53 protein-coding genes are annotated in these 56,867 nt (G+C 66.7%); 46 read left to right on the top strand and 7 right to left on the bottom strand.

Going from position 1 to position 56,867, the window contains the following annotated elements; all coding sequences use genetic code 11:
• Positions 1–232: 232 nt before the first annotated feature.
• From gyrA to cysM, 15 genes are all read left to right on the top strand, one after another.
• Complete coding sequence (gyrA, locus tag ACUTAG_RS23335) at positions 233–2,902, top strand: DNA gyrase subunit A (protein ID WP_020924597.1); 2,670 nt, start codon at positions 233–235, stop codon at positions 2,900–2,902.
• A complete protein-coding gene (serC, locus tag ACUTAG_RS23340) occupies positions 2,902–4,032 on the top strand; it encodes a 3-phosphoserine/phosphohydroxythreonine transaminase (RefSeq protein ID WP_047992257.1) in 1,131 nt (376 codons plus the stop codon). The genes gyrA and serC overlap by 1 nt, the downstream gene beginning before the upstream one ends.
• The gene (gene pheA, locus ACUTAG_RS23345) at positions 4,025–5,110 is read left to right on the top strand and encodes a prephenate dehydratase (RefSeq protein ID WP_020924595.1); all 1,086 of its coding nucleotides are present in this window, start codon (positions 4,025–4,027) and stop codon (positions 5,108–5,110) included. The genes serC and pheA overlap by 8 nt, the downstream gene beginning before the upstream one ends.
• Positions 5,111–5,118: 8 nt before the next feature.
• Positions 5,119–6,240 (top strand): histidinol-phosphate transaminase, encoded by a 1,122-nt coding sequence (gene hisC, locus ACUTAG_RS23350; RefSeq protein ID WP_026382777.1) that lies wholly within the window; start codon positions 5,119–5,121, stop codon positions 6,238–6,240.
• Positions 6,237–7,139, top strand: coding sequence for a prephenate dehydrogenase (locus ACUTAG_RS23355; protein ID WP_446650363.1), 903 nt, complete (start codon positions 6,237–6,239; stop codon positions 7,137–7,139). Before hisC ends, ACUTAG_RS23355 begins: the two co-directional genes overlap by 4 nt.
• Positions 7,140–7,145: 6 nt before the next feature.
• Positions 7,146–8,468, top strand: coding sequence for a 3-phosphoshikimate 1-carboxyvinyltransferase (aroA, locus tag ACUTAG_RS23360; protein ID WP_446650364.1), 1,323 nt, complete (start codon positions 7,146–7,148; stop codon positions 8,466–8,468).
• 31 nt (positions 8,469–8,499) lie between these two features.
• Positions 8,500–9,189 carry a (d)CMP kinase gene (cmk, locus tag ACUTAG_RS23365; RefSeq protein ID WP_026382779.1) on the top strand — a complete coding sequence of 230 codons (690 nt, stop codon included), beginning with the start codon at positions 8,500–8,502 and terminating at the stop codon, positions 9,187–9,189.
• A 176-nt stretch (positions 9,190–9,365) separates the two neighbouring features.
• On the top strand, positions 9,366–11,078 hold the full coding sequence (rpsA, locus tag ACUTAG_RS23370; protein ID WP_026382780.1) for a 30S ribosomal protein S1: 1,713 nt from the start codon (positions 9,366–9,368) through the stop codon (positions 11,076–11,078).
• Positions 11,079–11,081: 3 nt separating this feature from the next.
• Positions 11,082–11,441 (top strand): integration host factor subunit beta, encoded by a 360-nt coding sequence (locus tag ACUTAG_RS23375; RefSeq protein ID WP_006388263.1) that lies wholly within the window; start codon positions 11,082–11,084, stop codon positions 11,439–11,441.
• A 191-nt stretch (positions 11,442–11,632) separates the two neighbouring features.
• Positions 11,633–11,947 (top strand): lipopolysaccharide assembly protein LapA domain-containing protein, encoded by a 315-nt coding sequence (locus ACUTAG_RS23380; protein WP_006388264.1) that lies wholly within the window; start codon positions 11,633–11,635, stop codon positions 11,945–11,947.
• A gap of 60 nt (positions 11,948–12,007) precedes the next feature.
• Positions 12,008–13,225 (top strand): lipopolysaccharide assembly protein LapB, encoded by a 1,218-nt coding sequence (lapB, locus tag ACUTAG_RS23385; RefSeq protein WP_006388265.1) that lies wholly within the window; start codon positions 12,008–12,010, stop codon positions 13,223–13,225.
• Positions 13,222–14,163, top strand: a complete 942-nt coding sequence (rfaE1, locus tag ACUTAG_RS23390) for a D-glycero-beta-D-manno-heptose-7-phosphate kinase (RefSeq protein ID WP_006388266.1) — start codon at positions 13,222–13,224, stop codon at positions 14,161–14,163. The genes lapB and rfaE1 overlap by 4 nt, the downstream gene beginning before the upstream one ends.
• A complete protein-coding gene (gene rfaD, locus ACUTAG_RS23395) occupies positions 14,160–15,149 on the top strand; it encodes an ADP-glyceromanno-heptose 6-epimerase (protein WP_006388267.1) in 990 nt (329 codons plus the stop codon). Before rfaE1 ends, rfaD begins: the two co-directional genes overlap by 4 nt.
• A gap of 197 nt (positions 15,150–15,346) precedes the next feature.
• Positions 15,347–15,889 (top strand): ComEA family DNA-binding protein, encoded by a 543-nt coding sequence (locus tag ACUTAG_RS23400; protein WP_081322313.1) that lies wholly within the window; start codon positions 15,347–15,349, stop codon positions 15,887–15,889.
• 160 nt (positions 15,890–16,049) lie between these two features.
• Positions 16,050–16,961 (top strand): cysteine synthase CysM, encoded by a 912-nt coding sequence (gene cysM / locus ACUTAG_RS23405; protein WP_026382781.1) that lies wholly within the window; start codon positions 16,050–16,052, stop codon positions 16,959–16,961.
• Between the two features lie 122 nt (positions 16,962–17,083).
• On the opposite strand, the gene ACUTAG_RS23410 is transcribed toward cysM, so the two are convergent.
• Together ACUTAG_RS23410 and ACUTAG_RS23415 are read right to left on the bottom strand one after the other, a co-directional pair.
• On the bottom strand, positions 17,084–18,064 hold the full coding sequence (locus tag ACUTAG_RS23410) for a Bug family tripartite tricarboxylate transporter substrate binding protein (RefSeq protein ID WP_006388269.1): 981 nt from the start codon (positions 18,062–18,064) through the stop codon (positions 17,084–17,086).
• Entirely contained in the window at positions 18,061–18,837 is a 777-nt protein-coding gene (locus ACUTAG_RS23415) for an IclR family transcriptional regulator (protein WP_024068178.1), read from the bottom strand. Before ACUTAG_RS23415 ends, ACUTAG_RS23410 begins: the two co-directional genes overlap by 4 nt.
• 68 nt (positions 18,838–18,905) lie before the next feature.
• On the opposite strand from ACUTAG_RS23415, the gene ACUTAG_RS23420 reads away from it, so the two are divergent.
• Positions 18,906–19,955, top strand: a complete 1,050-nt coding sequence (locus ACUTAG_RS23420; protein ID WP_006388271.1) for a cyclase family protein — start codon at positions 18,906–18,908, stop codon at positions 19,953–19,955.
• Positions 19,956–20,061: 106 nt separating this feature from the next.
• Here ACUTAG_RS23420 and mltB read toward each other — a convergent pair whose 3' ends face one another.
• Entirely contained in the window at positions 20,062–21,219 is a 1,158-nt protein-coding gene (gene mltB, locus ACUTAG_RS23425) for a lytic murein transglycosylase B (RefSeq protein WP_006388272.1), read from the bottom strand.
• 10 nt (positions 21,220–21,229) lie between these two features.
• Between mltB and ACUTAG_RS23430 the strand changes: the two genes are divergently transcribed.
• The 17 genes from ACUTAG_RS23430 to ACUTAG_RS23510 all read left to right on the top strand — a co-directional run bounded on the left by ACUTAG_RS23430 (position 21,230) and on the right by ACUTAG_RS23510 (position 41,539).
• Positions 21,230–22,153: a histone deacetylase family protein gene (locus ACUTAG_RS23430; RefSeq protein ID WP_081247768.1), complete on the top strand. Its 924-nt coding sequence runs from the start codon at positions 21,230–21,232 to the stop codon at positions 22,151–22,153.
• Positions 22,154–22,235: 82 nt separating this feature from the next.
• On the top strand, positions 22,236–22,985 hold the full coding sequence (locus ACUTAG_RS23435) for an electron transfer flavoprotein subunit beta/FixA family protein (protein ID WP_020924586.1): 750 nt from the start codon (positions 22,236–22,238) through the stop codon (positions 22,983–22,985).
• A gap of 1 nt (position 22,986) precedes the next feature.
• Entirely contained in the window at positions 22,987–23,916 is a 930-nt protein-coding gene (locus ACUTAG_RS23440) for an electron transfer flavoprotein subunit alpha/FixB family protein (RefSeq protein ID WP_020924585.1), read from the top strand.
• Between the two features lie 195 nt (positions 23,917–24,111).
• On the top strand, positions 24,112–25,803 hold the full coding sequence (gene aspT, locus ACUTAG_RS23445) for an aspartate-alanine antiporter (protein WP_020924584.1): 1,692 nt from the start codon (positions 24,112–24,114) through the stop codon (positions 25,801–25,803).
• A gap of 59 nt (positions 25,804–25,862) precedes the next feature.
• Positions 25,863–27,677, top strand: a complete 1,815-nt coding sequence (locus ACUTAG_RS23450; RefSeq protein WP_047992262.1) for a bifunctional aspartate transaminase/aspartate 4-decarboxylase — start codon at positions 25,863–25,865, stop codon at positions 27,675–27,677.
• Between the two features lie 37 nt (positions 27,678–27,714).
• A complete protein-coding gene (gene aspT, locus ACUTAG_RS23455; RefSeq protein ID WP_006388278.1) occupies positions 27,715–29,418 on the top strand; it encodes an aspartate-alanine antiporter in 1,704 nt (567 codons plus the stop codon).
• Positions 29,419–29,579: 161 nt separating this feature from the next.
• On the top strand, positions 29,580–31,406 hold the full coding sequence (locus tag ACUTAG_RS23460) for an acyl-CoA dehydrogenase (RefSeq protein WP_148316481.1): 1,827 nt from the start codon (positions 29,580–29,582) through the stop codon (positions 31,404–31,406).
• Between the two features lie 153 nt (positions 31,407–31,559).
• Positions 31,560–32,201, top strand: a complete 642-nt coding sequence (locus ACUTAG_RS23465; protein ID WP_006388282.1) for a peroxiredoxin — start codon at positions 31,560–31,562, stop codon at positions 32,199–32,201.
• Between the two features lie 225 nt (positions 32,202–32,426).
• Positions 32,427–33,455 (top strand): sulfate ABC transporter substrate-binding protein, encoded by a 1,029-nt coding sequence (locus tag ACUTAG_RS23470; protein WP_148316483.1) that lies wholly within the window; start codon positions 32,427–32,429, stop codon positions 33,453–33,455.
• Positions 33,456–33,479: 24 nt separating this feature from the next.
• Positions 33,480–34,370, top strand: coding sequence for a sulfate ABC transporter permease subunit CysT (cysT, locus tag ACUTAG_RS23475; RefSeq protein WP_006388284.1), 891 nt, complete (start codon positions 33,480–33,482; stop codon positions 34,368–34,370).
• Entirely contained in the window at positions 34,367–35,266 is a 900-nt protein-coding gene (cysW, locus tag ACUTAG_RS23480) for a sulfate ABC transporter permease subunit CysW (RefSeq protein WP_006388285.1), read from the top strand. Before cysT ends, cysW begins: the two co-directional genes overlap by 4 nt.
• 25 nt (positions 35,267–35,291) lie before the next feature.
• Positions 35,292–36,356: a sulfate/molybdate ABC transporter ATP-binding protein gene (locus tag ACUTAG_RS23485; RefSeq protein WP_020924577.1), complete on the top strand. Its 1,065-nt coding sequence runs from the start codon at positions 35,292–35,294 to the stop codon at positions 36,354–36,356.
• Positions 36,353–37,099: a phosphoadenylyl-sulfate reductase gene (locus ACUTAG_RS23490; RefSeq protein WP_148316487.1), complete on the top strand. Its 747-nt coding sequence runs from the start codon at positions 36,353–36,355 to the stop codon at positions 37,097–37,099. The genes ACUTAG_RS23485 and ACUTAG_RS23490 overlap by 4 nt, the downstream gene beginning before the upstream one ends.
• Positions 37,100–37,138: 39 nt before the next feature.
• Positions 37,139–38,047 (top strand): sulfate adenylyltransferase subunit CysD, encoded by a 909-nt coding sequence (cysD, locus tag ACUTAG_RS23495; protein WP_006388288.1) that lies wholly within the window; start codon positions 37,139–37,141, stop codon positions 38,045–38,047.
• Positions 38,048–38,090: 43 nt separating this feature from the next.
• A complete protein-coding gene (locus ACUTAG_RS23500) occupies positions 38,091–39,389 on the top strand; it encodes a sulfate adenylyltransferase subunit 1 (RefSeq protein WP_020924575.1) in 1,299 nt (432 codons plus the stop codon).
• A gap of 212 nt (positions 39,390–39,601) precedes the next feature.
• Positions 39,602–41,017, top strand: a complete 1,416-nt coding sequence (locus ACUTAG_RS23505) for a PA0069 family radical SAM protein (protein WP_148316489.1) — start codon at positions 39,602–39,604, stop codon at positions 41,015–41,017.
• Between the two features lie 69 nt (positions 41,018–41,086).
• Positions 41,087–41,539: a hypothetical protein gene (locus ACUTAG_RS23510; RefSeq protein ID WP_148316491.1), complete on the top strand. Its 453-nt coding sequence runs from the start codon at positions 41,087–41,089 to the stop codon at positions 41,537–41,539.
• 80 nt (positions 41,540–41,619) lie between these two features.
• On the opposite strand, the gene ACUTAG_RS23515 is transcribed toward ACUTAG_RS23510, so the two are convergent.
• On the bottom strand, positions 41,620–42,492 hold the full coding sequence (locus tag ACUTAG_RS23515) for a DMT family transporter (protein WP_026382787.1): 873 nt from the start codon (positions 42,490–42,492) through the stop codon (positions 41,620–41,622).
• A gap of 240 nt (positions 42,493–42,732) precedes the next feature.
• Here ACUTAG_RS23515 and rplS point away from each other — a divergent pair, with 240 nt between their 5' ends.
• Positions 42,733–43,113, top strand: coding sequence for a 50S ribosomal protein L19 (gene rplS, locus ACUTAG_RS23520; protein ID WP_006218237.1), 381 nt, complete (start codon positions 42,733–42,735; stop codon positions 43,111–43,113).
• Between the two features lie 123 nt (positions 43,114–43,236).
• Positions 43,237–43,968 (top strand): CoA pyrophosphatase, encoded by a 732-nt coding sequence (locus ACUTAG_RS23525; RefSeq protein WP_006388293.1) that lies wholly within the window; start codon positions 43,237–43,239, stop codon positions 43,966–43,968.
• A gap of 31 nt (positions 43,969–43,999) precedes the next feature.
• Here the strand turns inward: ACUTAG_RS23525 and rsgA are convergent, their stop codons facing one another.
• Both rsgA and ACUTAG_RS23535 read right to left on the bottom strand, forming a co-directional pair.
• A complete protein-coding gene (gene rsgA / locus ACUTAG_RS23530) occupies positions 44,000–44,962 on the bottom strand; it encodes a ribosome small subunit-dependent GTPase A (protein WP_446650365.1) in 963 nt (320 codons plus the stop codon).
• Entirely contained in the window at positions 44,959–46,209 is a 1,251-nt protein-coding gene (locus ACUTAG_RS23535; RefSeq protein WP_006388295.1) for a M48 family metallopeptidase, read from the bottom strand. The genes rsgA and ACUTAG_RS23535 overlap by 4 nt, the downstream gene beginning before the upstream one ends.
• Before the next feature lie 76 nt (positions 46,210–46,285).
• Between ACUTAG_RS23535 and orn the strand changes: the two genes are divergently transcribed.
• Positions 46,286–46,831: an oligoribonuclease gene (gene orn, locus ACUTAG_RS23540; protein WP_026382789.1), complete on the top strand. Its 546-nt coding sequence runs from the start codon at positions 46,286–46,288 to the stop codon at positions 46,829–46,831.
• Between the two features lie 43 nt (positions 46,832–46,874).
• On the top strand, positions 46,875–47,504 hold the full coding sequence (locus ACUTAG_RS23545; protein ID WP_148316493.1) for an NAD(P)H-hydrate epimerase: 630 nt from the start codon (positions 46,875–46,877) through the stop codon (positions 47,502–47,504).
• Between the two features lie 10 nt (positions 47,505–47,514).
• Here the strand turns inward: ACUTAG_RS23545 and paaX are convergent, their stop codons facing one another.
• Positions 47,515–48,444, bottom strand: coding sequence for a phenylacetic acid degradation operon negative regulatory protein PaaX (paaX, locus tag ACUTAG_RS23550; RefSeq protein WP_020924567.1), 930 nt, complete (start codon positions 48,442–48,444; stop codon positions 47,515–47,517).
• 172 nt (positions 48,445–48,616) lie between these two features.
• On the opposite strand from paaX, the gene paaA reads away from it, so the two are divergent.
• From paaA to paaK, 9 genes are all read left to right on the top strand, one after another.
• Positions 48,617–49,606, top strand: coding sequence for a 1,2-phenylacetyl-CoA epoxidase subunit PaaA (gene paaA / locus ACUTAG_RS23555; protein WP_006388299.1), 990 nt, complete (start codon positions 48,617–48,619; stop codon positions 49,604–49,606).
• 89 nt (positions 49,607–49,695) lie between these two features.
• Positions 49,696–49,980: a 1,2-phenylacetyl-CoA epoxidase subunit PaaB gene (gene paaB / locus ACUTAG_RS23560; protein WP_006388300.1), complete on the top strand. Its 285-nt coding sequence runs from the start codon at positions 49,696–49,698 to the stop codon at positions 49,978–49,980.
• Positions 49,981–49,995: 15 nt separating this feature from the next.
• Positions 49,996–50,760 carry a 1,2-phenylacetyl-CoA epoxidase subunit PaaC gene (gene paaC, locus ACUTAG_RS23565; RefSeq protein WP_020924565.1) on the top strand — a complete coding sequence of 255 codons (765 nt, stop codon included), beginning with the start codon at positions 49,996–49,998 and terminating at the stop codon, positions 50,758–50,760.
• On the top strand, positions 50,754–51,263 hold the full coding sequence (gene paaD / locus ACUTAG_RS23570; protein WP_370445613.1) for a 1,2-phenylacetyl-CoA epoxidase subunit PaaD: 510 nt from the start codon (positions 50,754–50,756) through the stop codon (positions 51,261–51,263). Before paaC ends, paaD begins: the two co-directional genes overlap by 7 nt.
• A gap of 14 nt (positions 51,264–51,277) precedes the next feature.
• Positions 51,278–52,366 carry a 1,2-phenylacetyl-CoA epoxidase subunit PaaE gene (paaE, locus tag ACUTAG_RS23575; RefSeq protein ID WP_148316494.1) on the top strand — a complete coding sequence of 363 codons (1,089 nt, stop codon included), beginning with the start codon at positions 51,278–51,280 and terminating at the stop codon, positions 52,364–52,366.
• Between the two features lie 45 nt (positions 52,367–52,411).
• Complete coding sequence (gene paaN / locus ACUTAG_RS23580) at positions 52,412–54,076, top strand: phenylacetic acid degradation protein PaaN (protein ID WP_148316497.1); 1,665 nt, start codon at positions 52,412–52,414, stop codon at positions 54,074–54,076.
• Positions 54,077–54,091: 15 nt separating this feature from the next.
• A complete protein-coding gene (paaG, locus tag ACUTAG_RS23585) occupies positions 54,092–54,880 on the top strand; it encodes a 2-(1,2-epoxy-1,2-dihydrophenyl)acetyl-CoA isomerase PaaG (protein ID WP_006388305.1) in 789 nt (262 codons plus the stop codon).
• Entirely contained in the window at positions 54,880–55,353 is a 474-nt protein-coding gene (paaI, locus tag ACUTAG_RS23590; protein WP_026382792.1) for a hydroxyphenylacetyl-CoA thioesterase PaaI, read from the top strand. Before paaG ends, paaI begins: the two co-directional genes overlap by 1 nt.
• A gap of 96 nt (positions 55,354–55,449) precedes the next feature.
• Positions 55,450–56,766: a phenylacetate--CoA ligase PaaK gene (paaK, locus tag ACUTAG_RS23595; RefSeq protein WP_020924561.1), complete on the top strand. Its 1,317-nt coding sequence runs from the start codon at positions 55,450–55,452 to the stop codon at positions 56,764–56,766.
• Positions 56,767–56,867: the final 101 nt, after the last annotated feature.

Raw genomic sequence — 56,867 nt, forward strand, 5'->3', positions numbered from 1 at the left:
CATTGGTGCTGGATATGACGTTTTCCGCGCTCCATCCGTTTGCCATGTTGGTTTTTGACAACAGGCTCGCGGGACCTTGGCGAACGCGTCGGTGCCGCTTGCCGCCGACATCCGGTTGCGGGGCCGCGCCGATGGCCGCTCGGGGCCCTTGGGGCCGCGATCCCAATCGAATGATAGAATTTCCTGTTTACCCGGCCCGGGTTCCTCCTTACACGATTCTGTCGTTATATATATGGATTCCTTTGCCAAGGAGACGCTTCCGGTATCGCTGGAAGAAGAGATGCGCCGCAGTTACCTCGATTACGCGATGAGCGTGATCGTCGGGCGGGCGCTACCGGATGTGCGGGACGGGCTCAAGCCCGTCCACCGGCGCGTGCTCTACGCGATGCACGAGCTCAACAACGACTGGAACCGCGCCTACAAGAAGTCGGCGCGTATCGTCGGGGACGTCATCGGTAAGTACCATCCCCACGGCGACCAGTCCGTCTACGACACCATCGTCCGCATGGCGCAGGATTTCTCCATGCGCTACATGCTGGTCGACGGCCAGGGCAACTTCGGCTCCATCGACGGCGACAACGCCGCGGCGATGCGCTACACCGAAATCCGCCTGGCCAAGATCGCCCACGAGCTGCTCGCGGACATCGACCAGGAAACGGTCGACTTCGGTCCCAACTACGACGGCAGCGAGCAGGAACCGCTGCTGCTGCCCTCGCGCCTGCCGAACCTGCTGGTCAACGGCAGTTCGGGCATCGCCGTCGGCATGGCCACCAACATCCCGCCCCACAACCTCCAGGAAGTGGTCGACGGTTGCCTGTACTGCCTGCGCAATCCGGCGTGCTCGGTCGATGAACTCATGGAGATCATCCCGGCGCCGGACTTCCCCACGGGCGGCGTCATCTACGGCATGTCGGGCGTGCGCGAAGGCTATCGCACCGGTCGCGGTCGCGTCATCATGCGCGCCAAGACCCACTTCGAAGACATGGAAAAGGGCAACCGCCAGGCCATCGTGGTCGACGCGATTCCCTACCAGGTCAACAAGAAGACGCTGCAGGAACGCATCGCCGAGCTGGTCAACGACAAGAAGATCGAAGGCATCTCCGACATCCGCGACGAGTCCGACAAGGACGGCATGCGCCTGGTGATCGAGCTCAAGCGCGGCGAAGTGCCCGAGGTGGTGCTGAACAACCTCTACAAGAACACGCAGCTGCAGGACACCTTCGGGATGAACCTGGTGGCGCTGGTCGACGGCCAGCCCCGCCTGCTCAACCTGAAGCAGATGATCGACTACTTCCTGCAGCATCGCCGCGAAGTGGTGACGCGCCGCACCGTGTTCCAGCTGCGCAAGGCCCGCGAACGCGGCCACGTGCTGGAAGGCCTGGCCGTGGCGTTGGCCAACATCGACGACTTCATCGCCATCATCAAGGCCGCGCCGACGCCTCCCGTCGCGCGCCAGGAACTGATGGCCAAGTCGTGGGATTCCTCGCTGGTGCGCGAAATGCTGTCGCGCGCCGACGGCGACACGCCGGGCGGCCGCGCGGCCTTCCGTCCGGACGACCTGGGCGCCGAGTTCGGCCTGCAGGGCGACGGCCTGTACCGCCTGAGCGACACCCAGGCCCAGGAAATCCTGAACATGCGCCTGCAGCGCCTGACCGGCCTGGAGCAGGACAAGATCGTCGGCGAATACAAGGACGTCATGTCCGCCATCGCCGACCTGCTGGACATCCTGGCCCGTCCCGAGCGCATCACCACCATCATTGGCGAGGAACTGCAGGCGATCAAGGCCGAGTTCTCGACCGGCGCCAAGGACACGCGCCGCTCGGAAATCGAGCTGAACGCGACCGAACTCGACACCGAAGACCTGATCACGCCCACCGACATGGTCGTGACGCTGTCGCACGGCGGCTACATCAAGAGCCAGCCGCTGTCCGAGTACCGTTCGCAGAAGCGCGGCGGCCGCGGCAAGCAGGCCACGGCGATGAAGGAAAACGACTGGATCGACCAGCTGTTCATCGCCAACACCCATGACTTCCTGCTGTGCTTCTCGAATCGCGGCCGGGTCTACTGGCTCAAGGTCTGGGAAGTGCCGCAAGGCACGCGCAACTCGCGCGGCAAGCCCATCGTCAACATGTTCCCGCTGGCCGAAGGCGAGAAGATCACGGTGGTGCTGCCGGTCAAGGAATTCAGCGAAGACCACTATGTCTTCATGGCGACCTCGCGCGGCACGGTCAAGAAGACCCCGCTGTCCGATTTCTCCAACCCGCGCAAGGCCGGCATCATCGCGGTCGACCTGGATGACGGCGACTACCTGATCGGCGCCGACCTCACCGACGGCAAGCACGACGTCATGCTGTTCTCGGACGCCGGCAAGGCCGTGCGCTTCGACGAGAACGACGTGCGTCCGATGGGCCGCAATGCGCGCGGCGTGCGCGGCATGATGCTCGAGGACACGCAGAACGTGATCGCGCTGCTGGTGGCCGGGGATGAAACGCAGAGCGTGCTGACGGCCACCGAAAACGGCTACGGCAAGCGCACCCCGATCACCGAATACACGCGCCACGGCCGTGGCACCAAGGGCATGATCGCCATCCAGACCAGCTCGCGCAACGGCAAGGTGGTCGGCGCCGTGCTGGTGATGCCTTCGGATGAAATCATGCTGATCACCACCGGCGGCGTGCTGGTGCGTACCCGCGTCGCGGAAATCCGCGAAATGGGCCGCGCCACGCAGGGCGTCACCCTCATCAACGTCGATGACGGCAGTTCGCTGTCCGGCGTGCGCCGGGTCGTCGAAAGCGATGCCGACGATGACAGCGAAGACCTGGACGACGGCCAGGAAGAGGGTCAGGAAGAGGGCAACGGCGACGCCGGTGCAACGGATTCGACGGAACCTACGGAGCAATAATGGCCCGCCCCTGGAACTTCTCGGCAGGCCCCTCGGCCTTGCCCGAGGTTGTACTGCAGCAAGCCGCTGCGGAAATGCTGGACTGGCACGGCAGTGGCATGTCCGTGATGGAAATGAGTCATCGCGGCAAGCACTTTGTGCAGATCTGCGACGAAGCGGAAAGCGACCTGCGCGATCTGCTCGGCTTGTCCCCGGACTACGCGGTGATGTTCATGCAGGGCGGAGGTTCCGGGGAGAACGCCATCGTTCCCATGAATCTCATGGGACGGCGCGGCACGCCGGCGGCCGACTTCGTCGTGACCGGCCACTGGTCGTCGCGTTCCCACAAGGAAGCCGGCCGCTACGGTGACGCGCAGGTCGCGGCCACCAGCGGCCAGGCGACGCAGCTGGACGGCCGTGAACAGGCGCCGTACACCTGGGTGCCGCCGGTCGACACCTGGAAGGTGCGCAAGGAATCGGCGTACCTGCACCTGTGCAGCAACGAAACCATCGGCGGCGTCGAATTCCTGGATTGGCCCGACACGGCCGCGCTCGGCGCGCCCGACGTGCCGCTGGTGGTCGACGCTTCCTCGCATTTCCTGTCGCGTCCGATGGACGTGAGCCGCTGCGGCATGATGTACGCGGGCGCCCAGAAGAACGCTGGCCCGGCCGGCGTCACCATGGCCATCTGCCGCCGCGACCTGATCGGCCACGCGCTGCCGATCTGCCCGTCGGCGTTCGACTACGCCAACGTGGCCGCCGAGCATTCGCGCTACAACACCCCGCCGACCTTCGCGATCTACATCGCCGGCCTGGTGTTCAAGTGGGTCAAGGCCAATGGCGGCGTGGCCGGCATGGAAGCGGCCAACAAGGCCAAGGCCGAACTGCTCTACGGCTACCTCGATAGCACCAGCTTCTACCGCAATCCGATCCACGCCCCCGTGCGTTCGCGCATGAACGTGCCGTTCGTGCTGCGCGACGAATCGCTCAACGACGCCTTCCTGCAGGGCGCCGACGCCGCCGGCCTGACGCAGCTCAAGGGCCACAAGAGCGTGGGCGGCATGCGCGCCTCGATCTACAACGCGGTGCCGCTGGCCGCCGTGGCCGCGCTGGTCGAGTACCTGAAGGAATTCGAGCGCCGCTATGGATGATGACCTGCAGCGCAAGCTGCGCCCCCTGCGCGACCGCATCGACGCCATCGATGCGCAAATCCTGGATCTTCTTTCGCAGCGCGCCCGCGCCGCGCAGGAAGTGGGCGAGGCCAAGCATGCCGCCCATGCCGACGGTCCGGTGTTGCGCCCCGAGCGCGAAGCCGAGGTCATCCGCCGGCTGCAACAACTCAATCCCGGCCCGTTTCCGGCGGCCGGCGTGGCCTCGGTCTGGACCGAGATCATCTCGGCCTGCCGTGGCCTGGAGCGCGGCATGACCGTCGCCTACCTGGGGCCGCAGGGCTCGTTTTCCGAGCAGGCCGCGCTGGAGCATTTCGGCCATGCGGTGCAGAAGCTGCCGTGTGTGTCGTTCGACGAGGTCTTCCGCGCCGTCGAGGCGGGGCAGGCCGACGTCGGCATGGTGCCGGTCGAGAACTCCACCGAAGGCGCGGTCAACCGCAGCCTGGACCTGCTGCTGAACACGCCCCTGCGCATCCTGGGCGAGCGTTCGCTGGTGATCCGCCATTGCCTGATGTCGCAGTCGGGCAAGATGGACGGCATCAAGACGATTTCCGCGCATCCGCAGGCGCTGGCCCAGTGCCAGGGCTGGCTGACGCGCAACTATCCCGACCTGGAACGGGTGGCCGCCGCCAGCAATTCCGAAGCCGCGCGCGTGGCCGCGTCGGATCCGACCATCGCCGCCATCGCCGGTGAAGTGGCCGCGCCGGCCTGGAACCTGCAGGTCGTCAGCGCCGGCATCCAGGACGATCCGCACAACCGTACGCGCTTCCTGGCCATCGGCAACATCGAGCCGCTGGTCAGCGGCAAGGACAAGACCAGCCTGATCCTGGCTGTCCCCAACCGCGCCGGCGCCGTCTACGAGATGCTGGCGCCGCTGGCCGCCAACGGCGTGTCGATGACGCGCTTCGAATCCCGCCCGGCCCGCACCGGCGAGTGGGAATACTATTTCTACGTCGATGTCCTGGGACATCGCAACGATCCGAATGTCGCGCTCGCCCTGGATACCCTGCGGGCGCAGGTCGCCTACCTGAAAGTGCTGGGTTCCTACCCGGCGCCGTGAGCCCTTCCATGACCAACACCTCCAAGCCTCTCGCCGCTCCCGCGCACGTCAGCGCCATCGCTCCCTACCAGGCCGGCAAGCCCATCGAGGAACTGGCCCGCGAGTTCGGGCTGGATCCGGCCGGGATCGTCAAGCTGGCGTCCAACGAGAACCCGCTGGGCATGCCGCAGTCGGCGCGCGCCGCCATGCTGGCCGCCGCCGAGTCGCTGGCGCGCTATCCGGACCCCAACGGCTTCGATCTGAAGGCCGCGCTGGCCGCGCGCTACGACGTGCCGATGAACTGGATCACGCTGGGCAACGGCTCCAACGACATCCTGGAAATCGCCGCGCTGGCATTGCTGGAGCCGGGTACGTCGGCGGTCTACGCGCAGCATTCGTTCGCGGTCTACCGCCTGGCCACGCAGGCCCGGGGCGCGCGCCACATCGTGGTGCCGGCCAAGGACTACGGCCATGACCTGGACGCCATGTTCGACGCCATCGCCGACGACACGCGCCTCTTGTTCATCGCCAACCCCAACAACCCCACCGGCACCTTTGTGCCGGGCGATCAGGTGGCCGCGTTCCTGGAGCGCGTCCATGCCGCCCACGGCGACCGTGTCACGGTGGTGTTGGACGAGGCCTACAACGAATACCTGGAACCGCAATTCCGGTTCGACAGCACCGCGCTGGTGCGCCGCTATCCCAACCTGATCGTCTCGCGCACCTTCTCCAAGGCCTACGGCCTGGCGGGCCTGCGCGTGGGCTTCGCGGTGGCCCAACCGGCCCTGACCGACCTGCTCAACCGCGTGCGCCAGCCGTTCAACGTCAACACGCTGGCGCAGGCCGCCGCCGTGGCCGCGCTGGGCGATGCCGCCTACCTGGAACAGGCGTACACGTCCAACAAGGCCGGCAAGGCGCAACTGTGCGAAGCCTTCGACCGCCTCAAGCTGCGCTACGTGCCCAGCTACGGCAACTTCGTGCTGGTGCACGTGGGCGACGCGCCGCGCATCAACCTGGCGCTGCTCAAGCGCGGCGTGATCGTGCGTCCGGTGGCCGGCGACGGCCTGCCCGAGTGGCTGCGCGTGTCCATCGGCCTGCCGCAGGAAAACGCCCGCTTCATCGACGCGCTGACCGCCATCCTGTCCGAATGAACGGCGCTTCCTCCAAGCCGAATCAGGGGGCCGCTGGCCCCCTGATTCCTGTGCTGGCCGTCGTCGGCGTGGGTCTGATCGGCGGTTCCTTTGCCGCGGCGGTGCGCCGGGCGGGGCAGGTGGGACGGGTGCTGGGCGTGGGCCGCAATGCCGCGTCGCTGGCGCGCGCGGTGGAACTGGGCCTGATCGACGAAGCCGTCAGCGCCGAAGACGCCGCTGCCCGCGCCGACCTGGTGTTCCTGGCCACGCCCGTGGGCGGCCTGCAGGACATGCTGGCGCGCATGCTGCCGCATCTGCGCGATGCCACGCTGCTGACCGATGGCGGCAGCACCAAGGCCGAGGTGGTCGATGCCGCCCGCCTGGCGCTGGGCGCGCGCATCGGCCAGTTCGTGCCGGGCCATCCCATCGCCGGCGCCGAGCGCAGCGGACCCGAGGCCGCCGATGCCGGCCTGTACCAGGGCCGTTGCGTCATCCTGACGCCGCTGGCCGAGAACGCTGCTGCCGCCATTGCCCTGGTGCGCGATGCGTGGCTGGCTTGTGGGGCGCAAGTGATCGACATGGACGCCGGCGCGCATGACCGGGTGCTGGCGTCGGTCAGCCACCTGCCGCACCTGCTGTCGTCTGTGTACATGGAGCAGGTCGCCACCGCCGAGGACGCCGCCACGCGGCTGGCGCTGGCGGGCAGCGGCTTTCGCGATTTCACCCGCATCGCGGCGGGATCGCCCGAGATGTGGCGCGATATCTTTCTATCCAACCGCGACGCCATGCTGGCGGAGCTGGCGGCCGTGCGCGCCGTGCTGGATCGGGCCGAGCGCGCGATCGACGGCGGCGATGGCGCGGCCTTGCTGGCGCTGCTGGACACGGCGGCGCAGGCGCGCCGCAACTGGCGCAAGGAGTAAACCCACATGGGCGCTTTGCCTTTCCTGGATCTGCCACGGGTGCGGCGCGCGCAGGGCGTCATGGCCTTGCCCGGTTCCAAGAGCATTTCCAACCGCGTGCTGCTGCTGGCGGCCATCGCCGACGGCGAGACCGCCATCACCGGACTGCTGGATTCCGATGACACCCGCGTCATGCTGGCCGCCTTGCGCCAGCTGGGCGTGGCGGTGTCCGAACTGGCCGAGGGCCGTGTCACCGTGCGCGGCGTGAGCCGCTTCCCGGTCGACAGCGCCGACCTCTTCATGGGCAACGCCGGCACCGCCATCCGGCCGCTGACGGCGGCGCTGGCGCTGATGGGCGGCGACTATCGCCTGTCCGGCGTGCCGCGCATGCACGAGCGTCCCATCGGCGACCTGGTCGACGCGCTCAAGGCGCTGGGCGCTCGGATCGACTATCTGGGGCAGCCCGGCTATCCGCCGCTGCACATCGGCCGCGGCGCAATCGCCACGCCGGCCGTGACGCAGGTGCAGGGTTCGGTTTCCAGCCAGTTCCTGACCGCCTTGCTGATGGCCGCGCCATTGCTGGCCGGCCAGAGTGGTCAGCCGGTGGTGATCGAGGTGCTGGGCGAGCTGATCTCCAAGCCTTACATCGAGATCACGCTGAACCTCATGGCGCGTTTCGGCGTCACCGTGCAACGCGATGGCTGGGGTCGTTTCACCATCGCCGGCGACGCCCGCTATCGCAGCCCGGGCCAGATCGCGGTCGAGGGCGATGCCTCCACCGCCTCGTATTTCCTGGCGCTCGGCGCCATCGGCGGCGGACCGCTGCGGGTGACGGGCGTGGGCGCCGACAGCATCCAGGGCGATGTGAAATTCGCCGACACGCTGGCCGCCATGGGCGCCACGGTGGCATACGGTGACGGCTGGATCGAGGTGACCGGCGTGCGCGTGGCCGAGGGCGGGCGCCTGAGGGCCTTCGATACCGATTTCAACCTGATCCCCGACGCCGCCATGACGGCCGCCGCGCTGGCGCTGTACGCCGATGGCCCGTGCCGGCTGCGCAACATCGGCAGCTGGCGCGTCAAGGAAACCGACCGCATCCACGCCATGCAGACCGAGCTGGAAAAGCTGGGCGCGCAAGTGGAATCGGGGCCGGACTGGTTGCGGGTCACCCCGCCCGCTGACGGCGCCTGGCGCGACGCGCATATCGGCACCTGGGACGATCACCGCATGGCAATGTGCTTCTCGCTGGCCGCGTTCGGCCCGGCGGCGGTGCGGATTCTGGATCCGGGTTGCGTCAGCAAGACGTTCCCGGGTTACTTTGATGTCTATGCCGGCCTGGTGTCGGCATAGCGACCACGGGCCGCGCGGCCCATTTTCTTACATGACTTCGACTGAACCGACCGTGACTTCCGCCGCTCCCGTCATCACCATCGACGGCCCCACCGCCTCGGGCAAGGGCACCGTGGCCCACCGCGTCGCCAAGGCGCTGGGGTGGGCGGTGCTGGACAGCGGCGCGCTGTACCGGTTGACGGCCCTGGCGGCGATCAACCGCGGCGTCGATGCGGCCGACGAGCCCGCCGTGGCGCGCGTGGCCGAGACGCTGGATGTGCGTTTCGACGGCCCCCACGTCTACCTGGAGGGCGCCGACGTCGGCCATGAAATCCGTCGCGAGGAAGTGGGCAATTTCGCCTCGCGCGTGGCGGCGTTCCCCGGCGTGCGGCAGGCGCTGCTCGAACGCCAGCGCGCGTTTCGCCTGCTTCCCGGGCTGGTGGCGGATGGCCGCGACATGGGCACGGTGGTGTTTCCTGATGCGTCCCTGAAAGTCTTCCTGGTGGCCGATGTGGTCGCGCGGGCCGAGAGGCGGCGTAAGCAGTTGATCGAAAAGGGAATTTCTGCTAATCTAGACGACCTTTTGCGGGATATGCGCGAGCGGGATGCCCGCGACACGCAGCGCGCCACGGCGCCGCTTGCTCCCGCAGCGGATGCACATGTGCTGGATTCGTCGAATCTGACGATTGCGGAAACCGTGCAGGCAATACTGGATTTCTGGCAGGCCAACCCCACGCATTGAGGGGCGGGCACCTTCGCCAGTCGTTTTTTTTTATCGGCCCTGTCCTGGCCAGGCGACACCCCCACGGGACACCCCGCAAGGGCAAACCGGCAGGCAGGTATTTTGACTCCACTGTGGCGGGCAATCCGCTGCGGTGTGTTTTTAACGGCCATTTCGGCCCAATGGATTTCAACCCCATGTCTTCCGTTTCCACTACCGCCACCGGCGGCGAAAGCTTCGCCGACCTTTTCGCACAAAGCCTCAAGAGCCAGGACATGAAGTCCGGCGAGGTCATCAGCGCCGAAGTCGTGCGCGTCGACCATAACTTCGTCGTCGTCAACGCCGGCCTGAAGTCCGAAGCGCTGATCCCCCTGGAAGAGTTCCTGAACGACCAGGGCGAGCTCGAAGTGCAACCCGGCGATTTCGTCTCGGTGGCCATCGATTCCCTGGAAAACGGCTACGGCGACACCATCCTGTCGCGTGACCGCGCCAAGCGCCTGTCGGCCTGGCTGCAACTGGAAAAGGCCCTGGAAAACGGCGAGCTGGTCACCGGCACCATCACCGGCAAGGTGAAGGGCGGCCTGACCGTCATGACCAACGGCATCCGCGCGTTCCTGCCGGGTTCGCTGGTGGATCTGCGTCCGGTCAAGGACACCACCCCGTACGAAGGCAAGACCCTCGAATTCAAGGTCATCAAGCTCGACCGCAAGCGCAACAACGTCGTGCTGTCGCGTCGCCAGGTGCTGGAAGCCAGCATGGGCGAAGAGCGCCAGAAGCTGCTCGAAACCCTGCACGAAGGTGCGGTGGTCAAGGGCGTGGTCAAGAACATCACCGACTACGGCGCGTTCGTGGACCTGGGCGGCATCGACGGCCTGCTGCACATCACCGACATGGCCTGGCGCCGTGTGCGTCACCCGTCCGAAGTCCTGCAAGTGGGTCAGGAAGTCGAAGCCAAGGTCCTCAAGTTCGACCAGGAAAAGAGCCGCGTCTCGCTGGGCGTCAAGCAGCTGGGCGAAGATCCGTGGGTGGGCCTGGCTCGCCGCTACCCGCAAGGCACCCGCCTGTTCGGCAAGGTCACCAACCTGACCGACTACGGCGCGTTCGTTGAAGTCGAAGCCGGCATCGAAGGCCTGGTGCACGTCTCCGAAATGGACTGGACCAACAAGAACGTCGATCCGCGCAAGGTCGTGACCCTGGGCGAAGAAGTCGAAGTCATGGTCCTGGAAATCGACGAAGACCGTCGTCGCATCTCGCTGGGCATGAAGCAGTGCCGCCAGAATCCGTGGGAAGAGTTCGCCACCAACTTCAAGCGTGGTGACAAGGTCCGCGGCGCCATCAAGTCGATCACCGACTTCGGCGTGTTCGTCGGCCTGCCCGGCGGCATCGATGGCCTGGTTCACCTGTCCGACCTGTCGTGGACGGAAACCGGCGAAGAAGCCGTGCGCAACTTCAAGAAGGGCGACGAGATCGAAGCCGTGGTCCTGGGCATCGATACCGACAAGGAACGCATCTCGCTGGGCATCAAGCAGCTGGAAGGCGACCCCTTCAACAACTTCGTTGCCACGTTCGACAAGGGCGCCGTGGTTCCGGGCACCATCAAGTCGGTCGAAGCCAAGGGCGCCGTCGTGACGCTGTCCGTGGACGTCGAAGGCTACCTGCGCGCTTCCGAGATCTCCTCGGGCCGCGTCGAAGATGCCACCACCGTGCTGACCGCCGGCGAGAACATCGAAGCCATGATCGTCAACATCGACCGCAAGACGCGTTCGATCCAGCTGTCGATCAAGGCCCGCGACAACGCCGAAACCGCCGAAACGATCCAGCGCATGTCCGACGCCAGCGCTTCGTCCGGCACCACCAACCTCGGCGCGCTGCTGAAGGCCAAGCTGGACCAACAGCGCAACGACGGTTAATTCGTGACCAAGTCGGAGCTGATCGCCGCCTTGGCGGCCCGCTATCCTCAGCTGGCCGCCCGCGACACCGATTACGCGGTCAAGACCGTGCTCGATGCGATGACCCAGGCCCTGGCCTCGGGCCAGCGCATCGAGATCCGCGGTTTTGGCAGCTTCTCGCTGTCGCAGCGGTCTCCCCGCATCGGCCGCAATCCGAAGTCCGGCGAACAAGTGCTGGTGCCTGGCAAACAGGTGCCGCACTTCAAGGCGGGCAAGGAATTGCGCGAGCGGGTGGACTTGGTCGGCGGCAACGACGAGGACGCTCAATCCTCTGGATCGAGCGAACCGATGCCGTCCATGGCAGGCTTGCACGCCATGCATTGACAGCACCGGCCAGTAAGCTGCCTTCGGGCAGATCGGACCGCGAGCAACGCCCCTTGAGAAATCAAGGGGCTTTGTTTTTGGGCGTCCTTCCGGACACGCCGGCGCCCTTCGAGGAAACCCCGTTGAAGGCCGTACACGAGGTGTGGAGGTCGCTTACAATTGACCCTCTCGAATTCTTAGGAGCATGCGTCATGCGCTACCTTGTCTGGGCCCTGCGATTGCTCGTGTTCGTGGCGGTATTGATGTTCGCGTTGAAGAACACCGATCCCGTCGCCGTGAAGTTCTATGCCGATTACGTGGTGCAGGATGTGCCGCTGATCGTCGTCATGCTGGTGGTGTTCGTGGTCGGCGCGCTGTTCGGCCTGCTGCTGACCGTGCCCGCCGCCATGCGCCGCCGCCGCGAGGCCATCCGCCTGCGCCGCGAACTCGACCGCGTGCAGGCCGCCGTCAACGGCACCACGCCGGCCGTGCCGCCCGAAGCGGTCGCTCCCATGTCGCCCCTGTGACGGCGCCGCGTCGTTGGAACTCCGTCATTTCCGCATTGAATCTACGCAAGAGCCCGCACAGTGGATTTTGAACCTTGGTGGTTGATATTCGTGCCGGTGTTGTTCGCGCTCGGCTGGCTGGCCGCGCGCTTCGACATCCGGCAGATGCTGCGGGAAACCCGCAGCCTGCCCGATTCCTATTTCCGGGGCCTGAACTTTCTGCTCAATGAGCAGCCCGATCGCGCCATCGATGCTTTCGTCGAAGTGGCCAAGCTCGATCCCGAGACCACCGAACTGCACTTCGCGCTGGGCAGCCTGTTCCGTCGCCGCGGCGAAATGGAACGCGCCATCCGGGTGCACCAGAGCCTGCTGAACCGTTCCGACCTGCCGGCCGCCGAGCGCGAACACGCGCAGCACGAACTGGCGCAGGACTTCCTCAAGGCCGGCATGCTCGATCGCGCCGAAAGCGGCTTCGAGCAGCTCAAGGACACCCGCTACGCCTTGCCCGCGCTGCGTTCGCTGATCCGCATCTACGAATCCGAGCACGACTGGCCGCGCGCCATCGAGGCCGTCAAGACGCTGCATGGCCTGGTCGACGAGCCGGTGCCGCAGATCGTCCATTACTACTGCGAGCAGGCCGCGACGGCGCTGGCGGCCAAGCCGCCCAACATCGACGCCGCGCATGCCGCCCTGGATGCCGCCGACCACGCCTTGTCGACCGCCGATGCCGGCATGTCGAGCAAGGGCGCCATGGTGCGCACCGCGATGCTGCGCGCCCGCCTGGCCCTGATCGAGCAGGATCCCAAGCGCGAGCGCCTGTATCTGGAGTCGGTCATGACCGACGCCCCCGAATACGTCGGCCTGGTGGCCGAACAGTTGCTGGCCAACTATCGGGCCGCCGGACAGGTCGAGGCCGGCCTGGAACTGCTGCAGCGCCAGTACACGCGCCATGCGTCGCTCGACCTGTTCAACGTCGTGTTCCGCGAATTGCGCGTGCAGCAGGGGTCGGCGACGGCCTGGGCTTTCGCCCGCGGCGCCTTGCGCAACCATCCTTCGCTGCTCGGGCTGGACCGCTTGCTGGAAGCCGAGCTGGCCAATCCCGAAGGCGCCAGCGAACAGGGCCCCGTTCCCGGGGCGGACCTGACGCTGCTGCGCAGCCTGATCCACAAACATACGCAACGACTGGACCGCTATGCGTGCCGGAGCTGCGGTTTTCAAGCGCGCCGTTTCTATTGGCAGTGCCCTGGCTGCAATGCCTGGGAAACCTACGCGCCGCGCCGTCTGGAAGAACTTGAATGAGCCAATTTCCCGTCGAATCCATTTCGCATAGCCGGGTGCTCGTGGTGGGCGACGTCATGCTGGACCGCTACTGGTTCGGCGAGGTGGAGCGTATTTCGCCTGAAGCGCCGGTACCGGTGGTGCGCGTGGCGCGCCGCGAGGATCGCCTTGGCGGCGCGGCCAACGTGGCGCGCAACGTCGCGGCATTGGGCGGCCACGTCACCCTGGTCGGCGTGCTGGGCGAAGACGAGGCGGGTGACAGCGTGCGGCGCCTGGCCGCGGAGGCCGGCGTCCAGGCCGACCTGATCACCGACCGCAGTCTGCATACCACGCTCAAGATGCGGGTGTTGGGTCGCCAGCAGCAACTGCTGCGAGTCGACTTCGAGCAGCATCCGCAGCAGGAGGCGCTCGACAGCATCGACGCCGCATTGGCGCGCCACCTCGCCAATCACGATATCGTGGTGCTGTCCGACTATGCCAAGGGGGTGCTGGCACGGGTCGAATCGCTGATCGGCCTGGCCCGCAGCGCGGGGATCCCCGTGCTGGTCGATCCCAAGGGGGACGATTACTCCCGTTACCGTGGTGCCACGCTGGTCACGCCCAACCGCTCGGAAATGCAGCAGGCCGTGGGCCGCTGGAATAGCGAATCCGAACTGACCGACCGCGCGCAACGCCTGCGCGCCGACCTGGATCTGGAAGCCCTGCTCGTGACGCGTTCGGAGCAGGGCATGACTTTGTTTACCGACACGGGCCGCGAGCACATCGACGCGCAGGCTCACGAGGTGTTCGACGTGTCCGGCGCGGGCGATACCGTGCTGGCGACGCTGGCCGTCTCGCGCGCCATCGGCCTGCCGTGGAAAGATGCCATGGGCTGGGCCAACCGGGCTGGCGGCATCGCCGTGGGCAAGCTCGGCACGTCCGTCGTCACCGCCGCCGAACTGGCAGGAGAACTCTCATGATCGTCGTTACCGGAGCCGCGGGCTTCATTGGCAGCAACCTGGTGCGTGGCCTGAATCGCCGCGGCATCGTGGACATCATCGCGGTGGATGACCTGACCGAAGGCGACAAGTTCGTCAATCTGGTCGATTGCAAGATCGCCGACTACCTCGACAAGGACGACTTCCGCCGCCGCGTCGCCGATGGCAGCCTGCCGGAAATCCGCGCGGTGCTGCACCAGGGCGCCTGCTCGGACACCACCGAGCGCAACGGCCGCTACATGCTCGACAACAACTACCGCGTCACGCTGGAACTGTTCGAGTTCTGCCAGGCGCGCCGCATCCCGTTCCTGTATGCCTCGTCGGCCGCGGTCTATGGCGGCTCGTCGGTCTACGTGGAAGACCCCGCCAACGAGGGCCCGCTCAACGTCTACGGCTATTCCAAGCTGCTGTTCGACCAGGTATTGCGCCAGCGCATGGACAGCCTGACCGCGCAGGTCGTGGGCCTGCGCTACTTCAACGTCTACGGCCCGCACGAACAGCACAAGGGCCGCATGGCCTCGGTGGCCTTCCACAACATGAACCAGTTCCTGGAACATGGCCATGTGCGCCTGTTCGCCGGTTGGGACGGCTATGTGGACGGCGGCCAGAGCCGCGACTTCATTTCGGTGGAGGACGTGGTGGCGGTGAACCTGCACTTCCTTGACCATCCGGAACAGTCGGGCATCTTCAACTGCGGCACCGGCCGCGCCCAGCCGTTCAACGACGTCGCGGCGGCCGTGGTCAACACGCTGCGCGCCGAGCGCGGCGAAGCGCAACTGACGCTGGCGCAACTGGTGGAACTGGACCTGATCCGCTACATCCCGTTCCCCGACGACCTGAAAGGCCGCTACCAAAGCTACACCCAGGCCGACGTGAGCCGCTTGCGCGCCGCCGGTTTCAGCGCGCCCATGCGCGACGTGCAGACCGGCGTGTCCGAGTACGTGCGCTACTGGCGCGCCCGCAAGTAGGCGGCACATGGCGGCCCGCAAGCGCCGCCTGCTCGAGCGTGACAAAGCCGCCGTGCCACAGGCGGCTTTTTTCTTGTCTACGTGATTGCCGGGGTGGATGAAACCGATCACTGCTTGCCCGCCTGTGTGCCTGGACGGGCCATGATCAGGATGTGGCGCAACAGCCGTTGCCCCGCGCTTTTTCCGGAGACCTGTTCATGAATCCCTTCCTGCATTCCACTGTCGCCCGCCGCCTGCCGGCCTTGCCGTGGCACCGCCCGCGTATCGCCACCACCGCGCGTGCGCGGACCGGCTTGCGCCAGGCGCTGGGCGTCGCCCTGCTGGCGGCCGGCGTGGCGCACGCGCCGGCGCAGGCGCTCGACCTGAATGACGCCACCGCGCAGCAACTCGCGGGCATCCGCGGTATCGGTCCGCGTACCGCGCAGACCATCGTCAGCGAACGTGAGCGCGCCGGCCGGTTCGAATCGCTGGAAGACCTGGCCGAGCGGGTGCGCGGCATCAGCCAGAAAAAGGCCGAGGCCCTCGGGGCGGCCGGCCTGACAGTGGGCGCGTCCGGCGCCGCGTCGACGGCAGCAGGCGCCCCCGCCAAGGTGGAGTCCGCCGCCAAGCCCCTCGCACCACGGGAGCGTGGGGCCGGCACGGCCAGGCCCGGCGGCGCTGGCGTAGCCGCCGCCAAGGCGGCCGCAGCCAAGCCGACGGCGGCAGGCCGACCTGCTGCGGTATCTCCGCCGCGCCCCTGATCCGCAAAGGCCGGCGCTTCGCCATCCACCGGATAGGCGCGAGGAGGCCTTCCCGCGTTGGCCGGCCTTGGGGCAGGGGGATCCGCCCCGTGGCGTGAACCCCTGGCACGAGCGCGGCTTTTGGCCGCGCCCGGCGCCGGGCGGGGTTATGATCGGCAGCATGACTACTACCTATCCCACTATCGAGCAGACCGTCGGCAATACGCCGCTGGTGCGCCTGCAGCGCATTCCCGGAGCCGCCGGTGCGGCCCGAGGCAACGTCATCCTGGCCAAGCTGGAAGGCAATAACCCCGCCGGTTCGGTCAAGGATCGGCCGGCGCTGTCCATGATCAGGCATGCCGAGGAGCGCGGCGACATCAAGCCGGGCGACACGCTGATCGAGGCGACCAGCGGCAACACCGGCATCGCGCTGGCCATGGCGGCCGCCATGCGTGGCTACCGCATGATCCTGATCATGCCCGACAACCTGTCGGTGGAACGGCGCGCGGCCATGACGGCCTATGGCGCCGAACTGATCCTGACGCCGGCCGACAAGGGCGGCATGGAATACGCCCGCGATCTGGCCACCGAAATGCAGGCGGACGGCCGCGGCGTGGTGCTGGACCAGTTTGCCAACCCCGACAATCCGCGCGCCCATATCGAGACCACCGGTCCGGAAATCTGGACGCAGACCGAAGGCCGCGTCACGCACTTCGTCAGCGCCATGGGCACGACCGGCACCATCATGGGCGTGTCCACCTACCTGAAGTCGCGCAACCCGGCGGTGCAGGTGGTGGGCGCGCAGCCGGCCGAGGGTTCGTCGATTCCCGGCATCCGCAAGTGGCCCGAGGCCTACCTGCCCAAGATCTTCGACCGAAGCCGAGTGGACGCCTACGAATCGATCGAGCAGGCCGAGGCCGAGGTCATGGCGCGCCGCCTGGCGGCCGAAGAGGGCATCTTCGGCGGCATTTCGTCGGCCGGCGCGCTGGTCGCGGCCTTGCGCGTGGCCGAGCGCGTCAATGACGCGACCATCGTGTTCATCGTCTGCGATCGCGGCGACCGCTACCTGTCCACGGGCGTCTTCAACGCCTGAGGCCGTGCGCCGGCGCCGTTGCCGGCGCCCAGGAAAAACGCCCCACGACCCGGAAACCGTCCGGGCCGTGGGGCGTTTGCGTTGCGAGGCCCGGCCATGCGGCGCGGGCTGTCGCCAGGGCCTTATTCGGGCTGGATGTTGGCGTCCTTCATGACCTTGATCCAGCGCGCGCTTTCGGCCAGGTTGAAGGCTTCGGCTTCCTGGTAGGTCATGGTGCTGGGCAGGGTGCCCTGCGACTTCAGCGCCTCGACCACCTTGGGCGATTGCGAGGCCTCGATCATGACCTTGTTGAGCTTGGCGACGATGGGCTCGGGCGTATCCTTGGGCACCCACATGCCGTACCAGGTGACGATGTCGAAACCGGGCAGGCCGTTTTCGGCGATGGTCGGCACGTCGGGCAGTTCGGCCAGGCGGGCCTTGGTGGTGACGGCGATCGGGCGCACCTTGCCGCTCTGGATCAGGGGCAGGGCGGGGGCCAGCGGCGCGTACATCAGGTCAACGTGGCCGCCGGCGACGTCGGTCAGGGCCGGGCTGCTGCCACGATAGCCGACGTGCGAGATGGACGCCTTGGTGGTGGTGTTGATCAGCTCGCCGGCCAGGTGCGGCAGGGTGGCCACGCCGGGCGAGGCGAAGCTCAACGAGCCCGGTTGGGCCTTGGCCTGCGCGATCAGCTCGCCGAAGGTCTTGAACTTCGAATCAGGCGGCACCACCGCTACCATCGGCACCGTGCCCAGCACGCCGACCATGCGGAAATCCTTGATCGGGTCGAACGTCAGGCTCTTGAACTGGGCGGGGTAGATGCCCTGCACCGACGGATTCATCAGCACGGTGTAGCCGTCGGCCGGCGCGCGCGCCACCTGGGCGGCGCCGATGGTGCCGCTGGCGCCGGGCCGGCTTTCGATCACCAGCGGCTGGCCCAGGATCTCGCCCATGCGCACCGCGATCACGCGGCCCACCACGTCGGTCGGGCCACCGGCGGCCCACGGCATGATCACGCGGATCGGCTTGTCGGGATAGGCATCCTGGGCCTGCGCGCCAGCCAGGGGCAGGGCGCCGATGGCGATTGCCGAGCATGCCGCGGCGAGCAAAGTGCGCTTGTTCATCTGCTGTCTTCTCCTACAAAGGTAAGGTTGGCCGAGGGCAGGGCCGCGTACAGCAGCGCCTTGACCTCTTTGAGTTGCTGGCCAGTGGTGGCTTCGTTCTTCTGCATGCGCCCCAGGGGGCCGGCCACCACGATGGCAAAGGGTTGTTCATAGGCCTTGAAGCCCAGCGAGATGGACATCACGTCCTCGACGTTTTCGCCGAGCGAGCGTTGCCAGCCGCGCTGGATGCCGGCCTGCAGGTCGCGCTCGAAGGCGGCCTGGCTGGTGAGGGTGGTCTCGGTGTACGAGGCGAACCCGGGATAGGTCTTGAACCACTTCTGGCGCTCGTCCTCGGACAGCACCGATAGCAGGGCCTTGCCCGAGCTGGTGGCGTGCACCGCCTTGAATCCGCCCGCCTGGTGCGAGAAGCGGATGGTCTGCTTGGATTCGGCGACGATCAGATAGACCACCTTGTCGTCCGCCAGCTTGGCCAGCAGGGCGGTTTCGCCGGTCAGGTCGCGCACCCGCGCCAGCACCGGTTCGATCACCGCGTTCAGCGGGTCGCTGCGGCAGATCAGGGTGGCGACGTGGATCAGCTTCTGCGTCGGGTAATAGCCGTGTTTCTTGCCGATCTCGTAGAGATAGCCGCGCGCCACCATGGTCTTGAGCAGGCCATGGCAGCTGGACAGCGGAATCTCCATCTGCGCGGCGATTTCGCTGTACAGCAATGGCTTCTGCGCCTCGGCAAAGAGGTTCAGGACATCGAGGACTCTGGCAGCTGTTTTCACATCCATGATGTTATTATCCTATATGTGATAAATTTGTGTCAAATTCTTAATTCCTGGCCAAGGAGCCGCGCCATATGAGATGGAAGAACCGTCCCGAGGGATCGAACTGGGGGGATTTCGGCCCTGATGACCAACGGGGCTGCCTGAATTACATCACTCCCGCGAACGTGATGAAGGGAATCCAGGAGGTTCGCGAAGGTTTGAGCTTCTGCCTGTCGCTGCCGCTGGACTATCCCGGCGGCAATGGCGTCAACGTGCGCCGCCATCCGCCCAAGCTGCGCCCCACCGAGCGCGACGGCGACCAGTACCTGAACTTCCCCTTGGGCCGCCTGCGCCCGGGATGCGTCGACGTGCTGAGCGACGACATTGTCGAGATGAGCCTGCAGTATTCGACCCAGTGGGATTCGCTGGCGCACGTGGGCGCGTTGTTCGACGCCAATGGCGATGGCCTGCCCGAGCGCGTCTACTACAACGGCTACCGTCCCAACGAACACGTGGTCGGCCCGGTGGACTACGACGTCGACAACGGCTTCGCCAAGACCGACCTGGGCCAGGGCGGCGCCTCCCATGCCAAGAAACTGGACATCACCCAGCTGGCCGAGTCCTGTCTGCAGAGCCGCGGCGTGATGGTCGACCTGGCGCGCCACTATGGACGCGAGCAGAAGTCGGTGGGCTACGACGATCTGATGCGCATCATCGAGGCCGATGGCATCGAGATCGAGCAGGGCGATATCGTGCTGTTCCACACGGAATTCGGCGATGCGCTGCTGGAGAAGCAGCGCCAGCCGGATCACCACACCCTGCATGAGATCTGCGCCGGGCTGGATGGCAGCGACGAGAAGCTGCTGCAGTGGATCACCGATTCCAAGGTGGCCGCCATGGCGTCGGACAACCACGCGCTGGAAATCTACCCGACGCAGAAGCCGAACGCGTGCTGCGCGGCATTGCCGCTGCACCACCACTGCATTTTCAAGCTCGGCCTGCCGATCGGCGAGATGTGGTATCTGGGCGCGCTGGCCCGCTGGCTGACCGCCAACGGCCGCAGCCGCTTCCTCCTGACCGCGCCGCCGCTGAATCTGCCGGGCGCGGTGGGTTCGCCCGCCACGCCGGTGGCCACGGTGTGAGCCAGGGGATGACCTGGACCGGGCCAACCCGGAATGGGCAGGGCCGGGACATGCCATTCCCGCCGCCCGGGGCCTGCCGGGCGTGGGCGCGGCGGGCGCCGCGCCTTCAGCGGCCGACGCGCGCCTCGATTTCGCTGGCCAGGTCGGCCACCGCGGTGGCGTAGAAGTAGCTGCGGTTGTATTTCGTCAGCGCGAAGAAGTTGGGCGTGCCTACGCGGTACTGGGCGGTGCCGCGGGCTTCCTCCACCAGGTCGACGACGCCCATGGGCTGGCTGCTCCAGCCATTGGCCGAGGCGCCCGGCTGCAGGCGCGCGCCGGCCGCGGTCAGCGTGCCCCAGGTCTGCTTGGGTTCCAGTCCGCCATCCACAAGGGCGGTGGGATCGGCCGGCAGAGTCACCGGCGCGAACACCGGCAGGCCGCGTTGCCAGCCGTGCTGCGAGAGGAAACTGCCCACCGACATGATGGCGTCGCGGGTGTTGTTGGTCAGGTCGATGTGGCCGCTGTCATCCCCATCCACCGCGTAGTGCTTGATGCTGGTGGGCATGAATTGCGGCATGCCGATGGCGCCGGCATACGAGCCGCGGGTTTCCATGTCCAGCTTGCCTTTCATCGCCAGCGTCAGGAAGTCGGCCAATTGGCCGCGGAACATGGTGGCGCGCTCGGGCTTGGCGGGATCCGGATAGTCGAAGGCCAGCGTGGTGAGCGCGTCCAGCACGCGGAAGTTGCCCATGTTGCGGCCATACAGTGTTTCAACGCCGATGATCGACGCAATGATCGGGGCCGGCACGCCGAAGCGTTGCGCGGCCTGGTTGAGCTGGTCGCGATGTTCGTTGTAGAACTCCACGCCCCAGCCGATGCGCTTGGGCTCGACGAAGCGCGAGCGGTAGGTCAGCCAGCTGCGCCAGATTTTCTTGCCGGGCGGCGAGGGCGCGATCAGCCGCGCCACGGTGGCGTTGTAGCGCGCGCTTTCGAGCGCCGCGACCATGGGCTTGAGCGGCAGGTCGCGTTCGGCGGCCAGGCCTTCGACGAAGGCGCGCACCTCCGGCCGCAGGGCGCCACTGGGCGTCAGGGCGGCCGGGCCGTCATCGGCGGGTTCGGAGCCGAGCGTCGGCGTACTGGGTCCGATGCGGATGGGGGTGGTGCCGGTGGTGGCCGCCGGCGGCTGGCCGGCGGCTGGATTGGGGGCGGTGGGAGCGGTGGTGGAGCACCCGGCCAGCAGGGCCGAAAGCGTGCCGAGTTGCAGTAATCGCCGACAGATGAACATAATCTTCCTTATGGAGACCATGTATCTTACCCACCCGGCATGCCGCTTGCATGAAATGGGCAGTTGGCATCCGGAGAGCCCGCAGAGGCTGGACGCCATTTCCGACCAATTGCTTGCCAGCGGCTTGATGCCCTATCTGGATGACCGGCAGGCGCCGCAGGCGTCCCGCCATGACGTGCTGCGGGTGCACACTGTCCAGTACCTGGACAGTCTGCGCGAGCATACGCCGGAACACGGGTATTACCCGATAGATCCGGACACCCTGATGAACCCCCATACCTACGAAGCCGCGCTGTACGCGGCGGGCGCGGGCGTGGCGGCCGTTGACGCGGTGATGGGGGGCGAGGCCCGCACGGCTTTTTGTGCGGTGCGTCCGCCCGGGCACCATGCCTGCCGTTCGCAGGCCATGGGCTTCTGCTTTCTGAACAACGTGGCCATCGCGGCCCGCCACGCCATGGAGTTCCACGGCCTGTCGCGGGTGGCCATCGTCGACTTCGACGTGCACCACGGCAACGGCACCGAGGACGTCTTCGCCGGCGACGAGCGGGTGCTGATGTGCAGCATTTTCCAGCACCCGTTCTTTCCCAACAGCGGCACCGAGCAGCCGGCGGCCAACATGGTCAATGTGCCGGTGGCGGCCTATACGGCGGGCGCCGCCGTGCGCACCATCGTCACCGACACCTGGCTGCCGCGACTCGAGGCGCACCGCCCCGAACTCATTCTGATTTCGGCGGGTTTCGATGCCCATCGCGAGGACGACATGGGTCAAATGGGGCTGGTGGAGGCCGATTATGCATGGATCACAGAGCAGCTCGTGGACGTGGCCGAACGCCACTGCCAGGGCCGGATCGTCAGCACGCTCGAAGGCGGTTACAACCTGTCCGCCCTGGGCCGCAGCGTCGTGGCCCATATACGGGCGCTGGCGAAGCTGTAGAATCAGGAAAAAATTGTGCAATGCGATCCCGGCGGATCGTTAACTCCCCCCCGGGTAATTATTTCCATTTGGAGGCAGCGGGATGAAGGTGTTGGTACCTGTCAAGCGCGTCGTTGACTACAACGTCAAGGTGCGCGTCAAGTCTGATCAGACCGGCGTGGATATCGCCAATGTGAAGATGTCGATGAACCCCTTTGACGAGATCGCCGTCGAGGAAGCCACCCGCCTGAAGGAAAAGGGCACCGTGGCCGAAGTCGTGGCGGTTTCTTGCGGCGTTGCGCAATGCCAGGAAACCCTGCGCACCGCCATGGCCATCGGCGCCGACCGCGGCGTGCTGGTCCAGACCGACGCCGAACTGCAACCGCTGGCCGTGGCCAAGTTGCTCCGCGCGCTGGTCGACAAGGAACAGCCGCAACTGGTGATCCTGGGCAAGCAGGCCATCGACGACGACGCCAACCAGACCGGCCAGATGCTGGCCGCGCTGCTGGACTGGCCGCAAGCCACGTTCGCCAGCAAGGTCGAGCTGGCCGATGGCAAGGCCACCGTCACGCGTGAAGTGGACGGCGGCCTGGAAACGCTGACGCTCAAGCTGCCGGCCATCATCACCACCGACCTGCGCCTGAACGAGCCGCGCTACGTCACGCTGCCGAACATCATGAAGGCCAAGAAGAAGCAGCTGGACACCGTCACCCCCGAAGAACTGGGTGTCGATCCGGCGCCGCGCCTGAAGACGCTCAAGGTCAGCGAGCCGCCCGCCCGCAAGGCCGGCATCAAGGTGGCCGATGTCGCGGCCCTGGTGGACAAACTCAAGAACGAAGCGAAGGTGGTTTGAGATGACGACGCTGGTTATTGCCGAACACGATAACGCCCAGCTCAAGGGCGCAACCCTGAACGCCGTCGCCGCCGCCGCCAAGATCGGAGGCGACGTCCACGTGCTGGTCGCCGGCGCCAATGCCCGCGCCGTGGCCGACCAGGCCGCGCAGGCGGCCGGCGTGGCCAAGGTGCTGCTGGCCGACGCGCCGCAGCTGGCCGATGGCCTGGCCGAGAACGTCGCCGCCCAGGTGCTGGCCGTGGCCTCGGGCTACAGCCACATCCTGTTCCCGGCCACTGCCTCGGGCAAGAACATCGCGCCGCGCGTTGCCGCCAAGCTCGACGTCGCCCAGATCTCCGACATCATCGGCGTGGAATCCGCCGATACCTTCCAGCGCCCGATCTACGCCGGCAACGCCATCGCCACCGTGCAATCGGCCGATCCGGTCAAGGTCATCACCGTGCGTACCACCGGCTTTGACGCCGTGGCCGCGCAGGGCGGCTCGGCCGCCGTGGAAGACGTTGCCGCCGTGGCCGATTCCGGCCTGTCGAGCTTCGTCGGCCGCGAAGTCGCCAAGAGCGACCGTCCGGAACTGGCCGGCGCCCGCGTGGTCGTGTCCGGCGGCCGTGGCCTGGGCAGCGCCGAGAACTTCAAGATCCTGGATCCGCTGGCCGACAAGCTCGGTGCCGCCCTGGGCGCCTCGCGCGCCGCGGTCGACGCCGGCTACGCGCCCAACGATTGGCAGGTCGGCCAGACCGGCAAGATCGTCGCGCCGCAGTTGTACGTGGCCGTCGGTATCTCGGGGGCCATCCAGCACCTGGCCGGCATGAAGGATTCCAAGGTCATCGTCGCCATCAACAAGGATCCCGAAGCGCCGATTTTCGGCGTGGCCGATTATGGTCTGGTGGGCGATCTGTTCCAGGTGGTTCCCGAACTGACCGGCGCGCTGTAAGCCATCGCTTCATCGTTGTATCCGGGCCCGCGGACATTATGTCCGCGGGCTTTTTATTTGCCCGCCTGACAATCGAAACTATTTGCTATTTGCAGTGCAATTCTTTTGATCTTTGGAAAGATTCTGATAATGTATGCCGCGCGCAGCTAGGATTCGCGCAAGTGCTTGGCCGGTACATAACGAAGGAGATTCGGGATGGAATGGTTATTTGACACTCTGCGGAAATACCCTGAACTGGCAATATTCCTTACCCTCGGGCTGGGGTATTGGATAGGCGCCAAGAAGATATTCGGATTCAACCTGGGGGCGGTGACCGGCACCTTGCTGGTCGGCGTGCTGGTCGGCCAGCTCAATATCACGATCGCCCCGATCGTCAAACAAGTCTTCTTCCTGCTGTTCCTGTTCGGCCTGGGTTATGGCGTCGGGCCGCAATTCTTTCGCGGCATGAAAAGCGATGGCCTGCCGCAGGTCATTTTCGCCGTGGTCATCTGCGTCATCTGCCTGCTGGTGACCTGGGGCACGGCCGTCGGTTTCGGTTTCGATGCCGGAACGGGGGCGGGCCTGCTGTCCGGCGCGCAGACCATTTCCGCGGTGATGGGCGTGGCTACCGACACCATTAACGGCCTGGGCATCGACGCGGCCACCAAGAAGAAATGGATCGACAGCATTCCGGTGGCGTATGCGGTCTGCTACATCTTCGGCACCGTCGGCAGCGCCTGGCTGCTGGCCTCGCTGGGCCCGAAACTGATGCGCGTGGACATCGTCAAGGAGTGCAAGGAGTACGAGGCCAAGATGTCCGGCGGCGCGGATTCGATGGAGCTGTCGGGCTACCGCAAGTTCATCTCTCGCGCCTACAAGCTCGATCATCCCGAATGGGTCGGCAAGACTGTGGGGGATGTCGAGTCGCGCTTTGTCGAGGCGCGCGTGTTCATCGAGCGCATCCGCCGCGGCGACCAGATCCTCGATACCGATTCGACCACCGTGCTGCAGGCCGGCGACGTGCTCGGCGTGGCTGGCCGGCACGACGCGCTGGTGCTGCAGGCGGCGGGGATCATCGGCGCCGAAGTCGAGGATCGTGACCTGATCAACCTGCCCGCCGAGATCGTCGAGGTGGTGCTGACCAACAAGAATCTGGCCGGCAAGACCGTCAAGGAAATCGCCGAAATGGAGCAGGTGCGCGCACTGGGGCGTGGCGTGTTCCTGCGCAAAGTGGTTCGCGGCGGCCATGAGATGCCGATCAATTGGGGGCTCAAGCTCGATCGCGGCGACCGCCTGTTCATCCTTGGCGCCAAGCGCGATGTCGAGCGCGTGGTCGGCAAGGTGGGGTACGTGGACCGCGCCACCGAGCAGACCGACATGGTGTTCGTGGGCTTCGGCATCCTGCTGGGCGGGCTGTTCGGCACGCTGGTGCTGACCGTGGGCGGCATTCCGATCACACTGTCGACTTCGGGCGGCTCGCTCATCGCCGGCCTCATCTTCGGCTATCTGCGCTCGGTGCATCCGACCTTCGGACGGGTGCCGGAGCCGGTGCACTGGTTCCTGACGTCGGTCGGCCTTACTGCCTTCGTGGCGGTGGTCGGCATCAGTTCGGGCCCCGGGTTCGTGCAGGGCTTCCAGCAACTGGGCGCCAAGCTTTTCATTGCGGGCATCATCGCCACCAGCGTGCCGATGATATTGGGGGTGTACATCGCCCGCTACGTGTTCAAGTTCCATCCGGCCATCGTGCTGGGCGTCTGCGCCGGCGCCCGCACCACCACCGCCGCCATCGGCCAGATCACCGAGACCGCGAAGAGCCAGGTGCCGGCGCTGGGCTACACGGTGCCCTACGCCATCGGCAACACCCTGCTCATCATCTGGGGCATCGTCATCGTCATGCTCATGACCTAGGGGCCGTTTCCGCCGAAGGCAATCTCGTCCGTCAATCGCAAACCAGGAGTAACTGAACAATGGCTTCCACCGCGCCTCTCACCGTCAGCCTGGCCTCGGCCCTGAAAACCACCCGCTCGCGCCAACGCGACCTGGAGCAACTGTCGCCCTTTGAACTTAAGGATTATCTGATCACGCTGGCCAAGGACACCCAGCAGACGGCCGCGCTGACCATGTTGAACGCGGGCCGCGGCAATCCCAACTGGATTGCCACCGAACCGCGCGACGCCTTCTTCCTGCTGGGCCAGTTCGCCATGAAGGAAGCGCGCCGCGTGCGCGACGATGTGATCCTGGCGGGCATGCCGCCCAAGAAGGGCTGCGCCGATCGCCTGCGCAAGTTCCTGTCCAAGAACAAGGGCGCGGCGGGCGCGGACTTCCTGGCCGGGGTGCTTGAGTACGGCGTGAAGATCAAGAACTTCGTGCCCGACGAATGGATCCATGAGCTGACCGACAGCGTCATCGGCGACAACTACCCGGTGCCGCCGCGTGCCCTGGTGCACCTGGAGCAGGTGGTGCATGACTACCTGATCAAGGAAATGTGCGACGGCCGGCCGCCCAAGGGCAAGTTCGACCTGTTCCCGGTCGAGGGCGGCACGGCGGCCATGTGCTACATCTTCGATTCGCTCATGCAGAACGGGCTGCTCAAGCAGGGCGATACCATCGCGCTGTTCCTGCCGACCTTCACGCCCTACATCGAGATCGCGCACCTGGAGCGCTTCCAGTTCAAGATCGTCGCCATCAACGCCAGTAGCGTGCGCGCCGACGGCACCCACGACTGGCACTATCCGGCCTCGGAAATCGCCAAGCTCGAGAATCCGAAGATCAAGCTGGCGGTGACCGTCAACCCCAGCAATCCGCCGTCGGTGGCCTTCAGCCCGGTCGAGATGAAGCAGATCGTGGGACTGATCCGCAAGAATCCGGACCTGGTGCTGGTGACGGACGACGTGTACGGCACCTTCGTGCCGAACTTCCGCTCGCTGATGGCCGAAGTGCCGCACAACACCATCTGCGTGTATTCCTTCTCGAAGAACTTCGGCTGCACCGGCTGGCGCCTGGGCGTGATCGCGACCCATGAAAAGAACACCATGGACCGCCGCATCGCCGAACTGCCGGCATCGTGGAAGAACCGCCTGAACAAGCGCTATGGCGCCATGACCATGGAGCCCGAGAAGCTCAAGTTCATCGACCGCATGGTGGCCGACAGCCGCAACGTGGCGCTGAACCACACCGCCGGCCTGTCGCTGCCGCAACAGGTGCAGATGGGCTTTTTCGCCCTGTCGCACCTGCTGGACCTGAAGGACGCGTACAAGCACCTGACCATGCAGATCGTGCGGGCGCGGCGCGATGCGCTGTGGCGCGGGCTGGGCGTGCCGTTGCCGCCCGAGGATCCGATGCGTGGCTGGTACTACGTCGAACTGGACTTCATGGTCTGGGCCAAGAACACCTATGGCGACGCCTTCTGCAAATACATGACGTCCAACTACGAGCCGGTCGACTTCCTGTTCCGCCTGGCCGAGAAATCCGGCGTGGTGCTGATGGACGGCGGCGGGTTCGGCGGGCCGCCCTGGTCCATCCGCATTTCGCTGGCCAACCTGGATGATGGCGACTATTCCAAGATCGGCAAGCACATGGTCGACGCCGCCACGGAATACGTCGAGGCCTGGAAGGCCGGCCAACTGGTGCGTTCGGGTCCGACCGCCGGCAAGGGCCAGAAGGTCAAGCCCGCCGCCGCCAAGCGCAAGGGCGCCGGCAAGCAAGCCGCCAAGAAGGCGGTGAAGCAGGCGGTCAAGAAGGCCGCCAAGGCCGAGCGCTCGGCCACCAAAGGGGCGAAGTAGCCGCCATCGTCCGCCAGATCCAGGGTGACATGACCTCATGACGTGCTCAGTCGGGTTTTTCAATAACGTTCCCATCGCGGTGCTGTTCCTGACGGTGGGGTTGGGATACCTGATCGGCAAGCTCAAGATCGGGCCGATCCAGCTGGGGGGCGTGTGCGGCACGCTCATCGTTGCCCTGCTGATCGGCCAGACCGGCTGCCAGATGCGCGGCGATCTGAAGGAGGTCGCGTTCGCCCTGTTCATCTTCGCCATGGGCTATTCGGGCGGACCGCAGTTCTTCGCCAACCTGAACCGGTCCAGCCTGCGCTACATCGTGCTGCCCATCATTGAGGCGCTGCTGGTGCTGACCATCGTGCTGCTGGCGGTGCCGCTGTTCGGGTTGGACGCGGGCACGGCGGCTGGACTGGCTGCGGGGGCGGCAACCGAGTCGGCCGTGGTCGGGACCGCGGCGGAGGCGCTCAAGCACCTGGGGCTGGCCGACGCCGACGTGCAGCGCATGGAGGCCAATATCGCCACCGCCTACACGCTGACCTACCTGGTGGGCCTGATCAGCATCGTGTTCTTCACCAGCCAGGTGGCGCCCGCGCTGTTGCGCATCAACCTGCGCGACGCTTCCAAGGCGCTGGAGGAGAAACTCGGCGCGGGGCCTGGCGAGGCCGACGACAGCATGATGCCGACGCTGCCGCGGCTGGTGGGGCGCTCGCACGTGGTCAAGGACGCCGATGGCAAGACCGTGGGCGAGGTCGAGGCCGAGATGGGCGGCCGCACCGCGATCAGCCGCATCCTGCGCAATGGCGAGGCGCTCGATCCCACCCCCGCGGACGTATTGGCCACCGGCGACATCGTGGTGGTGCTGGGGCTGCGCCGCTTCGCGCTGCGGGCCGGCTCGGTGATCGGGCCCGAGATCCAGCTGCCGGAGGCGCATGCCGATGATCTGCAGTTGGCCGAGTTGCAGGTCATCGTCAGCAAGAAGGAAGTCAATGGCCACACCGTGGGCGAACTGGCGGCGCGTCCGCGGGCGCAGCGCGCGCGCGGCGTGTTCCTGCAGTCGATACAGCGTTCGGGCCATATGCTGCCGGTGACTCCGGCCACCGTGGTGCAGTATGGCGACCTGGTGACGCTGGTGGGCGCCGAACCGGAGTTGTCGCAGGCCGGCGCGGCGCTGGGTAACCAGTTGCGGCGCAGTGGCGTGACCGATCTGGTATTCCTGTCGTTCGGCATTCTCGCCGGCTTGTTGATCGGCAGCCTGGCCGCGCGCCTGTGGGGCATTCCGGTGTCGCTGGGCAGTGGCGGCGGCGCGCTGGTCAGCGGCCTGGTCTGCGGCTGGATCAACGCCAAGCGGCCTGCGCTGGGCCACATGCCCGAGCAGGCTGTGCAATTGCTCAAGGACCTGGGGCTGGCGGTGTTCGTCGCCTGTGTCGGCCTGTCGGCAGGCCCGGAAGCGGTGTCGCTGATCCGCGAGCACGGGGCGGTGCTGCCGCTGATCGGCCTGCTGGTGTCGCTCGGGCCGGCCTGCCTGTCGCTGTGGGTCGGGCACAAGCTGCTCAAGATAGAGGGGCCGTTGCTGGTTGGCGCCATCGCGGGCCAGCATGTCAGCACGCCGGCGATCAGCGCCATCCTGGGAGCCAGTGGCAGCGCGGTGCCGCTGCTGGGCTACACCGTGACCTATGCCATCGCCAATGTGCTGCTGCCGGTGCTGGGACCGATCATCGTGTCGCTGGCGCATCACCTGGGCGGCTGAGTCCGGTCGCATGGCCGGACCCATGACGGGGAACGAGGGTTTAACATAGGCTAGGGAAACTACCGAGACCGCCATCGGCCGCGCCACGCGCGGCGCCCAAGGCGGCATCCCATCGCACCCCGCCGCGCCCGCCGTCACGGGAGCCGGCTCATGGAGACAAGATGCCCTACCTAACCCCGTTGCAGGATTTCCGCTTTGCGCTCAAGGAGCTGGCCGGCCTGGACGACGTCCTCAAGCTGCCCGGTTTCGAAGAGGTGACCCCCGACCTGGTGGACGCCATCCTGGAAGAGAATGGCCGCTTCGTCGAGCAGGCGATCGCTCCGCTGAATGTGCCGGGCGACACCCGGCCCCCGGTCTGGAATGATGGCCACGTGACCGCGACGCCGGGCTATGCCCAGGGCTTCAAGGACTACGCCGCCGGCGGCTGGCAGGGCCTGCAGCATCCGCAGGCCTGGGGCGGCCAGGGCTTGCCCAAGCTGGTCGCGGCCGCGCCCGGCGAGAACATCCAGGCGGCCAGCCTGGCGTTCTCGCTGTGCCCGATGCTGACCGACGGCGTGATCGAAGCCATCCTGACGGTCGGGTCGGAAGAACAGCGCAGGAAGTTCGTGCCCAACCTGATCGGCGGCAAATGGACGGGAACCATGAACCTGACCGAGCCGCAGGCAGGTTCCGACCTGGCCCAGGTCGCCACCCGCGCGGTGCGCCAGGAAGACGGCAGCTACCGCCTGTCGGGCCAGAAGATCTTCATTACCTACGGCGAGCACGATCTGGCCGAGAACATCATCCACCTGGTGCTGGCGCGCACGCCGGACGCGCCCCCCGGGGTGAAAGGCATCTCGCTGTTCATCGTGCCGAAGTTCCTGGTCGGGGCCGATGGTTCCCTGGGGCCGCGCAACGATGTCTGGTGCGCGTCGCTGGAGCACAAGCTGGGCATCCACGGCAGTCCCACCGCCGTGCTGCTGTACGGATCCGGCAAGGGCGAGGCGGGCGAGGGCGCGGTCGGCTACCTGGTGGGCGAACTGAACCGTGGCCTGGAATACATGTTCATCATGATGAACGCGGCGCGCTATTCGGTCGGGCAGCAGGGCATCGGCGTGTCCGAGCGCGCCTACCAGCACGCGCTGGCCTACGCGCGCGAACGGGTGCAGGGACGCGCCGTGGAAGGTTCCAGCGCCGCCGTCGCGATCGCTCGCCATCCGGACGTGCAGCGCATGCTGCTGACCATGAAGGCGCTGACCGAGGCGGCGCGCGCCGTGTCCTACGTGACGGCGGCGGCCCACGACAAGGGCACTCACCATCCCGACCCGGAGCAGCGGGCCCGCAACCGCGCTTTCTACGAATACATGGTGCCCGTCGTGAAGGGTTTTGCCACCGAGTCGGCGGTGGAGGTGGCCTCGCTTGGCGTGCAGGTGCACGGCGGCATGGGCTACATCGAGGAGACCGGGGCGGCCCAGTATTACCGCGATGCCCGCATCCTGCCGATCTACGAGGGCACCACCGCGATCCAGGCCAATGACCTGGTCAGCCGCAAGACCCAGCGCGATGCCGGCGCCACCGCCTACGCCGCCATTGCCGCCATGCGTGAGACGCTGCGGGCGGTCGAGGCCGAGTCCTCGCGCGCCGCGGCGCCCGAGCGCGACGGCCTGCGCCTGCTGCGCGACAACCTCGACAGCGCGATCCAGGCCTACGAGTCGGGGGTGGAATTCATCCTGGAGCAAACGGCGGTGAACATCCGCGCCGTCTATGCCAGCAGCGTGCCGTACCTGATGCTGGCCGGCGTGGTGCATGGCGGCTGGCAGATGGCGCGCGCCGTGCTGGCGTGCCGCCGGCACCTGGCGGCGGGATCGACCGATCCGTTCCATCGCGAGAAGCTGGCGACCGGATTGTTCTACGCCGCCCACATTCTGCCGCGCGCCCTGGCGCTGTCGGCGGCGGTGCGCGCCGGCGTGGTGGCGGACGCCTGCGGCGCCGCCGCGAATATTGCATAAGGTTATATGTCTTGCGTATTTCCCCTGCAACAGGTTTGATGGAAGAATCGTTTTGGAGGGCGGCACAGGCCGCCGCCGAAACGCTTTTCCAGCCGGCCGCCGGACAGGGCGGCCGGTCGATTCCGCAACCCGAGTCCGCAAGCAGGAGACACCATGAGCCATCTACGCCTGGGCGACACCGCGCCCGATTTCGAGCAGGAATCCTCCGCCGGCCCGATCCGTTTCCATGAGTATCTGGGCAATAGCTGGGGCGTGCTGTTCTCGCATCCGGCCGACTTCACGCCCGTCTGCACCACCGAACTGGGCTACACCGCCAAGCTGGCCGACGAATTCGCCAAGCGCAACGTGAAAGTGCTGGCGCTGTCGGTGGACGGCACCGACTCGCACACCAAGTGGATCGAGGACATCAACGACACCCAGTCGACCAAGGTCAATTTCCCGATCCTGGCCGACAAGGACCGCAAGGTGTCCGAGCTGTACGACATGATCCACCCCAACGCCAATGCCACGCTGACGGTGCGCTCGGTCTTCATCATCGACCCGAACAAGAAGGTGCGCCTGATCATCACGTATCCCGCCAGCACCGGCCGCAACTTCAACGAGATCCTGCGCGTCATCGACTCGCTGCAGCTTACCGACAGCCACAGCGTGGCCACGCCGGTCAACTGGGAAGACGGCGACGACGTCATCATCGTGCCGTCGCTGCAGGACGAAGCCGTGATCAAGCAGAAGTTCCCCAAGGGCTACAAAGCGGTGCGTCCGTACCTGCGCATTACGCCCCAGCCGAATAAGTAAATAAGAAATCCGTTTATGGGCGGCCGGCGCCGCCCGTCCGGACGGCGCCCGAAAAAGCGCCCGCAAAGCCGCGTATTCCCTGGGAATGCGCGGCTTTTTCACGTCTTGCGGCGGGCGCGCTATATGCCTGGAAGCGATGAGCAATCAAAGAATGATTCGTTCCGTTCAGAACAGGCCGCCGGCACACTTGCTTTCACATTGCCAAACACGCGAAGGGAGCAAGGAATGTCTTTCAGGAAAGCCGGATGGTTGGCCGCCTTGGCCGCAGTGACGATGTCTCTTGCCGCGATTGCGCCGGCGCAGGCGCAGCAGAAGCAGACGCTGTTGAACGTGTCCTATGATCCGACGCGCGAACTGTACCGCGCCATCGATGACGCCTTCAGCAAGCAATACAAGGAAAAGGCCAACGTCGACCTGACCATCCGTCAGTCGCACGGTGGTTCCGGCCGCCAGGCGCGCTCGGTCATCGACGGCCTGGAAGCCGACGTGGTGACGCTGGCGCTGGCCTACGACATCGACGCCATCGCCGACCGCGGCCTCCTGCCCGAAAACTGGCAGGCGCGCCTGCCGCAGAACAGCTCGCCCTACACCTCGACTATCGTGTTCCTGGTGCGCAAGGGCAACCCCAAGCACATCAAGGACTGGGACGACCTGATCAAGGACGGCGTGCAGGTGATCACGCCCAACCCCAAGACCTCCGGCGGCGCGCGCTGGAACTACCTGGCCGCCTGGGCCTACGCGCTGGAAAAGAACGGCGGCAGCGAAGACAAGGCGCGCGCCTACGTCGGCGACCTGCTCAAGCACGTGCCGGTGCTGGATACCGGCGCCCGCGGCGCTACCACCACCTTCGTCGAACGCGGCGTCGGCGACGTGTTGCTGGCGTGGGAGAACGAGGCCTTCCTCGCGCTGGAAGAATTGGGTCCGGACAAGTTCGACATCGTGGTGCCGTCGCTGTCGATCCTGGCCGAGCCGCCCGTGGCCATCGTCGACAAGATCGTCGACAAGAAGGGCACCCGCGCCGCGGCCCAGGCCTACCTGGAATTCCTCTACACCCCGGCAGCCCAGGAAATCATCGCCAAGAACTACTACCGGCCGATCGACAAGACCGTGGCCGCCAAGTACGAAAGCAAGTTCCCCAAGGTCAAGCTGGTGACCATCGACGACAAGATCTTCGGCGGCTGGCGCAAGGCGCAGAAGGACCACTTCAGCGACGGCGGCACCTTCGACCAGATCTACCAGCCGCAGAAGAAGTAAGCGGACAACCAGCGGACGACGGCCATGACTACAGCCTCGATTCCGACGGCAAAGGGCGCGCGGGCGCCTTTTGCCGTTCGGCGCAACAGCCCGGGCGTGCTGCCCGGTTTCGGCATTTCCATGGGCTACGCGGTGCTGTACCTGAGCGTGCTCGTGTTGATTCCCCTGGCGGCGCTGCCGATCAAGAGCGCCTCGCTGGGCTGGCAGGGCTTCTGGGACGCGGTGACGGCGCCACGGGTGCTGGCGTCGTATCAACTCACCTTCGGCGCCTCGCTGCTGGCGGCGCTGGTGAATCTGGTGTTCGGCACCATCGTGGCCTGGGTACTGGTGCGCTACCGCTTTCCGGGCAAGAAGATCCTGGACGCGCTGGTGGACCTGCCGTTCGCGCTGCCCACCGCCGTGGCCGGCATCGCCCTGACCGCGCTGTACGCGGAAAAGGGTTGGCTGGGCGCGCCGCTGGCCAACTGGTTCGGCCTGAAGGTCGCGTTCACGCCGCTGGGCATCGTGATCGCGCTGATTTTCATCGGCGTGCCGTTCGTGGTGCGCACGGTGCAGCCGGTGCTGGAAGACATCGAGCGTGAAATCGAGGAGGCCGCCGCCAGCCTCGGCGCGGACCGCTGGCAGACGATCCGCCGCGTGCTGCTGCCGAGCCTGGTGCCGGCGCTGATGACCGGCTTCGCGCTGGCGTTCGCCCGCGCGGTGGGCGAGTACGGTTCGGTGGTCTTCATTGCCGGCAACATGCCGATGGTGTCCGAGATCACGCCGCTGCTGATCATCGCCAAGCTGGAGCAGTTCGACTATGCCGGCGCCGCCGCCATCGCCACCGTGATGCTGGTGCTGTCGTTCGTGCTGCTTTTCGTCATCAATCTGCTGCAGGGCTGGCAGGCCCGTCGTGGCCTCGGGAGACAGGCATGAGCTTTGTTGACCGTCCCGCCCACCTGACCGAGCCGCGCTGGGTGCGCGGCATCCTGCTGTTCCTGGCGCTGGGTTTTCTGGCACTGTTCCTGCTGGTGCCGCTGGCCGCGGTGTTCTACGAGGCTTTCCGCAAGGGCTGGCAGCTGTACCTGGAGGCCATCGTCGAGCCCGATGCGCTGGCCGCGATCCGCCTGACGCTGGTGGTGGCGGCGATCGCGCTGCCGGTCAACCTGGTGTTCGGCGTGGCCGCCGCCTGGGCCATCACCAAGTTCCAGTTCCGCGGCAAGCAGTTCCTGATCACGCTGATCGACCTGCCGTTCTCGGTGTCGCCGGTGGTGGCCGGCCTGGTGTTCGTGCTGCTGTTCGGCACGCAGGGCTGGTTCGGCGACTGGCTGCAGGCGCACGACCTGAAGATCGTCTATGCCGTGCCGGGCATCATCCTGGCCTCGCTGTTCGTGACCTTCCCCTTCGTCGCGCGCGAGCTGATCCCCCTGATGCAGGCGCAGGGCAGCGAGGAAGAGCAGGCCGCGCTGACGCTGGGCGCGAGCGGCTGGCAGATCTTCTGGCGCGTGACGCTGCCCAACATCAAGTGGGGCCTGCTGTACGGCGCCATTCTCTGCAATGCGCGGGCCATGGGCGAGTTCGGCGCGGTCTCGGTGGTGTCGGGCCAGATCCGCGGCCTGACCAACACCATGACCCTGCATGTGGAGATTCTCTACAACGAATACCAGTATTCGGCGGCGTTCGCGGTGGCCTCGCTGCTGGCGCTGCTGGCGTTGGTGACGCTGGTGGCCAAGAACGTGATCGAGTGGCGCAACGCGCGCTACCTGAAGGCGGCGGAGCTGCCGGTCGAGTATCCCGGGCCCGCGACGGCCATCAAGCCGGCCGTCGCCTGACGCGGCCGGCCAGACGGAGACAAGCATGAGTATCGAAGTACGCAATCTTTCCAAGCGCTTCGGCCAGTTCCGGGCGCTCAACGACGTTTCGCTGCACATCGAGACGGGCGAGCTGGTGGCGCTGCTGGGGCCTTCGGGCTGTGGCAAGACCACGCTGCTGCGCATCATCGCCGGGCTGGAGTCGGCCGACACGGGCAGCGTGCTGTTCGCCGGCGAGGACGCCACCGCGGTGGACGTGCGCCAGCGCCAGGTCGGCTTCGTGTTCCAGCACTACGCGCTGTTCAAGCACATGACGGTGTTCGAGAACGTCGCCTTCGGGTTGCGCGTCAAGCACCGTTCGCAGCGGCCGCCGGAAGAGCAGATCCGGCGCAAGGTGCATGACCTGCTCAATCTGGTGCAACTGGACTGGCTGGCGGACCGCTACCCGGCGCAGCTGTCGGGCGGCCAGCGCCAGCGCATCGCCCTGGCGCGCGCGCTGGCGGTGGAGCCGCGCGTGCTGTTGCTGGACGAGCCTTTCGGCGCGCTCGATGCCAAGGTGCGCAAGGAACTGCGGCGCTGGCTGCGCCGCCTGCACGACGAGCTGAACGTGGCCAGCGTGTTCGTCACGCACGACCAGGAAGAGGCGTTGGAGGTGGCCGACCGCGTGGTGCTGATGAATGCCGGCAAGATCGAACAGGTCGGCACACCGCGCGAAGTCTGGGAAGGGCCGGCCACGCCCTTCGTCTATGGCTTCCTGGGCGACGTCAACCAGTTGCAGGGCGTGGCCAGCCGCGGCGTCTGGGAAGGGGCGGGCCTGTCGTTGCCGGCGCCCGAACTGGCGCAGGCCGAGGCGCAGCGCGCCACCGCCTATGTGCGGCCGCACGAATTCGACATCGAGCGCTATCGGGCCGGCGCCGCCGGCATTCCGGTGCGCCTGTCCCATGCCTACCTGGCCGGCCCCAGCGCCTACCTGGAACTGGCCAGCGAGGATTCCGACGCCGTCATCGAGGCCGAGGTGCCCGAGCACCTGTACCGGGAGCTCGGCTTGCGCGATGGCGACGTGCTGCTGGCCCGCCCGCGCCGGGCCCGTATCTTCGCGGTGCAAGCATGACGGCGGCCGCACTCGATACCGGCCTGGAGCCGGCCCTGGCAGCACGCTGGGACGAACTGCAGGCGCGGCTGGCCGACATCCAGCGGCGCTATCCCGATGCGGCACTGGCGTCGTCGCTGGCGGCCGAGGACATGGTGTTGACGCACGCCATCTACAGCGCCGGCCTGAGCCTGGAAGTCTTCACGCTCGACACCGGCCGGCTGCATGCGGAAACGCTGGGCGTGCTGGACGCGGTGCGCGAGCGCTATGGGCGCGAGGTCACCGTGTACCGGCCCGACGGCGACGCGGTCGAACGCCACGTGGCCGAGCATGGCGCCTATGCCTTCTACGAAAGCGTCGAGCTGCGCAAGGCCTGTTGCCAGATCCGCAAGGTCGAGCCGCTCAAGCGCGCGCTGGCCGGGCGCGGCGCCTGGATCACCGGGCAGCGGCGGGCGCAGTCGGCCACGCGCGGCGAGCTGCACCTGGAAGAAGACGACGCCACCTTCGGGCTCTACAAGTTCAACCCGCTGGCCGAATGGAGCGAAGCGGACGTCTGGGGCGTGATCCGCGCCCTCGGCATTCCGTACAACCCGCTACACGACCAGGGCTATCCGTCCATCGGCTGCGAACCCTGTACCCGCGCCATCCGCCCGGGCGAAGACCTGCGCGCGGGGCGCTGGTGGTGGGAGTCGTCGGATTCCAAGGAATGCGGCCTGCACGCAGGCAACCGGGTCATCGGCATCGTCGCGGCTCCCCGCGACTGACGCCGCCACCCATCAGAAATCCGTTTTAGGGGAATATTCATGTCCGCAGTGATCCAACGCAGCCACCTGGACTGGCTGGAATCGGAAGCCATCTTCATCCTGCGCGAGGTGGCCGCCGAAAGCGAGAAGCCCGTGCTGCTGTTTTCGGGCGGCAAGGACTCGGTGGTGCTGTTGCGCCTGGCCGAAAAGGCCTTCCGCCCGGGACGCTTTCCGTTCCCGCTGATGCACATCGACACCGGCCACAACTTCGACGAGGTCATTGCCTTTCGCGACGCCCGCGCCGCCGAGCTGGGCGAGACCCTGATCGTGCGCAGCGTGGAAGACTCGATCAAGCGCGGCAGCGTGGTGCTGCGGCGCGAGACCGATTCGCGCAACGCGGCGCAGGCCGTGACGCTGCTGGAGGCGATCGAGGAATTCGGCTTCGACGCCTGCATCGGCGGCGCCCGCCGCGACGAGGAAAAGGCGCGCGCCAAGGAGCGCATCTTCTCGTTCCGCGACGAGTTCGGCCAGTGGGACCCCAAGGCCCAGCGCCCGGAACTGTGGAACCTGTTCAACACCAAGGTGCACCGCGGCGAGAACATGCGGGTGTTTCCGATCTCCAACTGGACCGAGCTGGACGTCTGGCAGTACATCCAGCGCGAACGGCTGGCGCTGCCGTCGATCTACTTCAGCCACCAGCGCGAGGTGGTGCGGCGCAAGGGCCTGTTGGTGCCGGTGACGCGCCTGACGCCGCCGCAGGACGGCGATACGGTCGAGCGCCTGTCGGTGCGTTTCCGCACGGTGGGCGACATTTCCTGCACCTGCCCGGTGGCCTCGGAGGCGGCCGATACCGCCGCCATCATCGCCGAGACCGCGGTCACCGACATCACCGAGCGCGGCGCCACGCGCATGGATGACCAGACTTCCGAGGCCTCGATGGAGCGCCGCAAGAAAGAAGGCTATTTCTGATTGCATGAGCGGCCGGCGCCAGCCCGGCCCACAGGGGACGCATATGAACGCAGTAAACGATTCTTTTCTTTCCGGCGCCGACACGGGCGTGCTGCGCCTGATCACCGCGGGGTCGGTCGACGACGGCAAATCGACGCTGATCGGCCGCCTGCTGTATGACAGCAAGGGCGTGTTCGCCGACCAGCTCGACGCCATCTCGCGCGCCAAGTACAAGCGCGTGGCCGAGGGCGCCATCGATTTTTCGCTGCTGACCGACGGCCTGGAAGCCGAGCGTGAGCAGGGCATCACGATCGACGTGGCCTACCGCTATTTCTCGACGCCGGCGCGCAAGTTCATCATCGCCGACGCGCCCGGCCACGAGCAGTACACCCGCAACATGGTCACCGGCGCGTCCACCGCCGACGTGGCGGTGATCCTGATCGACGCCACGCGCGCGGCCGACGGCAAGCTGCTGCCGCAGACCAAGCGCCATAGCACCATTGCGCGCCTGCTCGGCATCCGCCACATCGTGGTGGCGGTCAACAAGATGGACCTGGTGGACTGGGACCCCGCCGTGTTCGAGCGCATCCGCGACGCCTACGCCGACCTGGCGGGCAAGCTCGGCATCGCGCACTTCGACGCGCTGCCGTTGTCGGCGCTGAACGGCGACAACGTGGTGACGTTGTCGGACAAGACGCCCTGGTACACGGGCCAGCCGCTGCTGACGCTGCTGGAATCGCTCGATCTGGCGGCCGATGGCCGCGCCGGGCCGCTGCGCTTTCCGGTGCAATGGGTGGCGCGCCACGACGGCAGCCTCAAGGATGATTTCCGCGGCTACGCGGGCCGCATTGCCAGCGGCGTGCTGCGTCCGGGTGACGAGATCGCGGTGCAGCCTTCGGGCGTGACCGCGCGCGTGCAGGAGGTGCGGTTGTTCGATCGCGCGCTGGATGAAGCGGTGGCGGGCGATTCGGTCACGCTGGTGCTCGACCGCGATGTCGACGTGTCGCGTGGCGACGTGATCGTGCATGCATCGGCGCCGGCGCAGGTGGCGCGCGAGTTCGAGGCCGAGCTGTGCTGGCTCGACGCGCAGGCGCTCAACCCGGCGCGCAAGTATTTGCTCAAGCACGGTACGCGCCTGACGTCGGCGAAGATCCGCGCGGTGCTCACGCATCGCGACATCCATGAATTGCAGGAAGTGGAGAACACCGAAGGCACGCTGCGCATGAACGACATCGGCCGCGTCACGTTCACCACGCGCGAGTCGTTGGCGATCGATCGATATGCGGATGTACCCGCCACCGGGGCATTCATCCTGATCGACGAAGCCACGCATCAGACCGCGGCGGCGGGCATGCTGCGGTAAACCGCAAGCCGGGGCGGAAACGCCTCGGCCGAGCCTGTTTCTACGGTGTTGTTTTTATTCCAAACCCAATGCTGGCGCGGCTTTTCGGGCGATATCGCAAGATGAAATCGAATTCTCCGGACGCCGTCTTCGTCTTGCGGTAAAGTGGGGCTGTCTTACGGAAAGGCTTTTGGTGCTTGTCAAAACCACTGTGTTTTTGTACAGTAGTTTTCATGGCACGCACCGATCATTCTTTTCCCGCCGGTTCTGGGTCCCCGGCTGCCGCCCCCGCCGCCTTGCGCGGTCGGGGTGCGGTTACTAATGTTCGGCATCGCTTCCAGAAAGATGACCGCGTGCAGGTCGACGATGGCTGGTCCGCTTCGGGCCTCCCGGCAGATTTCGTCGATGCTGTCCCTAATAATTCTCCCGACGGCGCGTCCGACACGCTCGGCCTGGTAGACCAGGCCGATGCCGCCGTTACGCCTGCGGCCGCCGTCATCCCCATCCTGCCCGACGACCGCCGGACGCCCGCCGCGCCCAAGACCGCCGTCACGGCCGAAGAGGCCCGCAAGATCCTGTCGCGCAACGATTCGCCCGATATCCCCTTTGACGTCGCCGTCAATCCCTACCGTGGCTGCGAGCATGGCTGCGTCTATTGCTATGCCCGCCCGACCCATTCCTACCTGGGCTACTCCCCCGGCCTCGATTTCGAGACGCGGCTGGTGGCCAAGGCCAACGCCGTGGAGGCGCTGCGGGCGGAAATCAGCCGTCCGGGTTACAAGCCGTCGCCCATCAACATCGGATCGGCCACCGACGCCTACCAGCCCATCGAGCGCGACTGGCGCCTGACGCGCGGCATGCTCGAGCTGATGCTCGAAACCCGCCACCCAGTCACCATCGTCACCAAGAACGCCCTGGTGGCGCGCGACCTCGACCTCCTGGCGGCGTTGGCCGAACAGAATCTGGTGGTCGTCTACATGAGCATCACCACGCTCGACGCCGGCATGGCCCGCACGCTGGAGCCGCGCGCCGCGGCCCCCTGGCGCCGCCTGGAGGCCGTGCGCAACCTCACCGCCGCCGGGGTGCCGGTCGGCGTGCTGGTGGCGCCCGTAATCCCGTTCATCAACGATGACGCCATGGAACACATCCTGCAGGAATCGAAGGCGGCGGGCGCGCACTACGCCAGCTACACCGTCATCCGCCTGCCCTGGGAAGTCAAAACCCTGTTCGAGGACTGGCTCAACGCCCATCACCCCGACCGCGCCCAGCGCGTGCTGCACCGCATCGAAGACCTGCGCAACGGCCGCCGCAACGATCCCAACTTCGGTTCGCGCATGCGCGGCACCGGCATCTGGGCCGACCTGCTGCGCCAGCGCTTTGCCGTGGCCACCCGCAAGCTTGGCCTGAACCGCCATCGCCTGGCGCTCGACTGCGACCGCTTCCAGCCGCCTGCGCCGGTTGGCGCATCCGCCGCCTTGTTCGGCCCGGGCGCCAATATGGCTGATATCCCCGTTTTTCCATCCCCGGCTGGCGCGAAAGCGTCTTCAGGGGTCCCTTTTGCCAGTGCCGCGCCGGCGGCCGGCGCCTACGGGCGCGGTGCGCGCCAGTTGCGCGCCATGGTCGCTGGCCAGCTGTCGTTGTTCGACTGACCCGCGGCTTGCCCGGGTTGCCGCCGTGGCGTCGTGCCGCGGTTCTTGATCGCGTTAAAGGAGTTCCCCATGAACACCGCTCAACTTTCCGTCCTGCCGGATGATCTCGCCGCCGTTTCCCTCACGCCGCTGCGCCGTGCCGCTCAACGCATCAGGGCCCTTGGCGCCCGTTTTTCGGGGCTGGCCACGCCTTGGTCCGGCGCGGCGATGGGCCGGGCGGCGGCTGGCGCGGCGACGGTGGACCTGGCGTTGCCTGTCGGCGCTGCCCCGACGGCGCCCGTCGAGACCGAGCCACGCAAGCGTGAGCGCGCCCTGCCTGGCAAATGGCCGTTCCCCCCGGCCGCCGACGCTGGCGCGTCCGTCGTCCGCGGCCCGCGCGAGCGCAGCCTGGGCAATGCCACGGTCGAGCCGGTGTCGGATCAGGTCAGCGTGAAAAGCATGGTGCTGGACGTGGTGCTGGTGTTGGCCTGGGGCGCGATGATTCCCGCCCTCATGTGGCTGGGCGTGGCCGGCGGCTTCTGAAGGACTCGCCGCCGTCCGGGCCGGCACCCGGGCGCAGGGCGGTGCCTTCGCCGCCGGCCCGCCACGGGGCCGGCGAAGGCTCAGGTCGAGCCAAGCAGTATCACGCCCGCCAGGATCGACAGACAGCCTGCCAGCCTGCCGGGGCCGACCTTTTCCCGCAGCAGGAACATTCCGGCCAAGGTGCCCAGCATCATCGACATTTCGCGGGCGGGCGCCACCAGGCTCAGCGGTGCGCCGTTGCGCAGCGCGTAGAGCACCAGGATGTACCCCAGCGGCGACAGCAAGCCCACCGCCAGGGCCAGGTGCCAATGCCCACGCATCGATTCCCAGGCCTGGGCGCGGCGGTTCAGCATGTGCGGCGTCATCATGGCGGTGCGGGTGACACAGGTGAACCAGTCGAACAGCACCGGGCTGATCAGCAGCACCTTCACGCCATAGGCATCCACCACGGTGTAGGCGGCGATGAACAGGCCGATCACCATGCCCCAGCGCACGCCGACCCAGGCCTGTGGGTTGCGGAAGATCGACAGCCGTCCCTGGGTGGCGATCAGCAACACCCCGATCACCACGCACAGCATGCCGGCAATGCCGGTGCCGGTGGCGGGCTCGCGCAGGAGCAGGAAGGCGCCGGTGGTCGAAAGCAGGGGGCCGGTGCCGCGCGCAATGGGATAGACCACCGATAGATCCGCCACCTGATAACCGCGCTGCAGGCACAGGCTGTAGCCCAGATGCAACAGGCTGGAGGTCAGGATCGCGCCGACTACCGGCCAGGTCCACGTCATGCCGTCATGCAACAGTACCCATACCACCCATGGCGCATACAGCACCGAGGCGCACAGCCCGTAGGCGAAGACGAATGGAGCGCCCACCATGGCCGCGCGCTTGGCGAGCAGATTCCACGTTGCGTGGGCCATCGCCGCCAGGACGACCAATAACAGGGACGAGTACGACATGGGGGGAACAGCGTCTTATGACGTGTTTGTTACATAAACCGCTAGGGTACCGCAAACCCGCGGGCAGGGCGTCATGTTACCTGAGGCACCGGGCAAATTTTGGTGTAGAATCATTGGTTTGCCAAATCTCATCCTCTGCTTGCGGTACACGGCCAGGCGCGGTTTTTCAGCCCCGGCCCGAACAACATCGAACGGCAAAGCGCTTTAGTCCGCAAAGGCATGATGATCTAGGAGTTCTCAATGAACCTTATCGCTATCCTGGAACAGGAAGAGATTGCCCGCCTGACCGGCGGTCAAGCCAAGCCTGAATTTGCTCCTGGTGACACCGTCATCGTGAGCGTGAACGTCGTTGAAGGCACCCGCAAGCGCGTGCAGGCCTTCGAAGGCGTCGTGATCGCCAAGCGCAACCGCGGCCTGAACTCCGCGTTCACCGTGCGCAAGATTTCGTCGGGTGAAGCCGTGGAACGTACGTTCCAGCTGTACTCGCCGCAAATCGCCGGCATCGAAGTCAAGCGCCGCGGCGACGTGCGCCGCGCCAAGCTGTACTACCTGCGCAACCGCTCGGGCAAGTCGGCGCGTATCAAGGAAAAGCTGGTCAGCAAGCAAGCCTCGGCGGCTTGATCGCTTATCGGCACACGGCCCTACCAGTGTCGGACGCACACGCCATCCAGCGTTTTCGTTCGGCACGGGTTTCCGGGTTAAAAAGGCACCTGCGAGGGTGCCTTTTTCTTTTTGAAAAGCCGAATGTCTGATTCCTCGTCTTCTGCGCGGCCGCGCCGGCCGCTGGCGCGTCCCGGGTTCGACCCGGCGTCGCAACCCTGGGTGGTCGCCAACGATTCCCTGCCTGCGGTGCCGGCCGGCTTGCTGACGCCCGACCTGCTGCGCGGCACGCTCAGCCAGCCGTCCACCTGGACGCTCGAGCTGTCGCGCGACAATGATCTGCGCTATCCCGGCCGCGAAGGCGCGCCGGTTCCCGCGGCCGTGCTGATTCCGCTGGTGACGCGCGACGATGGCGTGCACATCATGCTGACCCAGCGCGCCGCGCACCTGCACGACCATGCCGGCCAGATCAGTTTTCCGGGCGGCCGTATCGAGACCAGCGATGCGACGCCGGTCGCCGCGGCGCTGCGCGAGGCGCAGGAGGAAACCGGACTGCCGGCCAACCACGTCGAGGTGCTGGGCAGCATGCCCCCGTACCTGACCGCCACTGGATTCTCCATCATCCCGGTCGTGTCTTTGGTTACGCCCGGCTTCCAGCTGGCGCCGGACGCGTTCGAAGTCGCCGAGGTGTTCGAAGTGCCGCTGTCGTTCCTGATGGATCCGGCCAATCACCGTTTGTACGAGGCGCGGCTGGAAGACGGCCGGGTGCGTCACTATTACGGCATGCCGTATGGCCGGCACTTCATCTGGGGCGCCACGGCCGGCATGCTGCGCAACCTTTATCACCTGTTGCGCAACGGCTTCGAGCCGCGTTGAGAGCCGTGCCGGGACCTGTCAACCAGCGGCTTCAATACCGTTGTTGTCCCGCCAGGTTCTCGTCCAGGATGCGCAGGTACAGCGCGTAGCGCGCCGGGTCGATCGCGCCCGCGTCCAGCGCCGCGACCACGCCGCAACCGGGCTCGTGGCGATGGGTGCAGTTGTAGAAACGGCACGACTCGATCGGCTTGGTGAATTCCGGGAAGCCGCGGATGATGTCTTCGCGGCTCAGGTGCTGCAGGCCGAAGGCCTGGAAGCCGGGCGAGTCGATCAGGTCTCCCCCGGGCGCGGGCAGGTGATAGAGGCGGGTGCTGGTGGTGGTGTGCTTGCCCATGTCCAGCGCCGTCGAGTGTTCCCGGGTGGGCGCCGCGGCGTCCGGCACCAGCGCGTTCAGCAGCGTCGACTTGCCCATGCCGCTTTGTCCCAGCAGCAGGTTGGTGCGGCCGGCCAGGCGCGGCGCCAGCAGGGTGTGGACCTTTTCGGGTTCAAGCGCGCTCAGTTCGATGATGTCCACGCCCAGCGCGGCAATCGGCGCCAGGCGGGCGCGGGCGGCGGGTAGCGCGTCGACGATGTCCGTCTTGTTCAGGATGATCAGCGGTTCGATACCGGCGCTCCAGGCGCCTGCCAGCGCGCGGCCGGTGAGGTCGTCGGAGAAGGTCGGCTGCACCGCCACCACGATCAGCAACTGGTCGACGTTCGAGGCGAACTGCTTGGACCGCATTTCATCGGAGCGGTACAGCAGATTGCGGCGCGGCAGGATCGCATCGATGGCGCCTTCGTCCTGGCCCTGGCGCGTGATGCGGACGCGGTCGCCGACGGCGGCGCCGGCCTTCTTGCCGCGCGGGAAGCATTTGCGCAGGTTGCCGTCGGCCAGCTCGACGGTGTAGTGGCGGCCATGCGCCGCGATGATGCGGCCTTCGTTGGCGGCATCACCATGCGCGCCCGTCTTGGGCGCTTCCTGGAAGGCGGCCTTGTTGCGATCGTTCATGCTCATGCCGCGGGCGCCGTCAGGTGGCGGATGCGCACGGCGGCGGGGGGATGGCTGTCGTAGAAGGCGGAGTGCACGGGATCGGGAGTCAGGGTGGCGGCGTTGTCGTCGTAGAGCTTGACCAGGGCCGATACCAGGCGGTCCGGCGAGCTCTGTTCGGCCGCGTAGCGATCGGCCTCGAACTCGTCGCGGCGCGAGTACCAGCTGGCCAGCGGCGTGAAGATGAAGGTGAAGACGGGAATGGCCAGGAAGAACAGCAGCAGGGCCATCGCGTCGTTGCGGCCGCCCAGCTGGGGCAGTACGCCCAGGCCCACGTAGAACCAGGGTTGCTGCGCGACCCAGCCCAGGATGGCGAAAAATACCAGGGCCGCCGCGAAGCTGAAGACGATGCGCTTGATGATGTGGCGCTTGGCGAAGTGGCCCAGTTCGTGCGCCAGCACGGCTTCGATCTCGTCGGCGTTCAGGCGCGCCAGCAGCGTGTCGAAGAACACGATGCGGCGCGAACGGCCGAAACCGGTGAAATAGGCGTTGCCGTGGGCCGAGCGGCGCGAGCCGTCCATCACGAACAGGCCGTTGAGCGCGAAGCCGCAGCGCTGCGCCAGGCGCTGGATGCGGCCGGCCAGTTCCGGATCGGACAACGGCGTGAATTTGTTGAACAGCGGCGCGATGAACATCGGATAGACGATGAGCAGCGCCAGGTTGAATGCGGTCCATAGCGCCCAGGCCCAGACCCACCAATACTGCCCCGCGCTGCCCATCAGCCACAGCACGGCGGCCGCCAGGGGCAGCCCCAGCACCGCCGCCACCAGCAGGCCCTTGGCTGCGTCCGAGATGAAAAGTTCGGGCGTCATGCGGTTGAAACCGAAGCGCGCCTCCAGCTTGAACTGCCGCCACAGCGTGAAGGGCAGGCCCAGCAGGCCCAGCAGCAGCGCCACCGTCACCAGCAACAGCATCTGGCGCAGGAAGTCGTTGTCGGTGAGCTGGCCCACCCAGAGGTCGATGACCTGCAGGCCGCCCATCAAGGTCAGGCAGATCAGCAAGATGGCATCATAGGTGCGTTCGAACATGCCCAGCCTGACCCGCGCCACCGTATAGTCGGCCGCGCGCTGGTGGCTGGCCAGGCCGATCCGATGGGAGAATTCCGGCGGCACCTGGTCGCGATGGCGCGCCACGTGGCGGATCTGGCGGCTGGCCAGCCACATGCGCACGGCGATATCGGTCAGCAGGAAGGCAACGAACAGCAGTGTGAACATGGGCGATGCGGCTGGCTCAAGTGGGGATGTGCGAAAATCGCGTATTGGAAAATCGCGTGTTTTATAGGCAAATTATATGGCTGTGAACGAAAATCGCCTGGTTTGGCTGGACATGGAAATGACCGGCCTGGACCCTGAAAAAGAACGCATCATCGAGGTCGCCGTGGTGGTCACCGAGGCCGATCTGACCGTGGTCGCCGAAGGCCCCGTGCTGGTGGTGCACCAGTCCGACAGCCTGCTCGACGCCATGGACAACTGGAACAAATCCACCCACGGCAAAAGTGGCCTGATCGACAAGGTGCGCGCCTCGACGATTTCCGAAGCGCAGGCAGAGGATACGCTGTTGGCGTTTCTCGCGCAGCACGTGCCGGCCGGCAAGTCGCCGCTGTGCGGCAACACCATCAGCCAGGACCGCCGGTTCATGTTTGCTTACATGCCGCGCCTGGAACAGTTCTTTCATTACCGCAACCTGGACGTCAGCACGCTCAAGGAACTGGCGCGCCGCTGGGCGCCGGCCGTGTACAAGGGGTTCGAGAAGAAGAGCCGCCACGAGGCGCTGGCCGACATCTACGAATCGATCGACGAACTGAAGTACTACCGCGAGCACTTCCTTAAGGTGTAGCGGATCGCCGCCGACCGGCGGCGCCATATTCCCGCGAGTCGTCATGCCGTCCTCCCAATCCGTTGCCCGGATCCGGGCCGCTGAACGTCAGGCCCTGGCCGAGGGCCGGCGGCTGATGCCGCTGGCGGGCGCGGCCGCCGCGCGTTTCGTGGCGGCGCGGTTGCCGCCCGGCGCCACGGTGCTGGCGTTGGCCGGTCCCGGCAACAATGGCGGCGATGCCCTTGAGGCGGCCACGCGGCTGCGTGAAATGGGATACGACGTGCGAGTCGTGCTGCCCAAGGGCGCCGGGGGAATGCCGGCCGATGCTGCCCGCGCCTACGCCGGCTGGAGCGCGGCGGGTGGGGTGTCCCTGGACGCGCTCGACTCGCTGGAGGTGCCGGAACTGGTGCTCGACGGCCTGTTCGGCATTGGCCTGAGTAGGCCGCTGGATGCCTTCTGGCAGGCGCTGGTGGACGCCGTCAACGACTGGAGGGCGCCGGTGCTGGCGCTGGACGTGCCCAGCGGCATCGACGCCGATACTGGCGCGGCGCTGGGGCGGCCGATCCGTGCGCGTTGGACCTTGTCCTTCATCGCGCGGGCCCGGGGGCTGCTGCAACCGGGGGCCGCGCAGGCCGTGGGGGAATCACATCTGGATACGCTGGGCGTGGCAATAGCGGCGGACGGCGACGCCTGAACGGCCGGTTTCAGGCTGGCCGGCCGCCGAAGCGCGCCGCGATGTCCGCGGCCAGCGGGCGGTATCTTTCATTGTCGCGGCCGGCCAGGGCGTTCAGGTGCGCTTCCGAGGCGTCGAACACCCGCCAGTAGATGCGGCCGCAGATCTCGCGGGCCGCGTGGCCCGGCCAGTTGTCGGGCAGCATCGGGCCGGGCAATTGCGGATCGTGCAGCACGATCCGACGCCAATTGTGCAGCAGCATGACGCGCGCGATGAAGGCGTCCGAAGGCGAGGGCGGGGCTTCCAGCAGTTTTTCCAGCGGGCCGAAATTGCGGCTGAACTGGCGATATTGCTCGGCGACATCGTCCAGGTTCCAGCACTGCGAGGCCAGGCTGGCTATCGGCAGGCCGCCGGCGCCGGCCAGATCGCGCGCCGACAGCACCAGCGCCTTGTCCGGAATGCCCAGCTTTTCCAGGATGTCATGGGCCGCGCGGGCCTCGGTGTGCGGATGGGCGAACAGCCCCGGCGCGATCATCCCGAACCCTTCCCAGACCAGCTCGCGGCGCAGCTCCGCGCGCTCGGCCAGCCCGTTGCCGGTGCGAGGCAGCGCCACCAGCGTCCATTCCCCGTTCCATTCCCGCGGCGCGCCGACGTAGATGCGCTGCGAGGCGTGCGCCGTGTGGCGCAGGCCCTGCTCGGAAATCAGGTAGAGGCTGCGCCGGCCGTGGCGTTCGGACTGCAGCCAGTTCTGCGCCACCAGCCGGAACACGCTGGTGCGCAGCAGCCGTTCGTTGATGCCCAGCGGGGCCAGCAACTCAATCAGGTCGCCGAGCCAGATGGCGCCGCCGTGCGGCGCAAGGGCGTCGCCCAGCAGGCTGACGCAGAGCGATTTGGCGCGCGGCGGATCGCTCTTGATGAGGCGTGACAGGTAACGGTCCAGGGGCGACTGAGGGTTTGCCATAAGGGGGGCCGCAAGGGGCCGATATCGGGATCCTGGATATGATACATAAATCCAATGTGATACAGATTTGAGTTTGACAATGGTTTTTTTGTATTAAATAATCCGCCTATGACATGACGGCACTGCGCGGCGTTCGCTTTGCGCTATCGCAAACCGTCTCAAGGAGACAACCATGTACGCTCAACTCGTCGAAACCGGCGTCAAGCAGGTCAAGACCGCGGACCAGCTCGAAGGCCGCGAACAGACGTTCCAGCGCCGCATCGACGATGGCGTGCGGATCGAGGCCAAGGACTGGATGCCCGAGGCCTACCGCAAGACCCTGGTGCGCCAGATCTCGCAGCACGCGCACTCCGAAATCGTCGGCATGCTGCCGGAAGGCAACTGGATCACCCGCGCTCCGTCGCTCAAGCGCAAGGCCATCCTGCTGGCCAAGGTGCAGGACGAAGCCGGCCACGGCCTCTACCTGTACAGCGCCGCCGAAACCCTGGGCGTATCGCGCGACGACCTGATCGACGACCTGCACGCTGGCCGCGCCAAGTACTCCAGCATCTTCAATTACCCCACGCTCAGCTGGGCCGACATCGGCATGATCGGCTGGCTGGTCGACGGCTCGGCCATCATCAACCAGATCCCGCTGTGCCGTTGCTCCTACGGCCCCTACGCCCGCGCCATGGTGCGCGTCTGTAAGGAGGAGTCCTTCCACCAGCGCCAGGGCTACGACCTGCTGATGCAGATGTGCCTGCACGGCACGCCCGAACAGAAGGCGATGGTGCAGGACTCGCTGAACCGCTGGTGGTGGCCGGCCCTCATGATGTTCGGCCCGTCGGATGCCGACTCTCCCAACAGCGCCCAGTCGATGGCCTGGAAGATCAAGCTCTTCTCCAACGACGAGCTGCGCCAGAAGATGGTCGACCAGACCGTGCCGCAGGCCGAATACCTGGGCCTGACCATTCCTGATCCCGAACTGAAGTGGAACGCCGAGCGCGGCCACTATGACTTCGGCGAGATCGACTGGAGCGAGTTCTACGCCGTGCTCAAGGGCAATGGCCCATGCAACCGCGAACGCCTGGCGGCGCGCGTCAAGGCGCACGAAGACGGCGCCTGGGTGCGCGAGGCGCTGGTCGCCTACGCCGACAAGCAGGCCGAGCGCAAGGCGGCCTGAGTCCTGGCCGGGCGGCGCCCGGCCTTCCAACTCCTTACTCATCCAATACCCGGGGCGCCACGCGCGCCCGGCATCCGAGGATATCCATCATGAGCAAAGACTGGCCTCTGTGGGAAGTGTTCATCCGCAGCCAGCACGGCCTGGCGCACAAGCACGTCGGCAGCCTGCACGCGCCCGACGCCGAAATGGCCATCAACCACGCCCGCGACGTCTACACCCGCCGCAACGAAGGCCTGAGCATCTGGGTGGTGCGGGCTTCCGACATTTCCGCCAGCAGCCCGGGCGACAAGGATCCCTTGTTCGAGCCGGCCAACAGCAAGGTCTACCGGCATCCCACGTTCTTTCCGATGCCTGAAGAAATCAAGCACATGTAAGGCGGCGGGGGAGACATGGACAAGACTTTCTTCGAATACCTGCTGCGCCTGGGCGATACCACGCTGATCCTGTCGCAGCGGCTGGGCGCCTGGACCGGCCACGGCCCGATCCTGGAAGAGGACCTGGCGCTGACCAACACCGCGCTCGACCTGCTGGGCCAGGCCCGCATGTGGCTGACGCTGGCCGGCGAGGTGGAAGGCGCCGGCCGCGACGAAGACGCGCTGGCCTATCTGCGCGATGCCCATCAGTTCCACAATGCGCTGCTGGTCGAACGGCCCAACGGCAACTATGCCGACACCATGGCGCGCCAGTTCCTGTTCGATGTGTGGCACTACTTCCTCTTGCAGCGCCTGGCGCAATCGTCGGACGAGCGCGTGGCCGGCATCGCCGCCAAGTCGCTCAAGGAAGTGACCTACCACGTGCGCCGTTCGTCGGACATGGTGGTGCGCCTGGGCGATGGCACCGAGACCAGCCACGCCAGGATGCAGGCGGCGATCGACGACGCCTGGCGCTTCACCGGCGAGCTGTTCACCGACGACGCGATCGACCAGGACATGGCGGCGCGCGGCATCGGCTGTGAGCTGGCCGCGCTGCGCGCGCCCTGGGAACAGCATGTGCGCGAAGTGCTGGAGGAAGCCACGCTGACCGTGCCGGACTCCGCGGCCGCAAACCATCCGGCCCACCGTGGCGGCCGCCAGGGCCGTCACACCGAGGAACTGGGCTACGTGCTGGCGGAAATGCAGTACCTGCCGCGCGCCTATCCGGGAGCCAAGTGGTGAACGCCGTCGCGCCCGTGTCCATCGAGCAGGTCTACGCCTGGCTGCAGGAGGTCCCCGATCCGGAGATCCCCGTGCTGTCGGTGGTGGACCTGGGCGTGGTGCGGGACGTGTCCTGGGACGGTGACGCCTGTGTCGTCGTCATCACGCCGACCTACTCCGGCTGCCCCGCGATGCGGGAGATCACCGAAGACATCCGCCAGGTGCTGGCGCGCCACGGCATCGGCGAGGTGCGCGTCGAGACGCGCCTGTCGCCCGCCTGGACCACCGACTGGATGAGCGAAAAAGGCCGCGCCGCGCTCAAGGACTACGGCATCGCCGCGCCCGCGCAACAGGCCATCGACATCTCGGGCATCAGCCGGCGCAGTGCCGGGCCCGCCATCGAGTGCCCGCGCTGCGGCTCGCGCGACACGCGCCTGGTCAGCAACTTCGGATCGACCTCGTGCAAGGCGCTGTACCGCTGCGTCAGCTGCCGCGAGCCGTTCGATTACTTCAAGACTCACTGAGAGTGGTTTCGAGAATGAGCCTGAACCAATTCCACCCCCTGAAAGTGGCCTCGGTGGCGCGCAACACGCGCGACGCGGTGGTCGTGACGTTCGACCTGCCCGACACCCTGGTCGACGAGTTCGCTTTCCAGCCCGGCCAATACCTGACGCTGCGCACGCAGCTCAACGGCGAGGAACTGCGCCGCTCCTATTCGATCTGTTCGGCGCCGCGCGACAAGCTGTTGCGCGTGGCGATCAAGAAGGTCGACGAGGGCGTCTTCTCCAGCTGGGCCAACCACGAGCTGCAGCCGGGCCAGACGCTGGAAGTGATGGCGCCGGCCGGCAACTTCACCGTCGACTTCGCGCCGGAAAACCAGCGCCACTACGTGGCATTCGCGGTGGGCAGCGGCATCACGCCGGTGTTCTCGCTGGTCAAGACCGCGCTGTCGACCGAGCCGCACAGCAAGTTCACGCTGTTCTTCGGCAACCGCGCCTCGTCGGCTGTGCTGTTCCGCGAAGAGATCGAGGACCTGAAGAACCTGTACATGGACCGCTTCTCGCTGGTCTACGTCATGAGCCGCGAAACCCAGGACATCGAGCTGTTCAACGGCCGCCTGGACGGCGACAAGGTCGACCAGCTGATGTCGGCCTGGATGAGTCCCGAGGATATCGACTACGCTTTTGTCTGCGGTCCGCAGACCATGACCGAGAGCGTGGTCGAGCGGCTGCAGGCCCGCGGCATCCCGAAGGCGAACATCAAGTTCGAACTGTTCGGCGCCCCGAAGGGGCCGCGCGCGTTGCGCACGGGGCAGGACGCCCGCCAGGCGCCCGGCAAGGGCCAGTGCGAGGTGACCGTGGTGCAGGACGGCCACAGCCGCAAGTTCGTGATCGACAAGAACAAAGACAGCGTGCTGGATTCGGCGCTGGCGCAGGGCATCGAGCTGCCGTATTCGTGCAAGGGCGGGGTGTGTTCCACCTGCCGTTGCAAGGTGGTCGAGGGCGAAGTGGACATGGACGCCAATTTCGCCCTGGAAGACTACGAAGTGGCCCGAGGCTTTATCCTGAGCTGCCAGAGCTTTCCGGTCAGCGACCGCCTGGTGATCGACTTCGACCAGGAAACCTGACCCGGCGCGCGCCAGTCACACCCCTATTCCATTTGGAGAGACGCAGTGTCCCAGAAATTCTTCGAACGCCACCAGCCCCAGCTGGAACAAGCCCTGGCCGCCGCCGCCCTGCGCGGCTACTGGAGCCCGTTTGCCGAGTCGCCCAGCCCCCGCAACTATGGCGAGACCGCCAATGACGACGGCCGCGCCGCCTTCGAGGCGCTGCGCGGCAAGCCGTTCCCGCTGAACCTGCACGACGCCGACGGCACCGTCGGCGGCGAAAAGTCGCCCTACGGCTTCGACCTGGGCATCACCTATCCGCACGTGCCCGCCGCCAAGCTGGTGGCCGCCTCCAAGCGCGCGCTGCAGGACTGGCGCCGCGCCGGCCCGCAGGCCTGGGTGGGCGTGTCGCTGGAAATCCTGGCGCGCCTGAACAAGCTCAGCTTCGAAATGGCCTACGCGGTGCAGCACACCACCGGCCAGGGCTTCATGATGGCCTTCCAGGCCGGCGGCCCGCATGCGCAGGACCGCGGCTTCGAGGCCGTGGCCTACGCCTGGCAGGAAATGTCGCGCATTCCTGGCGTCGCCATCTGGGAAAAGCCGCAGGGCAAGAACGACCCCATCCGCATGGAAAAGCACTTCACCGTGGTGCCGCGCGGCGTGGCGCTGGTGATCGGCTGCTCGACCTTCCCGACCTGGAACGGCTACCCCGGCCTGTTCGCCAGCCTGGCCACCGGCAATACCGTCATCGTCAAGCCGCACCCGGGCGCGATCCTGCCGCTGGCGCTGACCGTCAAGGTGGCGCGCGAAGTGTTGCACGAAGCCGGCTTCGATCCGGACGTGGTGCTGCTGGCCGCGCATACCGCCGAGGAAGACACCGCGCGCCAGCTGGCGCTGGACCCCGCCGTCAAGATCATCGACTTCACCGGCAGCACCGCCAACGGCGACTGGCTGGAGAACAACGCCCGCCAGGCGCTGGTCTACACCGAGAAGGCCGGCGTCAACCAGGTCATCATCGACTCGGCCGCCGACCTGAAGGGCGTGGCGCGCAACCTGGCGTTCTCGCTGGCGTTGTATTCGGGCCAGATGTGCACGGCGCCGCAGAACATCTACGTGCCGCGCGACGGCATCCAGACGCCGGAAGGCCGCGTCAGCTTCGATGAGGTCGCCGCCGCCCTGGGCGCCGCGGTCGACAAGCTCGGCGCCGACGCCGCCAAGGCCGTCGAGCTGACCGGCGCGATCCAGAACGAAGGCATCGTCGAACGCATCGAAAAGGCCCGCGCGCTGGGCCTGCCGGTGGTGGCCGACAGCAAGGCGCTGACGCACCCGCAGTTCGAGAACGCCCGCGTGCGCACGCCGCTGCTGCTGCGCGCCGAGGCCGGCAACCCCGCCATCAGCCAGGAATGGTTCGGCCCGATCGCCTTCGTGGTCGCCACCGATTCCACCGCGCACAGCATCCAGATCGCGCGCGACAGCGTGATCGAGCACGGCGCGCTGTCGCTGTCGGCCTACACCACCAGCAACGAGGTGGCCCAGCAAGTGCAGGAAGCGGCGGAAGAGTCCGGCGTGTCGCTGTCGCTGAACCTGACCGGCGCGGTGTTCGTCAACCAGACCGCCGCCTTCAGCGATTTCCACGGCACCGGCGCCAACCCGGCGGCCAACGCGGCGCTGTCCGACTCGGCCTACGTGTCCAACCGCTTCCGCGTGGTGCAGACCCGCCGCCATATCTGAACGGTGGATCCGGACATGACCTATCAAGACATCCAATTCGAACTGGCCGACGGCATCGCTCGCCTGACGCTGAACCGCCCGGACAAGCTCAACAGCTTCACCGCCAACATGCATGGCGAAGTGGCGGATGCGCTGACGCGCGTCGAAACCGAAGGCGCGCGCGTGCTGGTGCTGACCGGCGCCGGCCGTGGCTTCTGCGCCGGCCAGGACCTGAGCGAGCGCAAGCCCGCGCCCGACGGCACGCCGCCCGACCTGGGCGAGACCGTCGACAAGTTCTACGCGCCGCTGGTGCGCCGCCTGAACGCGCTGCCGATGCCGGTGGTGGTGGGGGTCAATGGCGTGGCGGCGGGGGCGGGCGCCAATCTGGCCTTCGCCGGCGACATCGTCATCGCCAAGGAATCGGCCAACTTCATCCAGTCGTTCTGCAAGCTGGGCCTGATCCCCGACACGGGCGGCACCTTCGTGCTGCCGCGCCTGGTGGGCCGCGCCCGCGCCATGGGGCTGGCCATGCTGGGCGACAAGCTCAGCGCGCGCCAGGCCGAGGCCTGGGGCCTGATCTGGCAATGCGTGGCCGACGACGCGTTCGACACGACCCTGGAAAACCTGGCGCAGCATTTCTCGCGCGCGCCGACCAAGGGCCTGGCCTTCACCAAGCGCGCCTTGCAGGCCAGCCTGGGCAATGACCTGGCGACCCAGCTGGACCTGGAGCGCGACATGATGCGCGAACTGGGCCGCAGCGCCGACTACGCCGAAGGCGTGGCGGCCTTCCTGGGCAAACGCGAACCGCAGTTCAAGGGGCAATGATGAGCAGCACGCACGTTCCGCCCGTCGAGGCGCCGACGGATCCGCAGGAACTGGCGCAGGCCGTGGGCACGGTGATGTACGCCGGCGACGCGGCCTCGCAGGGCCTGGACATGAAGGTCGAGGAAATGGCGCCGGGCTATGCGCGCCTGAGCATGCGGGTGCGCCCCGACATGCTCAACGGCCACAAGACCTGTCATGGCGGTTTCATCTTCGCGTTGGCCGACAGCGCCTTTGCCTTTTCCTGCAATTCGCGCAACGTCAGCACCGTGGCGTCGGGCTGCACCATCGATTACCTGGCCCCCGGCTTCGAGGGCGACCTGCTGACCGCGGTGGCGCAGGAGCGCTCGCTGGCCGGGCGCACCGGGGTGTACGACGTGACCGTCACCAACCAGGACGGCCGCAACGTCGCCCTGTTCCGGGGCCGATCCTATCGCATCAAGGGGCAGATCGTCGGCACGCCGGCCGAGGCTTGAACGCGTCAACCAATCAGAGACAAGGCCACCGGCCGAGGCGGGCGCGCGGCGCGTCCCCCGGCACGGAGGGTAGAGCATTCCAGGAGAGAGATAACCATGTCCAACACCATGAGCAAGCCGGGGCTGGACCCCATCGAGCATGCCAGCCAGGATGAGCTGCGCGCGTTGCAGCTCGAGCGCCTGAAGTGGTCGCTCAAGCACGCCTACGAGAACGTGCCGCACTACAAGAAGGCGTTCGACGAGATCGGCGTGCATCCGGACGACCTGAAGCAGCTGTCCGACATTTCGAAGTTCCCCTTCACCACCAAGAAGGAACTGCGCGAGAACTATCCGTTCGGCATGTTCGCGGTGCCGCGCGAGCGCATTTCGCGCATCCACGCGTCCAGCGGCACGACCGGCAAGCCGACCGTGGTGGGCTACACCCAGCGCGACCTGGACAACTGGGCCAACCTGGTGGCGCGCTCGATCCGCGCGGCCGGCGGCAAGCCCGGCGACACGGTGCACGTGGCCTACGGCTACGGCCTGTTCACGGGCGGCCTGGGGGCGCATTACGGCGCCGAACGCCTGGGTTGCACCGTCATCCCGATGTCGGGCGGGCAGACCGAAAAGCAGGTGCAGCTGATCAACGATTTCCGTCCGGACATCATCATGGTCACGCCCTCCTATTTCTGCAATATTCTGGAGGAGCAGCGCCGCCAGGGAATTGATCCGCGTCAAAGTTCGCTGCGCATCGGCATCTTCGGCGCCGAGCCCTGGACCGGGCAGATGCGCGCCGACATCGAGGCCGAGGCGGGCATCGACGCGGTCGACATCTACGGCCTGTCCGAAGTGATGGGCCCGGGCGTGGCCAGCGAGTGCGTCGAGACCAAGGACGGTCCGGTGGTGTGGGAAGACCACTTCTACGCCGAGATCATCAATCCGGATACGGGTGAGCCCGTGGCGGACGGCGAGCCGGGCGAGCTGGTGTTCACCTCGCTGACCAAGGAAGCGATGCCCATCATCCGCTACCGCACCCGCGACCTGACCCGCCTGTTGCCGCCCACCGCGCGCAGCATGCGCCGCATCGGCAAGATCACCGGCCGCAGCGACGATATGCTGATCGTGCGCGGCGTGAACATGTTCCCGACCCAGGTCGAGGAACTGGTGCTCAAGATCGCGCAACTGGCCCCGCATTACCAGCTGGTGCTGTCGCGCACGGGCAATATGGATGAGCTCGAGATCCTGACGGAAGTCCGCGCCGAGTTCGCGACCCTGTCGGACGCCGAGCGCGCGGCGCTGGGCAAGCAGCTGCAGCATGCGGTCAAGACGCACATCGGCGTCAGCGCCCGCATCCAGGTGTCGGACGCCGGCCACGTCGAGCGCACGCTGACCGGCAAGGCCCGACGTGTGATCGACAAGCGCCCCAAGGGCTGAGCGCGCTGCGCGTCCCCGCCGCCGGCAACGGCGCGGGGCGGCCACACCGCCATGAAAAAAGCAGCCCTCAGGCTGCTTTTTTTTGCGCCGTCGCTGCCCGC

Source organism: Achromobacter sp. CSND-B12 (assembly GCF_052906545.1).

Coding starts and splice junctions, on each gene's coding strand:
- gyrA (WP_020924597.1), top strand. CDS start 233: ATGGATTCCTTTGCCAAGGAGACGCTTCCGGTATCGCTGGAAGAAGAG.
- serC (WP_047992257.1), top strand. CDS start 2,902: ATGGCCCGCCCCTGGAACTTCTCGGCAGGCCCCTCGGCCTTGCCCGAG.
- pheA (WP_020924595.1), top strand. CDS start 4,025: ATGGATGATGACCTGCAGCGCAAGCTGCGCCCCCTGCGCGACCGCATC.
- hisC (WP_026382777.1), top strand. CDS start 5,119: ATGACCAACACCTCCAAGCCTCTCGCCGCTCCCGCGCACGTCAGCGCC.
- ACUTAG_RS23355 (WP_446650363.1), top strand. CDS start 6,237: ATGAACGGCGCTTCCTCCAAGCCGAATCAGGGGGCCGCTGGCCCCCTG.
- aroA (WP_446650364.1), top strand. CDS start 7,146: ATGGGCGCTTTGCCTTTCCTGGATCTGCCACGGGTGCGGCGCGCGCAG.
- cmk (WP_026382779.1), top strand. CDS start 8,500: ATGACTTCGACTGAACCGACCGTGACTTCCGCCGCTCCCGTCATCACC.
- rpsA (WP_026382780.1), top strand. CDS start 9,366: ATGTCTTCCGTTTCCACTACCGCCACCGGCGGCGAAAGCTTCGCCGAC.
- ACUTAG_RS23380 (WP_006388264.1), top strand. CDS start 11,633: ATGCGCTACCTTGTCTGGGCCCTGCGATTGCTCGTGTTCGTGGCGGTA.
- rfaE1 (WP_006388266.1), top strand. CDS start 13,222: ATGAGCCAATTTCCCGTCGAATCCATTTCGCATAGCCGGGTGCTCGTG.
- rfaD (WP_006388267.1), top strand. CDS start 14,160: ATGATCGTCGTTACCGGAGCCGCGGGCTTCATTGGCAGCAACCTGGTG.
- ACUTAG_RS23400 (WP_081322313.1), top strand. CDS start 15,347: ATGAATCCCTTCCTGCATTCCACTGTCGCCCGCCGCCTGCCGGCCTTG.
- cysM (WP_026382781.1), top strand. CDS start 16,050: ATGACTACTACCTATCCCACTATCGAGCAGACCGTCGGCAATACGCCG.
- ACUTAG_RS23410 (WP_006388269.1), bottom strand. CDS start 18,064: ATGAACAAGCGCACTTTGCTCGCCGCGGCATGCTCGGCAATCGCCATC.
- ACUTAG_RS23415 (WP_024068178.1), bottom strand. CDS start 18,837: ATGGATGTGAAAACAGCTGCCAGAGTCCTCGATGTCCTGAACCTCTTT.
- ACUTAG_RS23420 (WP_006388271.1), top strand. CDS start 18,906: ATGAGATGGAAGAACCGTCCCGAGGGATCGAACTGGGGGGATTTCGGC.
- mltB (WP_006388272.1), bottom strand. CDS start 21,219: ATGTTCATCTGTCGGCGATTACTGCAACTCGGCACGCTTTCGGCCCTG.
- ACUTAG_RS23430 (WP_081247768.1), top strand. CDS start 21,230: ATGGAGACCATGTATCTTACCCACCCGGCATGCCGCTTGCATGAAATG.
- ACUTAG_RS23435 (WP_020924586.1), top strand. CDS start 22,236: ATGAAGGTGTTGGTACCTGTCAAGCGCGTCGTTGACTACAACGTCAAG.
- ACUTAG_RS23440 (WP_020924585.1), top strand. CDS start 22,987: ATGACGACGCTGGTTATTGCCGAACACGATAACGCCCAGCTCAAGGGC.
- aspT (WP_020924584.1), top strand. CDS start 24,112: ATGGAATGGTTATTTGACACTCTGCGGAAATACCCTGAACTGGCAATA.
- ACUTAG_RS23450 (WP_047992262.1), top strand. CDS start 25,863: ATGGCTTCCACCGCGCCTCTCACCGTCAGCCTGGCCTCGGCCCTGAAA.
- aspT (WP_006388278.1), top strand. CDS start 27,715: ATGACGTGCTCAGTCGGGTTTTTCAATAACGTTCCCATCGCGGTGCTG.
- ACUTAG_RS23460 (WP_148316481.1), top strand. CDS start 29,580: ATGCCCTACCTAACCCCGTTGCAGGATTTCCGCTTTGCGCTCAAGGAG.
- ACUTAG_RS23465 (WP_006388282.1), top strand. CDS start 31,560: ATGAGCCATCTACGCCTGGGCGACACCGCGCCCGATTTCGAGCAGGAA.
- ACUTAG_RS23470 (WP_148316483.1), top strand. CDS start 32,427: ATGTCTTTCAGGAAAGCCGGATGGTTGGCCGCCTTGGCCGCAGTGACG.
- cysT (WP_006388284.1), top strand. CDS start 33,480: ATGACTACAGCCTCGATTCCGACGGCAAAGGGCGCGCGGGCGCCTTTT.
- cysW (WP_006388285.1), top strand. CDS start 34,367: ATGAGCTTTGTTGACCGTCCCGCCCACCTGACCGAGCCGCGCTGGGTG.
- ACUTAG_RS23485 (WP_020924577.1), top strand. CDS start 35,292: ATGAGTATCGAAGTACGCAATCTTTCCAAGCGCTTCGGCCAGTTCCGG.
- ACUTAG_RS23490 (WP_148316487.1), top strand. CDS start 36,353: ATGACGGCGGCCGCACTCGATACCGGCCTGGAGCCGGCCCTGGCAGCA.
- cysD (WP_006388288.1), top strand. CDS start 37,139: ATGTCCGCAGTGATCCAACGCAGCCACCTGGACTGGCTGGAATCGGAA.
- ACUTAG_RS23500 (WP_020924575.1), top strand. CDS start 38,091: ATGAACGCAGTAAACGATTCTTTTCTTTCCGGCGCCGACACGGGCGTG.
- ACUTAG_RS23505 (WP_148316489.1), top strand. CDS start 39,602: ATGGCACGCACCGATCATTCTTTTCCCGCCGGTTCTGGGTCCCCGGCT.
- ACUTAG_RS23510 (WP_148316491.1), top strand. CDS start 41,087: ATGAACACCGCTCAACTTTCCGTCCTGCCGGATGATCTCGCCGCCGTT.
- ACUTAG_RS23515 (WP_026382787.1), bottom strand. CDS start 42,492: ATGTCGTACTCGTCCCTGTTATTGGTCGTCCTGGCGGCGATGGCCCAC.
- rplS (WP_006218237.1), top strand. CDS start 42,733: ATGAACCTTATCGCTATCCTGGAACAGGAAGAGATTGCCCGCCTGACC.
- ACUTAG_RS23525 (WP_006388293.1), top strand. CDS start 43,237: ATGTCTGATTCCTCGTCTTCTGCGCGGCCGCGCCGGCCGCTGGCGCGT.
- rsgA (WP_446650365.1), bottom strand. CDS start 44,962: ATGAGCATGAACGATCGCAACAAGGCCGCCTTCCAGGAAGCGCCCAAG.
- ACUTAG_RS23535 (WP_006388295.1), bottom strand. CDS start 46,209: ATGTTCACACTGCTGTTCGTTGCCTTCCTGCTGACCGATATCGCCGTG.
- orn (WP_026382789.1), top strand. CDS start 46,286: ATGGCTGTGAACGAAAATCGCCTGGTTTGGCTGGACATGGAAATGACC.
- ACUTAG_RS23545 (WP_148316493.1), top strand. CDS start 46,875: ATGCCGTCCTCCCAATCCGTTGCCCGGATCCGGGCCGCTGAACGTCAG.
- paaX (WP_020924567.1), bottom strand. CDS start 48,444: ATGGCAAACCCTCAGTCGCCCCTGGACCGTTACCTGTCACGCCTCATC.
- paaA (WP_006388299.1), top strand. CDS start 48,617: ATGTACGCTCAACTCGTCGAAACCGGCGTCAAGCAGGTCAAGACCGCG.
- paaB (WP_006388300.1), top strand. CDS start 49,696: ATGAGCAAAGACTGGCCTCTGTGGGAAGTGTTCATCCGCAGCCAGCAC.
- paaC (WP_020924565.1), top strand. CDS start 49,996: ATGGACAAGACTTTCTTCGAATACCTGCTGCGCCTGGGCGATACCACG.
- paaE (WP_148316494.1), top strand. CDS start 51,278: ATGAGCCTGAACCAATTCCACCCCCTGAAAGTGGCCTCGGTGGCGCGC.
- paaG (WP_006388305.1), top strand. CDS start 54,092: ATGACCTATCAAGACATCCAATTCGAACTGGCCGACGGCATCGCTCGC.
- paaI (WP_026382792.1), top strand. CDS start 54,880: ATGAGCAGCACGCACGTTCCGCCCGTCGAGGCGCCGACGGATCCGCAG.
- paaK (WP_020924561.1), top strand. CDS start 55,450: ATGTCCAACACCATGAGCAAGCCGGGGCTGGACCCCATCGAGCATGCC.